We start from the raw sequence: 55,228 nt of genomic DNA on the forward strand, positions 1-55,228 counted from the left end.
GTACGGTTCCCGACCTCGCTGCCGACCAGTGCGGCACGACGAACTACGTGCAGCCGTCGCCCGGCGGCGCGCTCGCGGCGTACAAGTACGTCAAGGGCGAGATCGACGGCGACCTGGTCGATGGCCAGGTGAACCTCAACAACCCCGATGCGGCGTGCCCGCTCGATCCAGACGGGTACACCCGCACTCCCTGCGCCGCCTATACCGCGGTGGGGGCGACGGACGACTGGCGACTCTCGGTGGTGAACAGCGGCACAGTCGGCTTCGAGACCGTGTCGCTCGTCGACCCCCTCCCGCGGATCGGCGACCGACTCCTCGCGACGGGGGCCGCCCGCAACAGCACCTATGGACCGGTTCTCCTGCCGGACTCTCTCTCCGCCAACGTGCTGCCCAGCGGTGCGACGCTCACGCTCGACGTCACGACATCCGCTTCCCCCTGCGTGGGGACAGGACCCACTTCCGCCTGGTTCGACGACCTGCTCTGCGACACCACGGCGACCTGGACTCCGGTCCTCTCTTACAGCGGAGCCTGGGAAGACGTCACCGGGATCCGCGTCACGATCGACTTCACCGGGACCGCCGCCGGCTCGTTCGCACCCGGTGAGGTCTTGTCTCTGCACTACGAGACGCAGAACGTGCCCGAGTCGGCCACGTATCCGGACCTCGCCCCGATCGCTGTTCCCGATGCGGGCGGGATCGCCTGGAACCAGATGGGTGCCGTGGGGACCGACGCCGGAGGACGGGAATACTCCGTGGCCCCCGTGCAGGCCGGCGTCATGTTGCTCGACGGCGACCTCGCGGTGCAGAAGATCGTGGTCGGGGACACCGGACGCGCGCCCGACGCGTTCGACTTCCAGCTCGACTGCACGGTCGCGGGCGTCCCATTGACGCTGCCGGCAGGCGGGGTGCTCAGTGTCTCGAACCAGAGCCAGCTGAGAGGACGCCTCGACGGTCTGCCGCTGGGGTCGACCTGCGCGGTCGCCGAGACCGGCGCGCTCGGAGCGCACGGGGAAACCTCTCGGCTCGGAGACGGTCAGATCGTCGCGATCACGACGCCTTCGACTGCGGGCTCCGAGCCGCCGACGACCCAGACCGCGTCGATCACGAACGTGTATCCGGTGCTGCCCCCGGTCCCGACGCCAGACGGCGGTGGGGGACTGCCGACGACAGGCGTCGACGGTTCTTCCGTGTCGCTGCTCGCCGGGATCGGGGCACTCATGCTCCTGGCCGGCGGGTTGCTCATTCGCCGTCGACGACTTACCCCTCTGGATCGAGGATGGTGCGGAGGCTGACCCTGCGCCGGCCCTCTCCCGTGTCGGTCGCGTAGGGCTCGAGCAGCGCCGCCAGGCTCTGCTGAATCGTCTCGAGGTCGTCGAGTGATCGCGCCCGCCGCAGCGGCTCAGCTGAAGAGCACCACCACGTAGACGGCGAACGTCACCAGGTGCGCGGCACCGTGCATCGCGGTCACACGCTTCGCGGCGAATGTCGTCACGGAGAGCAGCAGCGTGACGCCGAGCATCAGCAGGTTCGCCGGCGACTCCGCGAGCACGACCGTCTGGCCGGTGAACATGCCGATGATCAGGACAGCAGGAATGGTCAGGCCGACGGTGGACACCAGAGCTCCGAGCCCGAGGTTGTTCACGCGCTGGGCTTCGCCGCCGAGAGCAGCACGCACCGCGGTGATCGACTCCGGCAGGAACACGATGCCCGCGATGACCACACCGGCGAGGGCGACCGGAGCGCCGAGGCGGCCCAGTCCGTCGTCGAGCAGCGCCGCCATGTCGTGTGACAGGAGGACGATGGGGATCACGGTGACCACCAGGAGCGCGAGACGGACGAGGATCTCGGTGCGGTGCTCGGCCAGCACCTGGCGGATCCCCCCGGTATCCGCCGACTTCTCCTGACGCTGAGCGGTCTGCAGCAGGCGCGGGTCGACCTCGGTGAAGTCGCTCGCCTGGGCGCCCATCTGCCGGTAGAGGAAGAACGCGTAGAGAACGAGGGTGAGCACGATGATCGGGATCTCCTGCGCCGTCGTGTACGAGCCATCGGTGCCGATCAGGGCGGGGAGGCCGAACGCGAGCGCGATGAGCACGACCAGCATCGACAGGTACGCCGAGGTGCCGGTGCGGTTGTGCGCCATGCCGCGATGGCGGAGTCCGCCGAGGAGGAGTGCGAGGCCGATGACGAGGTTCAGGATGATCATCGAGACGGCCATGACCGAGTCGCGGGCGATGGTCGCGTGCTCACCCGGGCCGAGCATGACCGCGGAGATCAGGATCACTTCGATCAGCACGATCGACAGCGTCAGGACGAGCGAGCCGTACGGGTCGCCGAGGCGGTGCGCGAGGGCCTCGGCCTGTTTCACGACGCCGAAGGCGCACACGAGGATCACCGCGATGATCGCCCCGAGCGCGATGACGAGGACGGGCCCGGGCACAGGGGGCGCCAGTACCGGGTGGAGGACGAGGAGGGCCGCGAAGGCGCCCCATCCCAGGACGACGCGGACGATATCCGTGACGCCGATCAACTGCCTAAGCTCCGTGCGTGACATCGCCGGACTCCTTCGAGGTGGGGCCGTCCCCGAATGATAACCACGACCGGGTCGTCCCGGCCGCAGCGCTGAGTCAGCGCACTGCATCTGATGGTACGCGGTCGGTCGTGGCGGATGGCCTGCGATCGACGGCGGTGGGGTCACTCCGGAGCGGAGGCCTGGGAGAGTGCGTCGATGTAGCGCTCCACATCGCGGCGGAACGCCGATTCACGATGTCGACGGCGCTCGACGCAGGCCCACTGCGCGGTCGCCCAGACGAGGAACCCCGTCGAGAGGATGAGCTCGAGCCAGATTCCCCTCACGCCGACGGAGAGCGCGGCGGCGCTGACCATCGAGAACGAGGCGATGCACAGGACGAGGGTGGCGCGGGCGGCCCGGGGTTCGCGGGACACGATCCAGACCGGCCAGGCGGAAGGGTGATTCACGGGAGACTCCTGTCGGGGTCGTCCCCGGTCTGTCTCACCGTCGGAGGTCGTCCTCCGTCGTTGTTTCCTCCCCCAGGGTAGCAAACCGCGTCGGCGTCGCGCCCCTTCGCGGGCCGAGCACGTTCTCTGATAGCTTGGCGGCAGGTTCGATCCTGAACCAGCGGACGAGGGCGCAGTACCCGCACAGCGACAAGACTGACCAGAAGGTCATTTCGTGTTGCCCTGTGCGTGTGGAACCGCCTCGCATCCTCCCCGTCGTCCCTCCTGGACGTCTCCTCCCCGCGCGTCGCAGCAGCCCTCTCGTGCTGTCGTCCGGCCGCGGGCGGTCCTGCATGCGCAGCCTCAGAGCTCCCTGGCCAGCAACGACCGAAGAGGATCGCACCATGTCACGTGAGTCCCCGACTCTGGATCAGACGGCGCAGAAGAAGGCACCGCCCCTCGGCGGACGCTTCGTCGGCGCCGCCTCGAACTACATCGACGAGCGCACCAGCGTCTCCGGACTCCTCAAGGAGTTGAGCCGCAAGGTCTTCCCCGACCATTGGTCGTTCATGCTCGGCGAGATCGCCCTGTGGGCGTTCGTGGTGGTGTTCATCTCGGGCACCTTCCTGACGTTCTTCTTCCAGGCCTCGATGGTGCCGACCCACTACACCGGTGCCTACGCGCCGATGCGCGGGATGGAGATGACGGCCGCCTTCGACTCGGCCCTTCGCATCTCGTTCGACATCCGTGGGGGGCTCCTGGTGCGGCAGATCCACCACTGGGCCGCGCTCGTCTTCGTGGCGGGCATCGGACTCCACATGCTCCGGGTGTTCTTCACGGGTGCGTTCCGCAAGCCGCGTGAGCTCAACTGGGTGATCGGCTTCGTGCTGTTCATCCTTGCGATGGCTGAAGGCTTCACCGGCTACTCGCTTCCGGATGACCTGCTCTCGGGCAACGGTCTGCGCATCATCGACGGCATGATCAAGGGTCTCCCCCTGATCGGCACCTGGACGTCGTTCATGCTGTTCGGCGGAGAGTTCCCGGGGACCGACATCATCGGCCGGCTCTACACCCTGCACATCCTCATCCTGCCGATGCTGGTGATCGCGCTGATCGTGGTGCACCTGATGCTCATGATCATCAACAAGCACACCCAGTTCGCCGGCCCCGGCCGCACGAACGACAACGTGGTCGGCTACCCGATGATGCCGGTGTACGCGGCGAAGATGGGCGGCTTCTTCTTCATCGTCTTCGGGGTGATCGTGGTGCTCGGCACGTTCTTCCAGATCCTGCCGTTCTGGATCTACGGACCGTACGACCCCTCGCCGATCTCCGCCGGCACGCAGCCGGACTGGTACATCGGCTTCGCCGACGGGGCGCTCAGACTCGCGCCGCCGAACTGGGACGTCGTGATGTTCGATCGCACCTGGTCGTTCGGCATCATCGTGCCGGTCGCCGTCATGGGGCTGTTCATCGTCACGGTCGCGATCTACCCCTTCCTGGAGGCGTGGGTCACGGGCGACAAGCGCGAGCACCACATCGCCGAGCGTCCGCGCAATGCCGCGACGCGCACGGCGATCGGTGTGGCCGGCATGATCTTCTACGCCGTCCTGTGGGCTGCCGCGTCGTCCGACCTCATCGCGACGCACTTCATGCTCACGATGGAAGGTGTCATCCACACGCTGCAGGCGCTGCTGCTGCTCGGTCCCATCGGCGGGTACTTCATCACCAAGCGCATCTGCATCGCGCTGCAGAAGAAGGACCGCGAGATCGTGCTGCACGGCTTCGAGTCGGGCCGCATCGTGCGTCTGCCGGGCGGCGAGTTCGTGGAGGTGCACCAGCCCGTCGACGAGTACGACCGGTGGAAGCTCATCGATATCGAGGGGTATGCGCCGCTCGTGGTGCGGCCGAACGCGAAGGGCCGCATTCCGTGGACGGAGAACGTGCGCTCGGCGGTGTCGCGCTGGTTCTTCGAGGACCGCCTGGTGCCGCTCACACAGGCCGACCTCGACGCGGTCGACGCCCATGGTGCGCACGCGGCGGATGAGGTCGAGACCGGGACGATGGCCGATGCGGTGGACAGCGGGAATGCCGACCGCCGAGAGGACTGACCGCTGGCGTCCGAGTGCGACGTTCGGGCTGTGCGTGTCCGGCGTCGCGCTCGGGTTCTTCTTCGGCGGATTCCAGGGTGCGTTCGGGGCCTTCATCGTGGCCGTCGGAGTCGTGGCCGTTCGTCGAGCACGCAGGAAGCAGGCTTCCATTCCGAAAGCGGCATGTAGCTTTCTGGTACTGAATCGGGTCGGGGTTCCGCTCGCGACGATGCTCTTCCGGTTGCCCGACGGAAGTGCGGAGGGGGTGGCGGTTCACCTGCGTGAGAGCGGCTGGAGCATTCTCGAGCCGCCCCTCGATGGGCCGCTCACCCCTGTCGGCCGAGTCGGCGTCGCATTCCAGGGGGATCGGATCCTGACGGTGCACGACCTCGGCGGCAGCGGCGCGCGACCGCTCCTCATCGCCGATCGGGTGACCGATCTCCCCCCGGACTGGGGCCGGGCGGCGCAGCAGTCGGGGTACGTGCTCCTCCTCATCGAGGACGGTGCGGACGCCCCTGGCGCGGCGCCGGCGCTGGGGGCGTACGCGCTTTTGCAGGGCGTGGACCACGCCCGGCGTCGCTGATTATTTTTCCCGGTCAGAAGGAAATTTGACTTCCCCTGGTTCCGGGCTATGGTCAGAGGTTACGCCAGCCACCGAAGGGGAAGCGAGTAACCATGTCCGGAAAGTCCATCCAGGGTCGCGACAGCAAGAAGGCACCGCAGCTCTCGCTCAAGGAGAAGCGAGCGGCGAAGCGGGAGAAGAACGCGCCGGCCGAGTTCATCAAGCCCCGCAAGGGCGCGAAGGGCTGAGCGGGCTCGGCCGCGGGCGGGCGCATCCGCGCTGTGCGATGCGCCCGCCCGCGGACCTCACCGGAAGGCGCGGGTGACGCTGCTCGCGATCTGCGTGAGCTGGATGTAGACGAGGAACCGCAGGAGCGGTCGGAACAGCGGACGGAGCACCCGACGACTGCGGCGGCGAAGAGTGAACTCCCACGTGAGTGTCGCTCGGAGCTGCATTCCGCCTGCGGCATGTTCGAGGTCGAACGTGATCTGTCGAGCGTTCGACCTCGCGGCATCAGGGTAGGAGAAGCGCCACCGGACGTGTGTCGGTCGTTCGCTCTCCATCAGCTCGACGCGCATTCGGCGGAAGCCGTCCTTCACGGTGATCAGTCGGCCATCGGGGGCGGATGTGGTCGCCTCGGCCTCCCAGGGTCCGGTCGCCGCGGTCGCATCGATGGTGCCCATGGCCGGATCCCACTCGGGGATGCGACCTGCCGACGACAGCAGTGCCCACACCTCGTCGATCGGTGCCGGGACGAAGATCGAGCGCGTGCCGGACAGTTCGTTCCGACCGGTCGTCGACTCGCGTGCGAGGGCGAGCCGCTGCATCTCGTCCACACGGATGATCAGGGCTTCCCGATCGACGTCGAGTCGCGTCAGGATCTCGGCGATGAGACCGCTCGGCTCGTCGAGGAGCGCACGCAGCACGGCCGCGGAGTCGCCGCGGCGACCTCCGCTCGATGCCGCGTCCCACACTGCGAGCGCCCGAGCGGTCCATTCGTACCCCGAGGTCTCGTGGAAGACGATGCGGCCGGGGCTGGTGTCCGCATCTGCGGCGATCCCCACCAGCCCGAGCTGAGCAGAGTGCTGGGCGGCGACCGCGGCTCGTGCCGCGTCGAGGCTGACGCCCATGCCGCGCAGGATCTGGCCGCCGGTGTCCGGGTCGAAGGTCAAGGCGAGCAGAAGGTGATCGATGTCGGTGTCGCGCACCCCGAACCGCGAGGCCTCCTCCATCGACGCCAGCGACAGGGTGTGCATGGTGGAGGCGGCCTGGATGAACCGGCTCATGCGTTCCTCCGGGGGACGACGATGGTCGGGTCGATCCGCCTCGCGTGCTTCTTGTGCACGGCCTGACGTGACACACCCAGGGCATCGGCGATGGCCTGCCAGCTCATGCCCGATCGCAGCCCGGCTTCCACCTGGCGCAGTTCGAGGGTGTCGGCGAGCGTGCGCAGTGATGCCACCGCGCGCAGTCCGGCGCGTGGGTCGGTCGTGTCCGCGGCGACCTGCGCCACATCGAGGGATTCCATGTCCGTCAACCTACGTTGCTCAAGACCCGGTGTCAACCTGGGTTGCTATCGTGCCGCGGTCGACCGACCTCCATGCTCACACCGTCGACGGGTGCAGCACCACCTTGATGCAGCCGTCCTCCTTCTGCTGGAACGTGCGGTACAGGTCGGGCGCATCATCGAGAGGTGCGTGATGCGTGGTCAGGTCCATCACGCCGAGCGGGTCGGACGGGTCTTCCACGAGGGGCACCAGGTCATCGACCCAGTTCTTCACGTTGCACTGACCCATGCGCAGGCTGATCTGCTTGTCGAACAGGGTCTTCATCGGCATGATGTCGGCGTCTCCCGCATACACGCCGCTCAACGACACGGTCCCTCCGCGGCGGACGACATCGATCGACGCGTAGACGGCAGTGAGCCGGTCGATGCCCGCCTTGTCGAGAAGCCGACGTGCCGCAGCGTCCGGCAGCAGACCCACGGCCTTCTGCACGAACTCCACGCCCGCGTTGCCGTGCGCTTCCAGACCGACGGCGTCCACCACCCCGTCCGCTCCACGGCCGTCTGTCAGATCCCGCAGCTCGTCGACGACCGTGTCGTTCAGGTCGAACGTCTCGATGCCGTGGCGCTCCGCCATCGCCCGCCGCTCGGGCACGGGGTCGACCGCGAGAACCCGGTATCCGCGGTGCCGTCCCACCCGCGTCACGAACTGCCCCACGGGTCCGAGGCCCATCACGGCCAGCGTGCCGCCTTCCGGCACCTGCGCATACTCGACGCCCTGCCATGCCGTGGGAAGGATGTCGCTGAGGAAGAGGTAGCGCTCATCGGGGAGGTCGGGGCCGACGGGGATGTGGTTGTAGTCGGCGAGCGGCACGCGGAGGTACTCGGCCTGTCCGCCCGGAACCTGGCCGTAGAGCTTCGTGTAGCCGAAGAGCGCCGCGCCGCTGCCGTACTCTCGCACCTGCGTCGTCTCGCACTGGGACTGCAGACCCCGTCGGCAGAGGAAGCACTCGCCGCACGAGATGTTGAACGGGATCACCACACGGTCGCCGACCGCGAGGGTCGTCACCGCGGAACCGACCTCGACGACGACGCCCATCGGCTCATGCCCGAGGATGTCTCCGCGGTCGAGGAACGGCCCGAGCAGCTCGTACAGATGAAGGTCGGACCCGCAGATCGCCGACGACGTCACACGGATGATCGCGTCCTCCGGCTGCTGGATGACCGGGTCGGGGACCTCCTCGACCGTCACGCTGCGCGTGCCCTGCCAGGTCAGTGCCTTCATGTCGTCTCCGCTCATCGTGGGTGATCGGTCCACGCTCGTCGCTCGCGGGCGTCTCGACCAGCCGGTTGACAGCGGCTTGTCAAGCACCTCGCTCGCACGGGTGGCGCCATGCAGGATCGTCACGAACGGAGGCATCATGGCGACCAACACCCGAGATCTGACCTGCACCACCGAAGACGTGTTCCGTGTGCTCGCGAACGGCTGGCTGTATCCCGCATGGGTGGTCGGCGCCTCCCGGATGCGAGACGTCGAGGCCTCCTGGCCCGAGGTCGGGGCGCAGCTGCATCATTCCTTCGGCGTCTGGCCGGCTCTGCTCGACGACACCACCGAGGTGCTCGCGTGGGATCCGCCTCGTCGCGTCGTGCTCCGAGCACGTGGTTGGCCGATGGGAGAGGCCGAGGTCACCCTGCGGGCCCGGACGACCCCGTCTGGGTGCCAGGTGCGCATCGACGAGGAGCCGGTGAAAGGCCCCGCCGTGCTGATCCCCCGCCTGATCACGACCCCGATGCTTCGGTGGCGCAACGCCGAGACGCTTCACCGACTGGCCTATCTCGCGGAGGGGCGGGCGCGCTGACGCGCACGGGAGCGGATCACTCCCCGGAATTCTCCGTGAACTGCCGCTCCCAGTCGCGCAGCTCGGATCGCCCGATGAGCGAGTCCAGCGACACCTGGAACAGCAGACCCTTGCGGGCGTTGACCTGCTTGATGTTGTCGACGATCTGGGTGGTGACGGCCGCCAGAGCCTCGCGGACCTCGGCGACCCGTTGGTCCGGTGCATCCCACAGATCGGGGCGGGTGAGCAGGTCGAGCAGGTAGTCGGGCTCCAACGCCGCGACGAGTCGGGCGAGCTTGTCGGAGTACTCCGCCTCGGCGAGCACGACCTGATCCTCCCCCGCCTTGGCGTCGAGGCGCACGAACAGCTGCTCGACGTGCGAGGCGAGCGCATCGATGCCCGCAGCCGTCTCCGCGGCCTCGGGGTTGTTCGGGACATTCGCGTAGGCGACCCGCAGCTCCCGCAGGCGGTCGACCCGCAGGCGGATGCCGGCAGGCACGGGATCGCTCGATGTCACGGCCTTCGGTGCGCGGCGCCGGCGGGCGAGCAGACCGATCGCCGTGCCGCCCGCCGCGAGCAGCACGGCACCGCCGATGATCACGGGCAGCAGCCAGTCCGCTCCCCCACCGCTGTCGCTCCCGCCCGGGGAGGAGGGCGTCTCCTCGACGATCTGCTGCACGGTCTCGACGAGAGCGGTCTGAGTGTCGCCGCCTGCGGCGGCCTCGTTCGTGTTCGCGATGAAGAGGGCGTCGTCGCTGTCGATGGCGGTGGAAGCGGCTTGGAGGTCGTCGCCGACGGCGAGCACCACGGTCTCCTGCGGCACCTTCTGGGTGATCCGGTTGAGCAGTTCGAGGTCGAACGCCGAACCCAGGTCGGCATCCGCCGGCAGGACCACCACCGCGATCGAACCGTCCGTGGGGATGACGTCGGTCAGCGCGGCGGTCAGAGCCTCTCCGCCCTTCACGCCGGGGGCGATGTAGATGTTCGCCGACTGCAGAGCGCCGGCGACCGCGTCGGTGACCCCGCTCAGGTCGGATGCCGCGACGATGATCATGCCCACCTCAGAAGTTGTTGATCACGGAGGCGAACACGAGGTCGATGCGCTCGGCGTCGGAGGCGTCGAACATCTGACCCCCGGTGGCGTCCGCGATGCGCTGCAGGGCCGAGGTGTCGGCACCCGAGCCGTACGCGATCGGGAAGATCCGCACCGGAGCGTCGGTGCCGCCCTCCTTCGTGCTCTTGCCGATCTTCGCGATCAGCGAGTCGAGCGACGTGGTGGAGTCGGTGTCCTCCCCGTCGGAGAGCACGACGATCGCGTTGATGCGTCCGGGTTCCGCGCGCGCGCTCATGGCCTCGTAGGCCGTGAGGATCGCGTCGTACAGGGGTGTGCCGTTGCGCTGCGCGTAACGCAGGTCATCGAGGGAGGAATCGAGCTTCTCACCGTCGGCGCCCAGCGCCGTGACATCGCGCAGCACCTGGATGCCCTCGCCCTCGTCGGACGAGACGCCGGTCGTGAACGCCCAGACGCCGATCTCGTCGGTCGAGCGGAAGTGATCGAGGGTGGTCTGCGCTCCCTTGATGGCGCCGTCGAGCCGCGAGCGACCGTCGCCGATCGGGTCATCCATCGAGCCGGAGATGTCGATGAGCTCGAGCACCGACGAGGGCTTGCGCACCTGCGTCCACTGGTCGATCGCGGTGGAGATCACGTCGACCTCTGGCTTGGGGAGCGTCACCGTGGGCTGCGCGGGATCGACGCCGAAGTTCGCGGTGAACAGGTCGCCGAGGGGGACGGACTCGTCGAGCGGACGGAATCCGTATTCGGGGAGGATCTCCTGGGCGGGCGTAGTCTGCAGGAAGTTCGCGAAGGCCTCACCCGCCGTTCGCTGTTCCGGCGTGACCCAGTCCGCGCCGAGAACGGTGACGGGGTTGTCGGACCACATCGAGCCGCCCGCCGGGTACACCGCGACGAGCTTGGTCTTCGGCGGGGTCAGGGTCTCTCCCGGCTGCACCGTGTGCGAGTCGGGGTTGCCCTTGTTGTAGTTGAGCAGAGAGGTCTCCTCGAGCGCGACGGCCGACACGTACGCCGAGCCGTTCGCCCCGTTCTGCGTCTCGTCATACAGGGTCGACAGCACGTTGCCGGTGGTGTCGCCGTAGTGGATCACGCACTCCTCGAACACGCGCGAGAAGTCGGCGGCGGCGTCCACGTCGGCCGAGGTGAGTCCTTCGGCCTTGCCGGATGCCTCGTACGACTGCATCAGGATGGTCGAGAGCCCGGTGGTCGAGGTGTTCGGGTTGGTCTTCGAGATCTTGAACGCGCCCCAGATGTCTTTGCCGACGCTCCCCCAGCCGTCGGGGTTCTGGCACAGGCCCTCGAGCGCGGTGATGCTGATGGGCTCGTCGGGCCAGCCGAGTGCCTTCGCCATCGGCTCCGGCATGCCGAACACGACGGGCGTGCGGGTGAACGAGGCGGGCGTGCCGACCAGGTTCGGCGAGGCGGCTGCGGCGACGCGGTCGGTCCAGACGGTCGAGGCCGGCGACCACAGCGTCGGCCACAGGGCGCGGTCGTCGCTCGGCCAGTCCTCGCCCGAGGTGAGGTAGCGCGCGGCGTTCCCCGATGACACGTTCGTGGGGCGCACGGTGACGCACGTGTCGAGGGCGTCGTGCTCCGGAGACTCCTTGAACGCGGTCGCCAGCTCGTCGAGCATGTTGACCTTCTCCGATGAGGTCGCGATCGTGATGTGCGTGCACCCGTCGTCCGGGAAGCTCTCGCTGCCGTCGGGCGCGGGCTCTTCTCCCCCGCCCGTGCAGGCTGCGAGCACCAGCGCGGCGATCACTGCCGTCGCCAGGGCGGCAGGTGTTCGTCGGAAGATGGTCCGTCGTGCGGTGCGAGGCGCGCTCATGCGCCTAGGCTACTCAGGTATCGGGCTCCCGATCACGCGTTTCCGGTGCGCATGAACTCCTCGGCCTCGTGCACCTGCTCCGCAGTCGGCCGGATGCCGGTGTACAGCACGAACTGCTCCAGCGCCTGCAGCGTCGCGACCTCGGCTCCTGTGATCACGGTCGTGCCCGCGGCTCGCGCTGCCGCGATCAGCGGTGTCTCTGCGGGAAGAGCCACGACGTCGAACACCACGGATGCCGCGGCGATCGCCTCGTCCGAGAACGCGAGCGCGTGCTCCTCCGCGCCCCCGGCCATGCCGATCGGCGTGACGTTGACCAGGATGTCCGCCGTGGAGTCGCCGACCTCTGCCGCCCAGGCGAAGTCGTACAGGTCGGCCAGGGCGCGTCCGTTCTCCTCGTTCCTGGCGACGATCGTCACCCGTGCGAACCCCGCGTCTCGGAACGCGGCGGCGGTCGCCTTCGCCATGCCGCCCGACCCGCGCAGCAGCACCGATGCCGCCGGATCCAGCGCATTGCTCTCGATGAGCTGCGCGATGGCGGAGTAGTCGGTGTTGTGGGCGGTGAGCACCCCGTCATCGTTGACGATCGTGTTCACGGAGTCGATCGCGCTCGCCGAGGGATCCATCCGGTCGACGAGGGCGATGACCTCCTCCTTGTAGGGCATGGAGACGGCGCAGCCGCGGATGCCGAGTCCGCGGACGCCCGCGATCGCCTGAGCGAGGTCCGTGGGCGCGAACGCCTTGTAGATCCAGTTCAGCCCGAGCGCTTCGTAGAGGTGGTTGTGGAAGCGCGTGCCGTTGTTGCTCGGCCGTGCCGAGAGCGAGATGCACAGCGTCATGTCCTTGTTGAGCAGAGTCACCGGATCAGGCTACTCGCGGGCCTCGAAGGAAGAGGGACGGAGGACGAAAGTCCGTGGCGGGAACTCGCGTCCTCCCCTATCGTGAAAGTGCGTGCACACGGGGATTGATCGTCTACGTCTCTCCCCACGAGATGGCGGCCCACCCCAGGGGCAGACGATCCGTGCACGCGATTGGGCCCTCTCGAGTAGTTCAGTCCCCAATGGGCTACTCGAGGGGGCCGCTATCGTGCGGTCCCGCGACGAAGTTGAAATTTGTCCCCCAAAAGGGGGACAAGAGGGTCAAAAAGGAGCTAGGCTGTTCCTGACGCACCCTCCGGTCGTCTTCGGCCCTCATCGCTCCCCCCGCGGTGAGGGCCACACCATTTTCTGGGCGCCTCGTGCGCCAGGCGCCTCGCCACGCGCGGGATGACGGTCGGATTCCGCTCGTGCAACATTTGGATTACCTTCTCGCAACGGCTATTCCGCTCGGGGCCTCCTCCACTAGCGTTAGCGATGTCGGGGCATCCCTGCGTCGGCTTCTTCATCAGCAGAACAGGCAGTACATGAGCACCCAGGGCACGGTTAAGTGGTTCAACTCGGAGAAGGGCTTCGGCTTCATCTCCCCCGACGACGGAGGCGCTGACGTCTTCGCGCACTACTCCGCCATCCAGTCATCCGGCTACCGGTCTCTCGAAGAGAACCAGCGAGTCGAGTTCGATGTGGCGCAGGGTCCGAAGGGCCTGCAGGCAGAGAACATTCGCCCCGTCTGAGACGGGCGAGACACAGAACTCCCCACCGGATCACGCTCCCGATGCGTCATCCGGCGGGGAGTTCTGTGCTTCAGGGCGTCAGCCGAGCAGGAGCCCGCGCAGTTCTTCGACCGAGGCCGCGCGGAATGCGGCGTCGTCGCCCTCGTGCGAGTCGCTGAAACCCCACTCGACGAAGATCACCGGAACGCCGTTGGCGTTGCCGCCCTCGACGTCATGGTGCCGGTCTCCGACCAGGATGGGACGAGAGGTGTCGGCGCCGAGCTCCCGAAGTCGACGAAGGGCCTCGGCGACGATGTCGGTCTTCGAGGCGAGAGTCGACTCGTCGGGCGTCGCGCCGACCGTCGTCAGGAACGCGGGACGGAGACCGAAGTGGTCGACCAGTGCATCGACCTGGTTCTCGGGCTTCGAGCTGGCCGTAGCCTGCGGCACGCCCGCCGCGTGCAACTCGTTGATGAGATCGACGACGCCCGGGTACGTCGCGACGTCGGTCGTGTAGCCATCGGCCTTGCCGAGGGTGCGGTAGAAGGCGACCGCCTCGGCGGACTGCTCCGGCGTCATGCCCGCCTGGTCCTGGAACGACTGGAACATGGGGGGACCGATCCAGTGCACCAGCTCTTCGCGCGTCGGCGCCGGGTGACCGAAGTGAGTCAGCGCGACGTTGAGCCGGCGGAGGATGCCGATGGACGCGTCGACGATGGTGCCGTCGACGTCCCACAGCACGCAGGAGTAGGGGGAGTGAGGCATGCCTCCAGCCTATGGGCGCGCGATGGGGCGACCGCCCTCCCTGCACAGGTGTGCAACAGAAAAGGTTCTGCACACCTCATGTGAGCGCCTGGTGTCTACATATAAGGTCGTGACAACGGCGGATTCACGGGCGAGAATGGGGGCATGTACGTGTCGGTGGAAGTCATCACGATGCTGGCGACAGCAGCGACGCTGCTGGTGGCGATCATCAGCGGATTCGGCTGGATGGTCAACCGGATGGACACGCGATTCGCGGCGATGGACGCGAAGTTCGATGCGCGGGTTGATGCGCAGGATGCGAAGTTCGATGCGCGGTTTGATGCGCAGGATGCGAAGTTCGATGCGCGGTTTGATGCGCAGGATGCGAAGTTCGATGCGCGGTTCAACCGTTTCGAGCAGGAGATCTTCGAGGTGAAGATCGCGATCGCGCGCCTGGAGGGGCCGACGCCTCGGCTCATCGCCGCGCGCTGAACGGCGACGCCTCAGAACAGACGGGGGATGCCCGACTCGATGCCCTTCATGTCGTCGTAGTCGAGCACCAGGCAGCGGATGCCGCGGTCTTCGGCGAGCACACGCGCCTGGGGCTTGATCTCCTGCGCGGCGAAGACACCCTGCACGGGGGAGAGGTGCGGGTCACGGCCGAGCAGTTCGAGGTAGCGGGTGAGCTGTTCCACGCCGTCGATGTCGCCGCGGCGCTTGATCTCGACTGCGATGGCGGCACCTTCGGCGTCTCGCACCAGCAGGTCGACCGGGCCGATGGCTGTCGGGTACTCGCGGCGCACGAGAGTCGCACCCTCGGAGATGCGGTCCACCTGTTCGGCGAGCAGTCGCTGCAGGTCGGCCTCGACGCCGTCTTTCTGCAGCCCGGGGTCGATGCCCAGCTCGTGGGAGGTGTCGTGGATGATCTCGTAGATCTGCACCCGCAACGCATCGCCGGTCTTCTTGTGCGTGACGCGCCAGACCTCGACGACGCCTGCGCTCGCCTCTTCCTCGCCCGGGTCTTCGCTCGACAGCGAACACGGCGGGCTCATCCAGTTCAACGGCTTGTAGCTGCCGCCGTCGGAGTGCACGAGCAGACTCCCGTCCCCCTTGTGCACGAGCAGACGCGTGGCAAGCGGGAGATGGGCATTGAGCCGACCGGTGTAGTCGACCGAGCAGCGGGCGATGACGAGACGCACCCGTCGAGCCTACTTCGTCGGGGGTGCTGCGCGGTCGCACTCGACGGGCGCGGCGATCATCGGTCGATGAAGGAGCCGATCGCCTGGAAGAGGCCGAGCTCGGTGGCCGCCGAGCGGGCGATGAGGAACCCGATGATGCCGATGATCCAGGCGGTGTTCTCGGCGCCCGTGCGCTCCATCCACGCCGCGAAGCGTTCGAGCGGGCGCTGCACCAGGGGAGCGGCGACCAGGCGGAGGATGAGCAGCACGACCGCGGGCAGGATCATCAGCGCGCAGTACCCGACGAGCGACAGCACACGCAGCGGAGTGTCGGTCCGGGCATCGGCGAGCATGGTCATCGCGACGATGTACGGGAGCATGGTGGCGATCTCGACCAGCCCGGCGGCGATCGCCACGGCCATCACCGCAGTCCCGCGGGTGCGCGGATCGAGCAGCCTCTCCCGCCATCGGGTGATGCGACCAGGACGAGGAGCGGGATCCGCCACCGCCGCTGGCACCGGATCAGGCGGTGTCATCATCGAGGAACTCCGCGCATCGTGTACCGTCGGCTCCCCCGCCCACGACGAGACCGAAGGGATGGAGGAGGGGTGCGATGCGGGTGCGTTCTGCGGGGCCTTGTCGCCGGTGGGCATGACGAATGCCGTGATGAGGAGCGCTCCTCCCACGAGGAGGCGGATGACCAGCCCCGCGGGCGACGCGAGGAAGTCGGATGCCACGTCGACGAGGTTCACCAACCCCCAGAGGAACAGGAGCCCGACGAGCAGATAGAACGCGGCGATCGTCACCAGGTACACCAGGATGCGCCCGGCACGTACCCGCCCAGGATGCAGGAGCAGGAAGACGGGTATGAGGAGTGTGCCGACGCTCAACCCGTCGATCAGCGCCAGGAGCGCGAGGGAGAGGGGGAGCGGAAGTCCGCCGAAGAGTTCCATGTCTCCACGCTCACGGAACGGCGCCGGCCGCGGATCGGGCGAAAGTACCGTCTCCGCCGAGCTCCTCATCCCTTCGTCGGATGCGCGGCAGCGCGCGCCGTGATTGCATGAGGGCATGCACGAGCTGGCGGATGGCGGATTCGGCGCCTGGTACCGTCGGCACCGCTGGTGGGCGGACCCGCTGGGGATGGCGCTGCTCGCTGTCGTGATGGCCGCGCTCGGATTCCGCGGCATCTGGGGTCCATTCTCGATACTCGAGCACCCCGTGTCGCCGTGGTGGGGGCTGGCCCTCGCACTGCCCGCCTGTGTGCTCGCGCTCGCCAAGCGGCGCATCCCTGTGACGGTCCTCGTGCTGGTCACGATCCTGTTCGCGGTCGACCTGCTCACCGTCGGCGGTATCGGTACGCTCGTCGTGCTGCTCGATGTGCTGTGGACGGCGGCGTTCCTTGCGGGTGAGCGCGGGCGACGGGTGCTCCTCGTCGTGTTGGGAGCGGCGACGATCGTCCTGTTCCTCGCCGCCTGGCTCTTCACCGACGTCTCCTTCGCCGTGGCGTTCCTCATCGGAGTGCAGTTCGGCGCGATCTTCGGCACCGACTACTGGTGGGCCGTGGCCGTCTCCCAGGCGCATGAGCTCGCGGAGCTGCACCGCCAGCGTGCGGAGGATGCCGCTGCCGTCGCCGAGCGTGACCGTGCCGAGGCGGTGCAGCGCGAGCGCGAGACGATGGCGAGAGAGCTGCACGATGTGGTCGCCGGCCACGTGATGGCGATGGCGATCCGCGCGGAGGCGGCACTGTCGACCCCGCCCGATCGCTCGAAGGACCGAGAAGCCCTGCAGGCGGTGCGCGATGCGGGCCTCGACGCCCACGGCGCGCTGAGAACGATGATCTCGGTGCTCCGGCGCGGTGACGGGAACCTGGCGCCCACACCGCGCTGGGCGGATCTCGGCGGCATCGTGCAGGAGGCGGAACGCGCGGGGCTCGTCGTGCATCTCGTTGCGGATCACGTCGATGATCTCGGTGCGGCACGCGAGCAGGCCGTCATCCGCATCGTGCGGGAGTCCCTGAACAACTGCATCCGGCATGCGAGCGGCGCCGAGGTCGATGTCGTGATCCGCGAGAGCGATACCGAGATCGGAGTGGAGGTTCGCTCGCGCGGCGGCATGGCCGGCCCCGCGGCCGCGCACGGCGACGAGGGTTGGGGGCTGCAGATGCTGCGGGAGCGCGTCGGCGCATTGGGCGGCGTCTTCACCGCGGGTCCTGTCGCCGGCGGATGGTCGGTCGAAGGCCGGATCCCGAGGGAGGGGCGGGCATGACGGCTCCGACGGTGCTGCTGGCCGACGATCATGGCGCGATCAGGGCGGGTCTGCGCCTCATGCTCGAGGCGCAGGACATCACGGTGGTCGGCGAGGCCGCAGACGGTGATGTCGCGGTGCGCAATGCCGCAGCGTTGCGCCCCGACGTCGTGCTCATGGACCTGCGCATGCCGGGGCGCGACGGGATCTCCGCGACCAGGGAGATCGTCGAGCGCGGTCTCGGCGACGTCCTGGTCCTGACGAGCTTCGACGAGGACGACCTCGTCTTCGGCGCGATCCACGCGGGCGCTGTCGGCTTCCTCCTCAAGACGGTCGACGCGCCCACCCTCGGGCAGGCCGTGCGTGCGGTCGCCGCGGGTGAAGGTGCGCTGGATCCGCGGGTGACCCGACGTGCGCTCGCCGCCGTCGCCGAGGGTGCGATGGCGTCGGTGCCCGTGTCACGTCACGAGGGGCTCCCGGAGCTGACGGCTCGGGAGCAGGAAGTGCTCGACGGGATCCTGCAGGGCTGGTCGAACGCACAGCTCGCCGCGCGACTGCGCATCTCGGTTCCCACGGTCAAGACGCATGTCTCGAACGTGCTCACCAAGCTCGGCGCACGCAGCCGCTCGCATGCGGCCGCCCTCGTGCGCGGTCGCGAGGGCTGAACTCAGTCCTGCGCCGCCGTCGCGACCGGGGTCTTCTCGTCGTCGCGCAGCGGGCGCGCGGCCCCGGAGAACAGTCCCGACATCACGACCAGTGCCACCAGGATGAACAGCGTGTTCAGCAGGCCGATGTGCTCACTGATGATTCCGAGCACGGGCGGGCCGCCGAGGAACGCGATGTAGCCGATCGTGGCCGCAGCGCTCACCCGCGCTGCGGCCTTGGCGGGATCGTCTGCCGCGGCCGACATCCCGAGCGGGAAGCCGAGCGACGCGCCGATGCCCCAGAGCGCCGCTCCGACGAGCACGAGCGGGAACGTGGGGGCGAGGATGAACAGCAGGATGCCCGACGCCGCCGTCACCGCGAGGATGCGCAGCACCAGGACGCGACCGAAGCGGTCGACGAGCGGTCCGCCGAACAGACGCACGACGGTCATGCCGACCGAGAACACGGCGAGTGACACGGCCCCGGTGCCCTCGGCGAAACCGTGACCCTGCTCCGTGCCCAGGGCGATCCAGTCGTTCGCGCCGCCCTCGGCGAACGACATCCCGAGCATGACGACGCCGATCAGGTAGGTGCGCGGCTCGCGCCAGGCCTCGAGCGCGGTGTGCATGCGCGCGCGGAAGGCCGGCGTCTCGTGCGCTGCCGGATCGAGGGCGGCCTCGCGCACGGGCACCTGGAAGAAGCAGACGATGGCGATCAGGGCGATCAGCGCGCCCATGATCGCAGCGTGGGTGGCGACGTTGATCGAGAGCTGCGCCGCGAGGGCGCCGATTCCCGCGCCGATGACCGTGCCGAAGCTGAAGAAGGCGTGGAAGACGGGCAGGATCGTGCGGCCCATCTGCTGTTCGATCGCCGTCGCCTCGACGTTCATCATCACGTCGACCGATCCGTTGCCGAAGCCGAACAGCACCATGCCGACGATCACCACGGGGACGGAGCCGAACACGTTGGCTCCCAGGCCCACGAGCACGATGCCGGATGCGAACGTCAGCATCGTGAGGAGCATCCCGCGTCGGGCGCCGAGGCGCGCCATCACCGCGGGGCCCGTCGAGATGCCGATGATCGAGGAGACGCCCATGCCGAGCAGGATGAGACCGACCTGCGCGTTGTCGAGACCCAGCGCCTCTTTGATCCCCGGCACGCGCGATGCCCAGGTCGCGATCGAGAGGCCGCTCGCGAGGAAGATGGCGAAGATCGCCGCGCGCCAGCGCACGAACTGCGAACGGGAGAGGGCTGTTTCCATGCCGGACAGCCTATCGAATCGATTCGACCCAGGGGAAGCGAAGGGAGCTATCCTCGAAGTATGAGTAGCCAGGAGACGCCGCGTCGGCCCACGATCGCCGACGTCGCACGTGAGGCGGGCGTGGCGACCTCCACCGCCTCGGTCGTGTTCAGCGGCAAGGCGAACGTGGCGGCCACCACGCGGGAGCGCGTGCTCGCCGCCGCAGCCGAGCTCGGCTATGCCGGTCCTGATCCCCGCGCGGCCTCCCTGCGGCGCGGGCGCAGCGGAATCGTCGCCGTCGTTCTTGAGGGGCATCTGCGCGCGGCATTCCTCGATCCGGTGACGACCGCCATGATGGACGGCCTCACCGATGGGCTCGCCGACCTCAGTGCGGGCATCCTCCTCATGCGCGACGAGCCGGGCGAGGAGGGCGCGGCGATCACGCATGCCCCCGTCGACGCCTTCGTTCTGATCGGGTGCTCCGGGCGCACCAAGGCCTCGCTCGAAGTGGTCGTCGGCCGCGGCCTGCCGGTGGTCGTGATCGAAGGCGATGCCGGCGAGGAGATTCCCCGCATCACCCTCGACAACGTCGCGGCGTCCGCCGACGTCGCCCAGCATGTCCACGATCTCGGCCACCGCGACGTGGCACTGGTCACCCTCTCGCTCGACAGCGAGCGCGAACGGGCTCTGGTGACGCCCGAGCGCGTCGCGAACGCGACCGTCGACGTCTCGGTGCATCGACTCGAGGGGATGCGCCAGGTGTTCCCCGACGCTCCGGCGATCTCGGCGTCCGGCAGTCTCATCGACGAGGGGGTGCTGGTCGGACGGATGCTCCTGACCGACCCGGCCACCCGACCGACGGCGGTGCTCGCGCAGAGCGACCTGCTCGCGGTGGGAGTGATCCGCGCGGCGGAGGAGCTGGGACTCCGCGTGCCCGAAGACCTCTCCGTGGCCGGCTTCGACGGCATCGAGGTCGACGGTCTCGGCGACCTCACCCTCACCACCAGCGTGCAGCCCGCGGTCGAGAAGGGCCGCGCGGCGGGGGAGCAGGTCGCCCGCATGCTCCGCGGCGAGCCCGGGGCCACGCAGCACCTCACCTGCGTCTTCCGTGCCGGCACGACGACCGGACCCGTCCCGCGCTGAGCGCAGTCCCGCCGGCCGCCTCAGCTGTGCGGTGGGCCGAGCGGCAGAACGGTGTCGCCGAAGTCGAGGATGCGATATCGCCCGCACTCGATCACCTCGTCGGGGATCGCCGGTGTCGGCAGTTGCCACGCGACGGTCTGCGCATCCTCCACGAGGAACGACACCCCGTCGACGTCGAAGTCCCCTCGGTCCACGAGCCACGCGTAGCCGTTGAGCTCATGATCGACCTGCACGAGACGGGCGGGGTCCTCCACGTGCAGCTTCGGCAGTCGAACGGTCCAGAACTGCCCGCCACCGATCCGTGCCGAGGAATCGACCCAGTCGGTCACACAGGTGAGGTCTGGATCGGGCGCCGCGCTCAGATCGACGATTCGGGGAACGCTGAGCGCGCCGCCGACCGCGAGCAGCACAGCGGCAGCGCCGGCGAGGAGAGACGGCACCCCGACGGGCATCCGCCAGGAACGCGGAGCGGCCACCAGCGCGAGCACCGGTGCGAAGGCGAGGGGCTGCAGGTATCGGGCGGCGTGCGTGCCCAGGCCGATCGCTCCGATCACGACGAGAACGGGCATGACCCACGCGGCCGTGGCGACGAACCGCGAGCCGGGGTCTTCCCCTCGCACCGTGCGTAGGATCGCCAGCACGACGAGAGCGATCACGATCAGGGTGCCGATGGCTCCGGTGGGCGTCGCCAGGCGATCGGCGAGGAGACCGCCGTAGTAGCCCAGGGACTCCACCCACCGCTCGGGCTGGATGTAGCCGGCACCGGTGTTGGCGATCCATGCCCGAAGGGGAATGCGACCGAGGAAACCCAGTGCGGTACCGATGACCAGCACGACGATGAGCATCGCCACGCGGATCCGCCGGGGCGAGCGGATGATCATCGCGGCCAGGAGAACGGTGATCGGAATGGTCGCCCAGACGGCGAACAGCGGATTCGAGAGCGTGGACACCGCCGCGGTCACGCCGAGCGCGATCAGGAGTGCGGCCCCGCCCTCGTCGCGGTCGATCACCCGCCGCACGAAACCGACGCACAGGACGGCGGCTACCACGGTCGCGGAGTAGTAGGTGGTCGTGATCAGCAGAGACGCGAGCTCGAGCGCGTCCCGTGATCCCGACACGTCGGTCATGGCCAGGACGCCGAACACCGCGAGCCCGAGCAGTGCCCACGTGACCGGTGCCGTGTCATCCCGCCGACGCCCCACCACGAGCCGGAGTGCACCGTAGAGGGCGAGCATGTTGATCACGGCATTGACGATGAGCACACCGTTCACGTCGAGCGGGAGCACCGCGTCGAGGCCGGCGAACACCGCGGCCTCGGGCACGAACAGCACACTCGACATCGCCCAATCGAGCGGGGCCCCGGAGAGGACGGACCGTGCGAACATGCCCACGATCAGGGAATCTCCGTCACGGAACAGCAGCTCGGAGCGGGCGGATGAAGCGACCTGCGCCACCGTGACCATCGCCACGGCCAGTGCCCCCGACCAGCCCGCGAGCTCTCGAACCCAGACCCGCCGCATGGGCCTACTCTCGCACGATCGTGCAAACGTGGACCTCAGGAACCTCTCGCGCCGGTAAACTGGTCGGACACCCGCCCGCCTGTGCCGAAAATGGCCGACGAGCCCTGAGGGAGCCGCGTATATGCTGATGCTCCTCGCTGTGTTCCTCCTCGGGTCGCTGCTGATGCCCGTTCTGGTGCGCTGGCTCGGAGCTCAGGCTTTCGCCATCGCCGCTCTCGTCCCGGCTGCGGCCTTCGTGCACGCGCTCGTCATGACGCCGCAGGTGCTCGACGGACCGGTGCCGTTCGAATCGATCGAGTGGATCCCTCAGCTGGGTCTGAACCTCTCCATGAACATGGACGTGCTCGGCTGGGTGCTCACCCTGATCGTCACGGGCGTCGGGGCCCTGGTTCTCCTCTACTGCCGCTGGTACTTCTACGAGGACTCGGCGGGAGTCGGCCAGTTCGCCGGTGTCCTGCTGGGCTTCGCCGGCGCCATGTACGGCCTGGTCCTGACCGACGACCTCGTCATCCTCGTCATGTTCTGGGAAGTCACGAGCATCCTCTCGTACCTCCTCATCGGCCACTACCGCCGTCGCGCGGCCAGCCGACGTGCGGCGCTGCAGGCCCTGCTCGTGACGACGCTCGGCGGCCTCGTGATGTTCGTCGGCGTCGTGCTGCTCGTCGTCGACACCGGCACCTCGAGCATCCGCGAGATCCTCGTGATCGCCCCCAGCGGGCCTCTGATCGACGCCGCGATCGTGATGCTCCTGGTCGGAGCCATCAGCAAGTCGGCGCTGTTCCCGTTCCACTTCTGGCTGCCCGGTGCGATGGCCGCGCCCACGCCGGTGAGTGCGTATCTGCACGCGGCCGCGATGGTGAAGGCCGGCATCTATCTGATCGCCCGCTTCGCACCGATCTTCGCGTTCAGCACGACGTGGCGGCCGATCGTCGTCACCCTCGGCATCATCACGATGCTGCTCGGCGGCATCCAGGCCCTGCGCGAGACCGACCTCAAGCGCATCCTCGCCTTCGGCACGGTGAGCCAGCTCGGCTTCTTCGCCATCGTCGTCGGTTACGGCACGCAGGCGACCGCGCTCGCGGGCCTCGCCCTGGTCATCGGGCACGCGCTGTTCAAGTCGGCGCTGTTCCTGATCGTCGGGGTCATCGACCGCCAGCTGTCGACCCGTGACATCAACGAACTCTCGGGCGTCGGTCGACAGGCGCCGGTCATGGCGACCGCGGCATTCATCTCGGTCGCCTCGATGGCCGGTATCGCGCCGACCATCGGTTTCGTCGCCAAGGAGTCCACGCTCACGGCCCTCCTCGACGATGCGCAGGGTGGTTCCCCCTGGGGTCTCGTCGCGCTGATCGGGATCGTGCTCGGGTCCATGCTCACTGCGGCATATGGTGTGCGCTTCCTCTGGGGCGCGTTCTGGAAGAAGCGCGACGAACAGGGTCAGCAGCTGCCAGACACGGCATGGCCCGACCCTCCGGTCGGCTTCCTGTCGGCGCCGATCATCCTCGCCGGTGTCACACTCGCCGCGGGCATCGGCTCCCCTGCCCTCGACACGGCGCTTCAGGGATACGCACTCACCGCGACTCCGGGTCTCGACCACGCGGGTGAAGCCGTCGAAGGTCCGGGCCACCTCGCGCTCTGGCACGGCTTCGAGCCCGCGCTGGGCATCTCGATCCTCTCGATCCTGCTCGGCATCGGACTCTTCCTCCTCACCCGGCGCACCGGGTGGGACCGCAAGGCGCGGATGCTGCGCTTCACGGCGGCAGACGTCTACTACCTCGTCATGCGGGGCGTCGACCGGCTCTCGGTGCTCAGCACCACGCTCACGCAGCGAGGCTCGCTGCCGGTCTACGTCGGCACCATCTTCGTGGTGTTCGTCGCCGCCGAGGTCACGGCGCTGATCGCGAGCGACATCGATCGGTACAACCTGTCCCTGTGGCACACCCCCGCGCAGATCGTCATCGCGCCGATCATGGCGATCGCCGGCATCTTCGCCGTCCGGGCACAGAAGCGCTACACCGGTGTGGTGCTGGTCTCGGTCACCGGCCTCGGCATGGTCGTGCTGTTCGCGACGAGCGGCGCCCCCGACCTCGCGCTGACGCAGATCCTCGTCGAGACGGTCACGATGGTCACGTTCGCGCTCGTGCTCCGTCGCCTCCCCGCGCGCATGGGCGAGCACAACGCCTCGGTCGGGCGGATCCCCCGCGCACTGCTGGCGATCGGTGTGGGCGTCACGATGGCGTTCGTCGCCGTCGTCGCCACCCAGTCGCGAGTCGCCGACCCGATCTCCGAGGCGTTCCCGAAGCTCGCGTATGAGATCGGCCACGGGAAGAACGTCGTCAACGTGGCGCTGGTCGACCTGCGCGGCTGGGACACGATGGGCGAGCTCTCGGTGCTCGTGCTCGCCGCGACCGGCGTGGCCTCCCTCGTGTTCGTCACGCACCGCGCCGACCTGCTCGCCGCCACCAAGAACCTCCCGCGTGCGACGCGCAAGGCCGCCCGCAGCCGACCGCTCGTCGAGACCACCGAAGGCATCCGCTTCCAGAACTCCGAGAACGAGAGCAGCCCGCGGGCGTGGCTCGTCGGCGGTCAGAAGATGAAGCCCGAGAACAGGTCGATCCTTCTCGAGGTGATCGTCCGCATCCTGTTCCACACGATCATCGTGGTGTCGATCTTCCTGCTGTTCTCCGGCCACAACCTGCCGGGCGGTGGCTTCGCCGGCGGTCTCGTCGCGGGCATGGCTCTGGTGATGCGCTACATCGCCGGCGGTCGCTGGGAGCTGGGAGCCGCGGCCCCCACCGACGCCGGACGACTGCTCGGCACCGGCCTCATCCTGGCCGTCGGCACCGCCGTCGTCCCCCTGTTCTTCGGCCTCGCACCCCTGACCAGCACCTTCTGGGAATGGGAGATCCCGGGAATCGGACACATGGAGTTCGTGACCTCGACCATCTTCGACGTGGGCGTGTACCTCGTCGTGATCGGTCTCGTCCTCGACGTGCTGCGCAGCCTGGGCGCCGAGGTCGACCGTCAGGCGGCCCTGCGCACGACGCCGGGTCCTGAAGGCTTCCTCTCCCGGGTCGGGAGGAGCAGCTGATGGACGTCTCCCTCACCCTGATCGTCATCATGGCCATCCTTTTCGCGTGCGGCGTGTACGCGATGCTGGAGCGCAGCCTGACCCGCGTGCTGATCGGCTTCCTGCTTCTCGGCAATGCCACGAACCTGCTGCTGCTGATCGTGATGGGCGTTCCGGGAAATGCTCCGTTCTTCGGCACGGAAGGGCAGATGAGCGACCCGCTTCCGCAGGCGCTCACCCTCACCGCCATCGTGATCACGTTCGCGGTCTCGGCCTTCCTCCTGGCGTTGATCTACCGCTCCTGGCAGCTGGGCCAGGCCGACACGGTCGAGGACGACGAGGCCGACATCGCGCTCCGCGAGCGCACCGACGCCGACGAAGACCTCATGGACGACGAGTCCGAGACCGACGACGACGAGGCGACCACCGACTTCGTCGGCGTGCAGACCGCACCGATCACGGTGCTGCACATGCGCGATCACCCCTCGATCCACGACGATGCGCCGTTCGACGCTCCGACCGGATGGGGGAGCGAACCCTCCGAACCCTCCGAGCCCTCCGGAACCTCCGAACCCTCGGACGAGGGCCGTGAATCGAGCCCGGACGAACCCCATGACCACGACGAGAACGAGGAGGGCAGGCCATGACCGCCCTCGTCCCGCTCCTCGTCGCACTGCCTCTGCTCGGCGCCGCCGTCACTCTCGTGTTCGGGCGGAACGCGCGCCTCCAGGTCGTCGTCACGGTGGCCACCCTCGCCGCGGTCTCGGTGATCGCCGCCGTCCTCCTGGTCGTGGTCGATTCCGGTGCTCCGCTCGCGGTGTCCGTCGGCGGCTGGCCCGTGCCCTTCGGCATCGTGCTCTACGTCGACAGGCTCGCCGCACTCCTGGTGCTCATCTCCAGCATCGTTCTCCTCGCGGTCCTGCTCTTCTCCATCGGTCAGGGCGCCGCGGACGGCACCGACGAGACGCCGATCTCGATCTTCAACCCCTCGTACCTGATCCTCGCGGCCGGCATCTTCAACGCCTTCATCGCGGGCGACCTCTTCAACCTCTACGTCGGCTTCGAGATCCTGCTCGTCGCCTCGTACGTGCTGATCACCCTCGGCAGCACCGAGTCCCGCATCCGCACCGGCGCGGTCTACATCGTCGTCTCGCTGGTCTCGTCGATCCTGTTCCTTGCGTCGATCGCGATGATCTACGGCGCGCTCGGCACGGTCAACATGGCGCAGATCGCCGAGCGGATGTCCGAGCTCCCGCAGGAGACGCAGCTGGTGCTGCACCTGATGCTCGTGGTGGCGTTCGGCATCAAGGCCGCCATCTTCCCGGTGTCGTTCTGGCTTCCCGACTCGTACCCGACCGCCCCGGCCCCGGTCACCGCGGTGTTCGCCGGCCTGCTGACGAAGGTCGGCGTGTACGCGCTGATCCGCACCGAGACGCAGCTCTTCGCCTCGAACAGCATCGACACCCTGCTGCTGATCATCGCGCTCGCGACCATGATCGTCGGAGTGCTCGGCGCCGTGGCGCAGGCCGAGCTCAAACGAATCCTGTCGTTCACGCTGGTCAGCCACGTCGGCTACATGATCTTCGGCCTCGCGATAGCGACGCCCGCGGCGATCGGCGCCACGGTGTACTACATCGTGCACCACATCGTCGTGCAGACCACCCTGTTCCTGGCCGTCGGCCTCGTGGAACGTCGAGCGGGAAGCACCTCGATCCTGCGCGTCAAGGGACTGCTGAAGGTCGCACCCCTGATCGCCATCCTCTACTTCGTGCCCGCGATCAACCTCGGTGGACTGCCACCCTTCTCGGGTTTCATCGGCAAGTTCGCGCTGTTCGAAGCGGCGGCATCGGTCGGCACTCCGATCATGATCGTGCTGATCTTCGGCGGCATCATCACCTCGCTGCTGACCCTGTACGCCCTGATGCGCGCCTGGAACCTCGCCTTCTGGCGCGAGGAGGAGGACTCCACCGAGACCGAGGGACGCATCTCGTACCTCGGCAATGCGCCGGCTGCCGACGAGCAGCAGGAGCGTCGTCGCATCCCGAAGATCATGACCGTCGCCACCGGCGGAATGGTCGCGGTCACCCTGGCCCTGACGATCTTCGCCGGCCCCCTCTACGCGCTCTGCGACCGCATCGGCGCCGCGCTGCTGCAGCCGGTGAGCCTCGTGCAGCTGGAAGAGGAGGTGGGCTGATGGCGCGTGACACCCGGCGTCACCTCTGGCGCGACATCCGCGTGCAACTGCCCTTCCTCGCGTGGCTCGTGGTGCTCTGGATGCTGCTGTGGGCGCAGTTCACCGTGCTGTCTTTCCTCACCGGACTCGTCGTGGCGATCTTCGTCACCCGCGTCTTCCGCCTGCCGACCGTCGCGCTCTCGGGCCGGATCAACCTCTGGTACGCCGCCCTCTTCGTGGTGCAGTTCCTGTTCGCGGTGCTGAGGGGTGCCCTCTCGGTCACCGTGCAGGTGTTCGACTTCCGCCGCCAGCCGGGCACGGCCATCATCGCGGTGCCGTTGCGCTACGCCGACGACCTCGTGATGACGCACGTCGCCGTCGTGTCATCGCTGGTTCCCGGATCGCTGATCGTGGAGACCGACCGCGACCGGCGGATCCTGTACCTGCACGTGATCGGTGTGCGGACCCTCGACGACGTGGAGAAGCAGCGCGCCGGAGTGCTCCGCTGGGAGCGACGCGTGGTGCGTGCCCTCGGCGACCCCGCTCAGTATCGCGCCCTCAAGGCCGACGAGCGTGCCGGTGTCGATTCGATGAAGGGCGGTGCCCGATGAACATCCTGCTGCTGCTGATCATGGTGGTGTTCGGCATCGCCGCCGTCCTCGCTTTGATCCGCATCGTGCGCGGTCCATCCATCCTCGACCGTGCGGTCGCCTCCGACGTGCTGCTCACCGAGGTGATGTGCGTGATCGGCGCCGAGATGGCGATCAACGGTCATACCCGGAGCATCCCGGTGCTCCTGATCATCGCGGCCATCGGAGTGTTCGGGTCGATCGCCGTCGCCCGGTTCGTCGCGAGAAGGGACAACACGACACCATGAACGTGTTCGGTCTCATGATCCCGGATGCCGTCATCGACGTGGCGGTCCTGGTGCTCATCCTGCTCGGCGCCGTGCTGTGTCTGTCGGCGGCGGTCGGACTGCTGCATTTCCGCGACGTGCCGTCCCGCCTGCATGCGGCGACCAAGCCCCAGGTGCTCGGACTGCTGCTCATCTGCATCGCGATCGCGCTGTCGCAGCGCTCGATCGGCGGCATCCTGCTCGGATTCGTGCTGGTCGCGCCCATCGTGCTGATGCAGTTCGCGACCGCTCCGCTCTCGGCGCACATGGTCGGGCGGCAGGCCTACCGCAACGGCACCATCGAGCAGCGCGGTCTCGTCGTGGACGAGCTCGCCGAGTCGAAGCAGACCCCGCCCGCCGCAGGCTGACCCGGACCGCAGGTCCTTCTTGCCGTGCTGAATCTTTGCGGTTCATAACTCAGGACGTTCTGCCGTAGCGCACCAGAATTGACGCGTTCCGGCGAGAAGCGCTCATCTTTTCCTGAGATGTGTACGCGCGGAGCCGCGAACTCTCTGCCGGAGCGAGATCGATTCGAGTCCCCTCCACAGCAGGGGCATTCGCGAAAGTGATCCACATTGCGTTTGAGTGTGCCCAGGCGGGACCACGTTTCGGCACGCTCTCGTTGTGCCCAAACCGACACCGCTGCAACTCTCACTCGCCTTGTTCACTCCGATGCTCCACACACGCGACGACCTGCTCAGCCTGGGAATGACGACGCGACAGATCACCTCCGCAGTGCGTGGCGGGCGACTCGTCCGGCTAAGACGGGACAGGTACGCGCGTCCCGGCGTCGATGCCAAGGTCGCGGATGCGGTCCGCATCGGAGGTCGCATCACATGTCTCTCGCTGTTGCAGATGGTCGGAGTCTTCGTGCTGAAGGTCTCCACGGTGCACGTGCAGGTCACGCCCCATAGCTCTCGATTGGGCATCGTGAAGTCGGGTGATCCGCACCTTCACTGGACGAAGGATCCGGACTGCCTTCAGCTGCATACCACCTCTCTTCGCACGGCGATCAAGCATTCGGTGCGCTGCCAGCCCCCGCGGGCCGCGGTGGCGACTCTCGACAGCCTGGTGTATCACGGGCTCATCACTCGGGTGCAGTTGGAAGAGCTGTTCCGCGAATTGCCCCCTCGGTTCGGGACCCTGGTCCGGCTCGTTGACGCTTCGGCGGAGTCCGGCCCGGAGACGCTCGTCCGCCTGATGCTCCGCTCCATCGGTGTGTCCTTCGAGACCCAGGTATTCATCGAGGGGGTGGGTCGCGTGGATTTCGTCGTGGAGGGCTGGCTTGTCATCGAGTGCGACAGCAAGGAATTTCATGAAGGGTGGAAAAAGCAGAAGCAGGATCGAGGTCGCGATCTGGCCGCGGCACGCCTCGGCTACGTGACGGTCCGTCCGTTGGCTGCGGACATTGTGCACCGACCCGATGTAACTCAGCAGACGCTGCGCGAGATCATCGACATGATGGGCCCGAATCTCGCGCCCGAATCTCGTTCACATTCCAGGAGAAACAAGGCCAAACGTGTCAGAGATGCCCGGAACGGGGCCGAATCGACCTACCGTCCTGAAAACTGAACAGGCGGAGCCCGGCGACCCCGGCTGCCGGATCAGAGGCGGGCGGCGAACTCGTGGATCAGGCGTGCCGCGGGCTCCGAGTCGCTGATCAGCGTGCCGTGACCGTGGTCGGGGATGACTTCGAGGTCGGCGCCCGGGATGGCGTCGAGGATCTCGCGGCACCAGCTCATCGGCGCGAGGGGATCGTCTTCGCCGCGAAGCACCAGCACCGGGCACTCGATGCGGACGAACGCGTCTTCCGGCTCGTGCACGATGGTCGCGCGCATCTTGCGGAAGAGGTGAGGGCCGCCGCGGAGGTACTCTCGGGCCCCACGCCAGATGACCAGGGGTCGTTCGCCGACGAGGTCGGTCAGCAGGTACCGGGCCTGGGCGCCGATGTTGCGGGCCGCCTTGTTCACCGTGGGGCCGGCGAGCACGACTCCCTCGACGAGAGACGGATGCCGCGCGGCGAGCTCGGCCGCGATCTGACTGCCCATCGAGTGTCCGATCACCACGACGGGCCCCGAGCCGACGTGCTGGAGGTAGGCCGCGACCAGGTCGGCGTGCCGTTCCATGGTCAGGGTGCGTGTGGGTTCGGGCGCTTCACCGAAGCCCGGCAGGTCGAGCGCGATGACGCGTCCCTCGAGGCGCTGCACGATGTCGAGGTAGACGCTGCGGCCCATGCCGATGCCGTGCAGGAGAAGGTACGTGTGCGGTCCGTCGCCGAAGGTCTCGGCGATGAGGGTCGCACCTCCGTGCTCGAACTCCAGGAGCGTGACGGAGGTGCCCTTGGGGGCGAGATAGCTGGATGGCACCCACCAACGGTAGCCGAGCATCCTGAGGCGCCGCTCGGGACGCCGTCGCGCGCCCTTCGCTCAGCCGGCCGGAGTCAGCGCCAGAGTGTCGACGGCAGCCGCCTTCACCGCCTTCGCGGAGTAGGCCCACGGCTTCTGGATGCCTGCTGCCCAGTCCGCCGTCTGATCCGTGTAGTGCTCGTTGTACGCATGGCCGGAGGCGCCGGTGAGGTGGTTCCACGTCGACGCGTCGAGATCCGACAGGTCGATCACCATGCGCATCGACGGCACGGTGGTGGTCGCATACGAGACGCCGAGCTCCCACCCGGTCGCATTCACCACGGACGCACCTCCGCCCACCGGGAACGGCCCTCGGTTGAAGAGCGCTTCGATCGGCGCGATGCCCGAGGAGCCGAGTGTCTCGCTGGTGAGGGTGATCGCGTGCAGGTCGCCCCAGTTCCAGCGCGAGACGGCGGTGCCCTGCAGGGCCGCGAGCTCGTCGTAGGCCTCTTCCGCCGACAGTGCCAGCATCTGCTCCATGCCGTCGACGTCGATCTGCTCGTCGACCCAGAGCGGGTCGGAAGGATCGGCCAGCATGTCGGAGACGACGGTGAAGAGCCGGCCTTGACCGTCGATGGGGAGGGGCTGCTCGCGCTCGGCGAAGATGTTCTGCACCAGGTTCGACCACAGCACGTTCGCATAGGCGGCGGCCGCGGACGATGCCGAGTTCTGGCCATCCCATCCCTGCAGCAGCTCCACGGCCTCGGTCGGGCCGGCGCCGGATACGTCGATGTCGGCCATGGCGGTCGCCAGTTGAGTGCCGATCCACATCTCGTCGTCCATCTGGATCTCGCGCATGTCGTCGGCGGTCAGGGGTGCGACGGCCGCGCGCCGCTCGATGAGGTGGGCGATCCGCGCCGCGCGATACCCGTAGTCCCAGTCGCGGGAGAGGAAGTAGGCGTAGTCGTCCGTCACGATCGCGTTGTTCGCGGTCACGATGTAGCCGGAGTTCGGGTTGTACGACACCGGCAGCTCCTCGAACGGGATGAAGCCCGTCCAGTCGTAGCTGCTGTCCCACCCGGGTTGGGGCATCCATCCGTCGCCGGCACCGCGGATCGGGAGGCGGCCGGGAGTCTGGTAGCCGATGTTGCCTTCGGTGTCGGCGTAGATGAGGTTCTGCGCCGGCACGTCGAAGAGCGAGGCTGCGTAGCGGAAGTCCTCGAAGTCCTGCGCGGTGGAGAGCGCGAAGATCGCGGTCGCCGCGGTGCCGGGGTCGAGGGCCGTCCACCGCAGGCTCACGGCGTATTCGGCATCGTCGTCGGAACCGGGGGCCGGGGTGGTCGGGGCGACCCCCTCGGCGTCGAGGGCGGGTTCGGGGTCGTCGGCGATCGCCGTGAAGTCGTCGGTGAGGCCGGAGATGAGCGGACCGTGCACGGTCGAGCGGATGGTCAGCTCGATGTCGTCGCCGCCCGCGACCTTGATCGTCTCGGTGCTCTCCTCGAGGGGCACCAGCGCACCGTCGCGCCAGTACTGGTCACCCTCCACCCGCTCGATGTAGAGGTCGGTGACGTCGGTGGTGAGGTTCGTGAATCCCCAGGCCACCTTCTGATTGTGGCCGATCACGACGCCGGGGAGCCCGGAGAACGAGAAGCCTCCGACGTCGAACGGGCACGCCTCGTTCACGGTCGAGCACTTCAACTGCACCTGGTACCAGACCGACGGGAGGGATGCTCCGAGGTGCGGATCGTTCGCGAGCAGGGGCATCCCGGTCTCGGTGAGGTCTCCGGAGACGACCCAGGAGTTCGATCCGATGCCCTCGCCGACATCGCCGACCAGCACGCTCGCCGCCTCGATGACGTTCGAGGTCTCCTGCCATTCGATGGTCGTGGATGCCTGCTGGACCTCGCCCTCCGTCTCGGCGGAGGTGAAGGCCGCGGGCTCCGCGTCGGTGCCGAGGGCGGGAACGGTCGAGATCTTCGGGACGATCACGGGGTTCTCGTCGAACGGGTAGTCGGGGTAGAGCTTCGCGAGCGTGTCGCCGACGGCTGCGCTCTCTGTGCCGTCGCCACCCGTGCCGTCGCCACCCGTGCCGTCGCCACCCGTGCCACCGTTGTCCGTGCCACCGCTCAGCTCAGCGGCGAGCAGTGACCGTTCGGTCTCGTCCTCGATGTTGCCGCGGAGGTCCCAGGCCATGGCCTTGAGCCAGGCGACGGAGTCCGCGGGTTCCCACGGTTCGGGCGCATACTCGGGGTTCTGCAGCCCGATCACGGCGTACTCGAGCGACAGCTCGGCGCCCGACCGGGAGGCCAGGTACGCGTTCACGCCATCCGCATAGGCCTCGTAGTAGCCGCGCGTGGTCTCGTCCATCGCCTCGACCTCGGCCTCGGCGACCTTGCGCCAGCCGAGCGTGCGCAGGAACGCGTCGGTCCCCGCCTGCGACTCCCCGAACATCTCGGCGACACGGCCGGCGGTCACGTGCCGACGGAAGTCCATCTCGAAGAACCGGTCTTGGGCATGCACGAATCCCTCGGCATAGAACAGGTCGTCAGTCGAGTCGGCGGTGATCGTCGGGGTGCCGCGGTCATCGCGCTGCACGGTGACCTCGGCCGCGAGCCCGTCGAGCTCGATGGATCCCTCGGTCTGCGGGAAGGAGCGCTGGATCGTCCAGGTCACGAAGAACGCCGCAGCCACGGCGACCACGACGATCGCGGCCACCACGAGGAATGCGATGCGTCCGATGCGAACACCCAACGAGGGGCGTGAAGGTGCGGCGGACTCCTGCGAATCGGTCATCATCGTCGAGAACTCTTTCGGGTAGACAGGTGGAACTCAGTCCCACCGAGCCCCAGTGCGCGTTTCAGGGTCGCGCCTTCGCATCATATCCGCCCCGGCGCTCGCCGCGAGTTGTTCCGTGACGAGCGTCCGACCGATCACCCGATCAGGCTCGGCTGCAGATCACGCAACGTGCGCCGGTGCGTCATCCGGGTCACCCCGATCGTCGCGAACAGGAGCGCACCCGCGAGTCCGCGTGCACAGCTTCTTTCAGAACCAGCTGTGTTATGTTACGCGTTGCGCGCTGGCGCGTATATGGGGTGGCGCCGGTTCCGGATGTGAGAAAGTCCGGTTCGCGTGTGTCGACCGTTCGAGTGGTGGGGGAACCGCTGTGGTCGAGGGAGGGTGTGATTTGGCAGGCATCGATGTCGCGCGGGAACGACGAACGATGAGTGATGACGTCTATCGCAGGCTGCGAGATGCGATCGTCGATGGTGAGCTGAGGCCGGGGGAGCGCCTGCGCGACTCGGAGCTCGCGGAGGACTTGGGGACCTCCAAGACGCCCGTCAGACATGCTCTGGCGCGTCTGGCCGAACAGGGGCTCGTCGAGATGCAGCGAAATCGCTCCACGCGGGTTGCCCCGCTCGACCTCGACCGGATCCGGGATGCGATGGCGGTCTTCGGCGACAGCTGGATCGGCTCGGTTCGGCACGCGATGCCGCAGATCCAGGAGGATGACGTCACCTACCTCGTGGACTTGACCGAGAACATGTTCACCGCGGGGCGGCAGCGAGATGTGCTGGCCTATGGCGTCGCCCTGCGAGCCATCGCGATCGGCTTCGCGCGTCTCGAGGGCAATGCCGTGCGGGAGTCCGTGATCGAGCTGCTCGGACCGCAGATCCGACGCTTCACGCAGCACGCGGGCGGCTCGTTCGATTGGGTGGCGAGCGAGAAGTCCACGCTCGAGATCCGCGAGGCCATCGTGCGTCGCGACGCGACTCAGGTGCGCGCGGCCCTCGTGATCCTCTTCGACGATGTGCTTCCGAGCATCATCGACCGCACTGCGGCGGACGATCGCTGAGCGAACCGGGGCCTGAACGCACGATGCGCCGACACCCGGAGGGCGTCGGCGCATCAGTGCGTGCGTCGGTGGGTCAGTCGGTGCCCGAGTCGAAGGCCGCGCCCTCGGACGCCGAGTCGACCGCCTCGGCGAGGGTTTCATCGGCCTCGGAGATCGAACCGTGGACCGACTCGGTGATCTCGCTCGACTCGCCGGCGGTCACACGGCCGACGAGCTCGCCGGTCGCACCTCCGACGAGGCCGAGTCCGGCGTACTGCTCGAGGCGGGCACGCGAGTCGGCGATGTCGAGGTTGCGCATGGTGAGCTGGCCGATGCGGTCGACCGGGCCGAAGGCGGCGTCGCCGACGCGCTCCATCGACAGCTTCTCGGGGCCGTACGAGAGGTTCGGTGAGACGGTGTCGAGGATGGTCCAGTCATCGCCGCGGCGCAGACGGATCGTGACGGTTCCCGAGATCGTGAGGCCGACCCAGCGCTGGATCGACTCGCGCAGCATGAGCGACTGCGGCTCGAGCCAGCGGCCCTCGTACATGAGGCGGCCGAGGCGGCGACCCTGCTCGTGGTAGGTCGCGAGGGTGTCTTCGTTCAGGATGCCGTTGACCAGGCGCTCGTAGGCGATGAACAGCAGCGACATGGCCGGGGCCTCGTAGATGCCGCGGGACTTCGCCTCGATGATGCGGTTCTCGATCTGGTCGCTCATGCCGAGGCCGTGGCGTCCGCCGATCGTGTTCGCCTCCATGACGAGAGCCACCGGGTCGGAGTACTCGACGCCGTTGATGGCGACGGGGCGGCCGGCCTCGAACGTGACGGTGACGTCTTCGGTCTCGATCGCCACGGACGGGTCCCAGAACTTCACGCCCATGATCGGGTCGACGGTCTCGAGCGAGACGTCCAGGTGCTCGAGCGTCTTGGCCTCGTGTGTCGCGCCCCAGATGTTCGCGTCGGTCGAGTAGGCCTTCTCGGCGGAGTCGCGGTACGGGAAGTCGCGGGCGACGAGCCAGTCGCTCATCTCCTTGCGGCCGCCGAGCTCGGTGACGAAGTCGGCGTCGAGCCACGGCTTGTAGATGCGCAGACGCGGGTTGGCGAGCAGGCCGTATCGGTAGAACCGCTCGATGTCGTTGCCCTTGTAGGTGGAGCCGTCGCCCCAGATGTCGACGCCGTCCTCCTTCATGGCGCGCACCAGCATGGTGCCGGTGACCGCGCGGCCGAGGGGCGTCGTGTTGAAGTAGGTCTTGCCGCCGGAGCGGATGTGGAACGCACCGCAGGAGAGGGCGACGAAGCCCTCTTCGACCAGGGCGGTCTTGCAGTCGATCAGACGCGAGGCCTCGGCGCCGTACTCCAGCGCGCGGCCGGGGATCGATGCGATGTCATCCTCGTCGTACTGACCGAGGTCGCCGGTGTACGTGAAGGGAACGGCGCCCTTCTCGCGCATCCACGCGACGGCGACGGAGGTGTCGAGTCCTCCGGAGAAGGCGATGCCGACGCGCTCGCCGACGGGCAGGGACTGGAGGACCTTGGACATGACTCCCAGTCTATCCGCGGGCGGCGTGTCGCCCTGTCTCGCCTCATTGCGTGCGAGGGGGGCCTCAGGCGAGGAGGACTTCGACCTGCAGTGCGGCATAGGTGCCCATGGCCCGGCGATCGCACGTGAGGAGCGGGACGGCTGCATCGCGTGCGGCCAGACCGACGAGTCCGTCGTAGACCGACCCTCCGGCGATGCCGGCGTTGGCGAAAGTCGTGATCGCGGTCTTGGCCGAGGCGGCGGAGAGCGGTGCGAAAGCAGGGAAGGATCGCTCGATGATCTCTCGTGCGCGATCGGGACTGACGCGTGCTGCACCGGGCATGCGCGTCAGCACTGAATAGGCCTCGATGGCCGCGTGCCCGGCGAGGCCGAGCACGCGATCCTGCGTGAGTTCGAGCACACGTTCGTGCGCGGGATTCCTGTCATGAACCAGCGCGATCGCGGCGCTCGTATCGAGGAGGAGATCAGCGCTGATCGGCAAGTCGCAGCTCCCGGATGTCATCCACGGTGAGTGTCGGTCCGCCCGTGATGACGAGACGCCCGCCCTTCTCGATGAGGTTGTCGGGGGCCTCGATCTCGATGCGGATGCCGTTGCCGTCGAGGATGAGATCGACAGGACCAGGGATCAATCCGACGCGCTCGCGGAGCGCAGCGGGGATGACGATCCGCCCTGCCTTGTCCATGGTTGCCTTCATGCCATGAGAATACCATTCGAATGGTGCAGCGCGGGGGTGAGGCCGGTGCTTCATATCGGTGGTTCCCGTCCAGGATCCGCCGCTACATTGTGGCCATGCAGAGAGCAGGGTCGCGCAGGTGGTGGTTCATCGCGGGAGGTGCGATTCTCGCCGCGATTCTGGTCGTGCTTGTCGTCCTGGCGGTCCACGCCTTCCGTGGGTCGACGCTCGCGCGGCAGGACATGGCGGCGCACCTGTCGTTCCCCGCGACGTATCACGGCTTCGAAGAGGCCTCGGAACTCACCGGTTTCACGCTCAGGGAAGACGGATCAGCCGAGGTCTCGGCGCTGATGCTCGGCACCGAGGAACGGGAGCTCGACGACGGGCGGGTGTGCCTCAACGGCGACGTGACCCCGTTCGTCGGGAAGGCCAGCTGGCGGACGGACGATGCGGGGTGGGTCGTCATCGAGGCGGGTGACCGGCAGACGCGCCTGAGCCAGGACGATCCGATGCTCATGGGCTGGGGTTGGGGCAAGGTCTATGTCCTGACGCCCTGCACCGAGGAGTACACGGCGACGTTCGTCACCCCGAACGCCGACTACTCCGACTGAACGACATCCTCGTGACGTGATGGGTCGACGCACGCACGACACGTCTCCGTCTTCGCCGATGTCGAGCCGGCAGAGCGCCGCGGAGGTGGGAGAGTAGGGCGCACGGAGGTCGGACATGGGTGGAGCAATCCTGTGGGGTGTGGTCGCGGCCGCGCCGCTGTTCATCGGTGCGGTGCTCGCGCTGCTGCGCACCTGGCCACCGCGCTGGCTCGGCATCGTGCTCGGATTCGGCGCGGGCGCGCTGATGGCTTCGATCGCATTCGAGCTCTGGGAGGAGGGGCTCGACCTCGCCGGACCCGTTCCCCTCGTTGTCGGCGTCGCGGCGGGAGCGATCAGCTACTACATCGCCGACCGCATCCTCGATGCCCGGGCCGCGAAGAGCAAGGAGCAGGCGGGTGGAGGTCAGCTCGCCGTGGGCGCTCTGCTCGACGGCATTCCCGAGCAGCTGGTGCTCGGTATCGGCCTCGCCTCCGGTGAGCCGGTCAGCATCGCGCTCGTGGTCGCGATCCTGGTCTCGAACCTTCCGGAGTCGATCGGCTCGGCAGCCGACCTGCTCGAAGGTGGCATGGCGAAATCACGTGTGCTGCTGCTCTGGGCGGGCGTGGCCGTGATCTGCGCGGTCGCCACCGTCGCCGGCTTCGGCCTCGCGAGCATCACCGGCGACGACTTCCGTTCGGCGGCGAGCGGCTTCGCGGCCGGAGCGCTGCTCGTCATGCTGGTCGACTCGATGATCCCCGAGGCGCAGTCCAAAGCCAAGGAGTCGACGGGACTGGCGACCGTGCTGGGCTTCGCGCTCGCCGCGGGTCTGGCCCTCGCATCCTGAGCGCAGAGGAGCGACAGGCTGTGGTCCGCCTGCGCGTCAGTCCTTACCGCGGAACTGATCCCGGCGGACGCTTCGGCCCGTGATGCTCTCGATGCGGAACGACAGCGGAAGGTTCCGATCCTCGCCCGCCCATGGGTGCACGCGAGCAGCCTCGCCCGCCGCTTCGTCATCGGGGACCCGCGAGAGGCTGCCGTGCATCAGCACGCTCCATGCCGTGTTGCCGAGCGGGTCGTGATAATCCACCTCGAACGCGACCTCCAGCGGCTCGCGGGTCAGAATTCCCAGCACGCCGTCGGGGGCGGTGCGAAGGAGCAGGTCGTGACCGGAGACCGCGAAGTTCACGGGAAGGATCTGCACCCGACCCTCGTGAACGAAGCCGACCCGGCCGATCGTGGTGGTGGTCAGCAACTCGTAGGACTGCTGCTCGTCGAGCACTCGAATCATGCGCGCATCCTTCCCTCTGGCGCCAGGCTATCCAGCGCGGTACGCGCCTTCAAGGGAGTCCGCCGGATGCCGAAGCGGTATACCCCGCCATCCGGCGGACTCGAACCGTCGGATCGGCCTCGGCTGGCGGGTTACTCTCGTTTGCGGCGTGCGGGAGGCTGACGGAACGCCGCTGCGATGGCGGCCGAGGACAAAGGAGTTCTGATGACTGACACGACCCTGGCGCGACCGCGCTGAACGCCGGTCACTCGAAACCGGGGTAGTCCTGCAGCCTGGTCTCGAACTCCTCGCGATCGGCTTCGCTGAGCACCCCGCTCGCGATCACGGTCAGCTGCAGGCCCTCGAGGGGCTCGCCGGTGCGGGCGTTCTGCGCCTCGCGCGAGGCCAGGAATCCGCCGTCCCGATCGTTCGACAGGTCGTTGATGGTGGCGTAGAAGCGCAGGGGATCGGGGAAGTTCTCGGTGTAGTACTCCCACGTCGTCTGCGTGCGCGGATCGTCGCTGCCGTACAGCTTCGCGATCATCCCGGTGTCGATGCCCGACATCGTCGGATCGTTGAAGGAGTACAGGTCCCACAGGCCGTGGTCGACGACGACCTCGCTGATCACGGCCATCACCTCGAGCTTGCGGTCGTAGTCCTGGATGGGTTCGTTGGTCGCCCAGGAGGCGGAGGTGTACTCCACCAGCATCGACTCGCCGCCGTAGCCGTTGCGCTCCGGTCGCAGGTCTTCGTCGCCCACCGGCGTCCAGGAGTAGCCGAACTCCTCGGTGAGCCGCGCGCGGACGTCGGCGAACATCGCATCGGCCTGTGCGCGCACCTCTTCGAGCGACTGCTGTGAGAGAGTCTGCTGCGGATCGGTGCCCTTGATCGCGGGATAGGCCTCTGCGTGCTTCTGCGCGGCTGTCTTCGTGCCCTCGTAGTTGCCGGAGGCCGAGGTCTGCAGGGCGCTCATGCCGCCGACGGTGGCGACGTTGAACAGCATCGTCACGACCAGGGCGATCGCCCCGAGCATCCGCCCGCGTGCCGAGAACAGGGCGGCGACGATGACGGCGACCACCACGAGCTGCAGGGCGAGCATCGTGATGCCGTAGAGCAGGTCGGTGGCGGCCGCGATCAGGGTGCCGAGCAGGATCACGGCGAAGAGGATCGATGTGGCCAGCGCGATCCAGCCGAGGGCGTTCGCCGGCTTCTTCGGTTCGACCGCCGGTGCAGGCGCCACGACGGTCGGGCTGGGTGTCGGTCCGAACGCCTCACGCCGCGCCCCGCGATAGCCGCCGGGTGGGGGAACGGGTGGAGCGCCTTCGGTCCCCGCGATGTAGCGCGCGCGCTGCTTCTCGTGATCGCTCACCACGGCTTCTCCGTTCCCGAACCGCCGGGGTCGTCGCCCTGCTGCTGATCGCGTTCCTGTGTGCCCTGCTCCAGCTTGTCCTGAAGGCCCTTCAGCTTGTCGTCGGTGGGCTGCTCCTTCTCGCCGGGCTGCGGTTGGGGCTGCTGCTCCTGCTCCTCCTGCTGCTTCTGCTTCAACCGGTCGGCCGTGCCGTCGAGGGAGTCCACCATGTCGCGTTGAGGGTCGGGCGACTGCTGCTGGGCCTCGTCGCTGCGGCATTCCTCGGGGGTCTCGACCGTGATCGTGAGCGCCTCGCCGTAGAGTGCGGCGGCACCCGCGCCATCACCATCCGCGCGGGCGGCATCGCCCATGCGTTCGACGACCAGCGCGAGGTTGATCCGCACCGCGCACACCTCCAGCCCGGTCGAGAGGTCGAGTGCCTCCTCGAGCTGGGTCCGTGCTTCCGGCAGCTGCTCCGCCCCGCCGAGCGCCGTGCCGACGTTGAACGGCGCCTTGTACGGCTCGAACCAGTTCAGGAACTCCTGTCCGCGCGCCGAGGCCTCCGACCCGGCGAAGTCGTCCACCACATAGGCGGTGATGGACTGGTGCGCGAACGCGTACATGCTCAGCAGCTTGCCCACGAAGAGCAGCGCCGCGAGGGTGAGGGGAATCGTTCCGATCGCGACCCAGCGACGGATGCGGCGACGACGCCGATTCGACCGGAGAAGGGCGGCGGCTTCATTCGGCATCGTCATGAGGTTCCTCCCCGCCCTGGGCGCTGCCGCGGCGCGCGCAGTTGCCGGAGCCGTGCGATCAGCGTGGTGGCGCGCGTGAGCTCCACGCCCAGGATGGCGAGGATGAGAAGTGCCGCGATCCAGTACAGCTCGGTGACGTTGCCGACCTCGCCCGAATCGGCGTAGTCGGTGGTGGTCGAGGGGGCCTCGGGGAGGGCGGGTGCGGCATCCGCCGTCCGGTGCGCGTACTCGACGCCGAGCTCGTCGGCGATGGCCTCGAGGTTCGACTCGTCGATCACCGAGAGCGCGTCCGCACCCTGGTACTGGATGTAGTCGTCGCCCTGATCGGAGACTCCGCCCGTGGTGATGCGCATGGGTCCGCCCTCGGCGGTGCCGTATCCGAACACCGCGCCCGAATCGGTGTACTTCTCGCTCGAGCTGAACGACTCCGGCGGTGTGTCGACGGTCTGCTCTCCGTCACCGAAGTAGAACACCATGCGCGAGCGGTCGGGAGACGACTCGGCTGCCGACGCGAGCGTCTCCGACAGCAGCGGGGCGGCGATGCCGATGGAGCTTCCGTGGGACTGGCTGGTCACCTCGGGGCGCAGCACCTCGAGAGAGCCCATGAGCGCGGTGGTGTCGGTGGTCAACGGCATCCGCAGCTCGGCCGCCGAATCCGAGGTGATGAGGGCGAAGCGCGCACCCGGATACTCCTCGACGAGCGCCTGCACGTCGTCGCGGATGCCGTCGAGCCGCGGTTCGCCGTCGCCCCAGTCCTCCGCCACGATGCTCGCGGTGGTGTCGACGACGAGCACGATGTCGGTGTCCGTCGCGAGGGTCTGGGTGGCACCGCCGGGGATGCCCGGACGCAGCATCATCGCGAAGCAGGCGAGCACCAGCAGCAGTCGCATGACCCACAGAGCACGATGCCCGGCGAGCGCTCGACGATCGGTGATCGATACTCCGGCGGATGTCGGCGGGCGCACCAGCACCCAGACGGCGAGGACGGCGACGGGCGCGCACAGCAGGGCGATCAGCAGCGGGTCGAGCACGGGTTGGAAGATCACAGTCGCACCCTCCACAGCACCACGACGAACCCGAGCAGGCAGATCGAGAGCACCACGATCCACAGGTTCGGAGTGTCGGTCCAGAGCACCTGCGCCTTCCCGCGCAGCTCGGTCGCCTCCTGCTCCTGCACCTGGGTCACGATGTCGGAGACGGTCGTCGTGTCGCGCAGGCCGAACGCGGCGCCGCCGGTCGCCTCGGCCGCAGCGCTCAACTCCGCGCTGACGTCGGCATCCTTGCCCTGAACCGGGTTCAGCGCGAAGACCCGCACGTCCTTCGAGGCGGCGTAGGCGGCCGCCTCTTCGAGTGTCACGATCGAGGCGCCGTTGACCTCGTTGTCGGTGGCGAAGATCACCGAGCGCGAGCGGTCGTCGTCCGGGTTGTCGAAGCCCATCGTGCAGGCGGCCAGACCGTCTCCGATCAGCGAGGCTCCGTCGCCGTTGAGCGTGCCGATCCAGTGCTCCGGAACACCGGTTCCGCGATCGAAGCTCTGGATCATGCTCTCGACGTGCTCGCGGACGAAGTCGTAGTCGTCGGTCAGGGGGAAGATCTGCACGGGCGAGCTGTTGAAGATCGTCAGCCCGATCCGCTCGCCCTCGAAGTCGTCCAGCAGTTCGTCGAACACCGTCAGCACCTCGACATCGACCTCGGTCATGGAGCCGGAGACGTCGAGGCACAGCATGATGTCGCGGCTCGTGTCGATGGGTTGCACGGTCTGCACCGACATCGGTCGCGCCGCCACCACACCCGCCACGATCGCGGCCGTCGCGCCGAGGGCGAGGATGCCTGAGAGGGCGAGCGCCCGTCGCGTCAATGCACGGCGGAACGAGGGCAGCGTGCGTAGGCGCTCGGCGCGGGCGATGCGGGCGGCGTCGCCACCCCGGGCGCGCCCGTTCCGCCGGAGTCCGACCACGAGGCCGATCGTGAGCGCGATCAGCACGACGGCGACCGCGGCCCACAGCATCCAGACGTTGGCTAGTGCCACGTGCGCACCACCGTCCTGGCCGCCTCGGCGCCGGCCACCGGATCGATCACCGGTCCCGGACGGAAGATGCTCGGGTAGTAGTGCCTGCCCAGCGCATCGATGAGCGCGGGGTGCACGCCGCGTGCGACGAGGTCGTCGAGGGCGAGGACCGGAGCCTCCAGGCCGCTGTACTCGTTCACGAAGGCGCGGACGACCCGGCTCAACTCGAGGTTCGCCTGCCGGGCGGAGAGGCGGCGTTCGAGGTACTCGGACTCGATCTGCTGGATGCGCGTCTGATACTCGGTGCGCAGCTGCGAGAGCACGTCGATGACCAGCGGAGCCTGCCCCGCGTTCGCGTCGGCGACCGCCAGGGTGCGACGCGGCCGGGTGAGCGCGATCAGCAGCCACGCTCCCAGGGCCAGCAGCGCGAGGATGCCGATCGCGAGCAGCATCCAGCCCCAGCCGTACTGCGCCGGCGGATAGAGCTCGTCAGACCCGGGCATTCGACCTCCGATTCAGCAGCGTCAGCAGCTGCGCGACGGCGTCGTCCTGCCCGTTCAGCGTGGAGTGGCTGATCTCCATGCGGGTGAGGAGTTCGGCGAGGTGTGCGGCATCGGCCTCGCGCTGTGCGGTCAGCTCCTGCACGATCTCACGGTCGCCCTGCACGAAGCCCGGTACCTGCCAGCGGCTGTCGACGTCGGTGCGGACGCGCCCGGTGGCGTGGTCCAGCACGGGTTCGGCGTCGCGCAGCGTGAGCCACAGCACGTCGTGCTGCACGCGCAGTCGGCGCAGCATCCGCTCCGTCTCGCTCGTGACGGGGGCCTCGTCGGTGATCACCACCACGATCATGCGTCGGGCGATCGTGCGGGTGACGAACGACAGGAGGGCATCGCGGTCGCTCGGTGCGCTGCTCTCGTCGATGGCACGGTCGATCGTGCGCAGCGCGTGTTCGAGCGCCCCCTCGCTGCGACCCGGCGCGAGCCGGCGCACCTTCGCGGAGTCGCCGTAGACCGTGGTGAAGTCGTCGCCGTGGCGCAGGGTCAGCACGCCGAGCACTCCGGTCGCCAGGATCGCCAGCTGCTTCTTCGACTGCTCGTCGGCGGCGAGAGCCGACATCGACCGCCCGGTGTCGACCACGAACAGCACGGTGTGCATGCGCGTCGCACGCGACCGCTTCACCAGAGGCGTTCCCAGCCGGGCGGTCGCCCGCCAGTCGATGTCGCGCACCTGATCGCCGTACTCGTACTTGCGCAGGTCTTCGAAGTCGAGGCTCCGCCCGCGCAGCAGCGACGCGTAGGCGCCGTCGAGCGCGTGCAGCGACTTGCGCGTCGAGTGGATGAAGAGCTTGCTCTTCACCTGCGTGATCAGGCTGGTCATGGACGGGTCAGGGCGTGGGAACCGACGCGAAGATCTGGTCGATGATCTCCTCGCTGCGGATGCCCTCGGCGTCGGCCTCGAACGTCAGCAGCACGCGGTGGCGGAGGACCAGGTGCCGCAGCTCCCGGATGTCTTCGGGCAGCACGTGCGAGCGGCCCTTGAGCAGTGCCAGCGCTCGCGAAGCCTGCAGGAACGCGATGCTCGCACGCGGACTCGCGCCGTACTTGATGAAGCGCGCACGCTCCTCGCCGATGTACGGCGCAGGGTTCCGGGTGACGTAGGCGATCGACACGATGTAGTTGCGGATCGCGGGGTCGACGTAGATGCGGCTCGCCACATCCTGCAGCAGGTGCACATCGTCGAGGCTGACGGCGCTGGCCACGTGCCGGTCGGGGTCGAGCACCCCGGAGTCGATGCGGCTAAGCACCTCGAGCTCTTCGGCGGGGCTCGGGTACTCGACGATCTCCTTGAGCAGGAAGCGGTCCATCTGCGCCTCGGGCAGCTCGTACGTGCCCTCCTGCTCGATCGGGTTCTGCGTCGCGATCACGAGGAACGGCTTCGGCAGGTGGTGGATCTCTCCGCCGATCGTGGTCTGGTGCTCCTGCATCGCCTCGAGCATGGCGCTCTGCGTCTTGGCGCTGGAGCGGTTGATCTCGTCGAGAAGCACGAAGTTCGCGTGCACGGGGCCGAGCACGGTGCGAAACGAGCCCGTCGCCGCGTCGTAGATCTGGTTGCCCGTGATGTCGCTCGGCAGCAGGTCGGGCGTGCACTGGATGCGCTTGAACTGCGCCTTCACCGTGTCGGCGAGGGTGCTGGCCGCGGTGGTCTTCGCCAGCCCCGGCACGCTCTCGAGCAGGATGTGCCCGCCAGCGATGAGGGACACCAGCAGGCTCGTGCGCAGCCGGTCCTGGCCGACCATCTTCGCGGAGTATGAGGCGGAGATGATCCGCAGCACCTCGGAGGCCCTGGCCATCTCGGCGTCGGTCGGTGCGCTGCTCGTCGTGGAGGGTGAGGCTGCGGGGGCGGGGGCCTGCGCGGGAGCGGGCGGAGGCGGTGGCACTGACGGACCGCGTGTCGGTGCCGGTGCAGGGTAGGGCTGACTCATGGGTGTCTCCTCGCTCGCGCGGGGGAAGCATGTCACGCCAATCCCCGTGAACAGCGTAACTGCATGAGGTCGCGGGCCCATCGGGACGAACTCGCCGTCATCAGGTGTCAGTTTGATCGCGAGGGCGGAGTCGTCGAGAGGGCTCAACGTTGTGATCTCTGCCACGCGCCGACAATTTGGGCCAACAGCGATGAACGCGTGGTTAGCTGAGACCTCGAGTGACGGCATTTACGAGGGCGCTGGCAACGTCTTCGAAGCCGGATGGAATGAACTTGTGGACACGGGTGAAGCGCTCGGAGATGCGGCAGGGGCAGTGGGCGACGCCGTCGGCGGCGCATGGAACTCGATCTTCGGATGATGCGAGAACGATGAAGAAACCTGGAACGATGCCACGCAGTCTTCTCGAGCGCAACCTTGGTCGCCCGCTGTGGGTGGGCGTCGTCGTGCTGAACGTGATCCTCGCGGCTACTGCGACCGTGCTGTGCGCATGGGTGTACCTCGACGACACCGGATCCCGGGGATCGATGGGCGGTGTGCTGATCGCCGTCCCTGCGCTGTGGTGGGTGTTCGCCCTCACCCTGTGGCTCACCACGCTCTCTCGTCGTCGCGTCACCGCAGAAGAGATTCGTCGGGCGAGCGCGACGGTCCCCGGAGGGGTTCTCGTTCCTGGATCGAAGCGGGTGCCGGTGATGACGGCGGTCGCCGCGATCGCAGCGGCATCGACGCTCGCCGTCTTCGCCGTGACTGCGGGCGGAGGGTGGGGCATCATGTGGGCGCTGCTCGCCGTCCTGCTGCTCGGCCCGATCGTGAGTCACCTCATCTCCCTCAGACAACCGAGGCGCCTTTTCCTGCATCCTCGGGGGCTCGGGTCGGCGACGTTCCATCTCGATGCCGAGGTGAACTGGGACGACATCGAGAGCATCGATTACGGCGTCGGCATGAACAACGTGATGGTCTTGAAGGTGGGCGTGCGCCCCGATGCCCGGAGTTACCGAGAGCGGTGGCGTCATCCGTTCTCGCGCAAGCGCGGCGTGATCGACGTCGACCCTTCAGCGCTGGGACTCGACGGGACGCTGCTGTGGCTCGCCCTTCGTCTCTACCGACTCGAACCCTCGACGAGGCATGAGCTTCGCGGCGATCGTGTTCCGAACAGGCTTCTCGATGCGCGCGAGGCCAGGGCTACGACACCTCAGCATGTGAGTGAACCTGTGCTCGCGACCTTCACGCCTGAAGGCGGAGGCTGGTAGGCGCAGCGCGAGTCGGACTGACAGGAGACTGCGGCGGTTAGAGGTCGTTACTGGCCGAACACTGTCGATGTGGCCGCGATCCATCCGAAGGCCAGGGCGAGGATCGTCAGGATGACCCAGATGCTCATGGCGATCGCGTTGAGTGCGATCCCCCATGTCGCCTGAGTCCGTGCACGTGGCTCTCCTCGCAGCGACACGATCCCGAGGATCAGTCCGATCGCGGGCGCGAAGAACGTCCAGCCGGCAAACAGGGAGCAGATCCCCAGAACGAGGCTGGCGGTGCCTTTCGCGGTCGATGTCGCGGAGACGGACGGCGTGGCAGTGACGGGGGCAGGGGCAGTGGTTGACATGACATCCACGCTATGACGGGGGCCCGTTGGCGGACATCGGACTGGAGTACCCACGTCGTACATCCAGCGGATGATCGTCGCCATCGCCTACGGACCGACCCTGCTAACGTCGAAGAGCAGCCGCTTTCCGGGCAGGTCGAGCATTCCGCTCCCACCGGGACAGAACTGTTCCTCGCTCGGATGCGGCCGTGCCGATACATGACTGAAGAGTATGAGGACAATACGTGACGAGTAGAGAACGAGTAGCGATCATCGGCGCCGGCCCCTCGGGCATGGCGCAGCTGCGGGCCTTCGAGTCCGCGGCCCGCGCGGGGGCGGAGATCCCCGACCTGGTCTGCTTCGAGAAGCAGGCCGACTGGGGCGGACAGTGGAACTTCACCTGGCGCACGGGCCTCGACGAGTACGGCGAACCGGTGCACTCGAGCATGTACCGCAACCTGTGGTCGAACGGCCCGAAGGAAGCGCTGGAGTTCGCCGACTACAGCTTCGACGAGCACTTCGGCCGCCCCATCTCCTCCTACCCGCCGCGCCCGGTGCTCTGGGACTACATCGCCGGCCGCCTGGAGAAGAGCGACGTGCGCGGGCTGATCCGCTTCCAGACCGTGGTGCGCTGGATCGAATTCGACAGCGAGCGCGAGGTCTTCACGCTCACCAGCGAAGACCTGCCCACCGGCCGGTCGACCGTGGAGGAGTTCGACCGCGTCATCATCGCTAGCGGGCACTTCTCCTTCCCCAACGTGCCGGACTTCCCGGGCATCGAGACGTTCCCTGGTTACATCAGCCACGCTCACGACTTCCGCGGCGCCGAGGCGTTCGCAGACAAGGACGTGCTCGTGATCGGTGCGAGCTACTCCGCGGAAGACATCGGCAGCCAGGCGTTCAAGATGGGCGCCCGCTCGGTGACCGCGAGCTTCCGGTCGGCGCCGATGGGATACGACTGGCCCGAGAGCATCGAGGAGCGGCCCGTCGTCGAGCGTTTCGAGGGCAGCACCGCGTTCTTCGCCGACGGCACCTCGAAGCACATCGACGCGGTCATCCTGTGCACCGGGTACCTGCACAAGTACCCGTTCCTCCCCGATGACCTCGCGCTGTCCTCGCCGAACAACGTCTACCCCGACGGTCTCTACCGCGGCGTGGTGTGGCAGGGAAACCCGCGCCTGACGTATCTCGGCGCTCAGGACCAGTGGTTCACCTTCAACATGTTCGACGCGCAGGCCTGGTACGTGCGCGATCTGATCCTCGGCCGCCTCGCGCTGCCCGACGAGCAGGAGCGCGCGGCATCCATCGCCGAGTGGCGCACGCGGTTCGGGCAGATCGACTCGGCCGCGGCGGAGATCCGCTTCCAGGCCGACTACATCCGTGACCTGCTCGAACTCACCGACTACCCGGAGTTCGACATCGACCGCGTGGTCGAGATCTTCCTCGCGTGGAAGCACGACAAGAAGGACGACATCATGGGCTACCGTGACCGCACCTACGAGTCGGTCATGACCGGGACCATCGCCGTCGTGCACCACACGCCCTGGCTTGAAGAACTCGACGATTCGCTCGAGCGCTACCTCGACGTCGATCCGGATGCCACCGAGACGGCGCGGATCATCGCGGGTCAGCCGCGGGATGACGACCGGGAGGCGCTCGCCACCGCCTGATCATCGCGCGAATCGACCACGCCCCTCCACCCGTTCCCCGGGTGCGAGGGGCGTCGTCGTCCGAGACCGGTCAGGAGACGGTCGGGGGCGTGGTGCCGCGGCGCCGGCCGACCCAGACGACGCCAGCCGCCACGGCGATGATCGCGATCGCGATGCCGACGATGTACCCCGAGACGCCGAGGTAGCCGCCCGGTACGGTGTTGGGGTTCAGGAACGGATACGGATACCAGTAGGGCTGACCTGTCGCCGGCGCGATGATGAGGTTCGCGCGGATCAGGGTGTAGACGGCCCAGACCAGCGGAAAGATCGCGGCGATGGCGATCGTGCTCCAACCCAAGGCGCGGCGGCGCGGGGCGAGCAGCACGTCGAGGAGCAGGAACAGCGGGATGATGACGTGCAGCACCTCGTTCGACCAGGGAACGGTGACGCCTTGGGGGAGCTCGACGCTCCGCAGCAGCGTGTTGTACACGATGCCCGTGACGATCATGTAGGTGCTGACGCAGACCAGCAGCACGGCGAGCCACTGCGGCTCCGCATCGGTGGTCGCGTGGTGGCGGAGGGCCCAGATGGCGGCGATGAGCAGCACGATCGCGGCGAGGATGTTCGACTCGATCGTGAAGAAGCTGAGGAAGTTCGCCGCGACCGTCGGCAGGTGGCTGCCCCACTCGGTCGTCGCATCGAGGGCGTTCTGCACCGAGCGGGTCAGCTGCGCGACGACCGCCGCGAGCGCGAGTACGGCTGCGGCGATGCGCAGATAGGGCCACCAGATCGTCATTTCGCCTCCGGTCGCAACTGTAGTGGCAGGTTTCCATAGACCGCGGGACCGATATATCGATATCGTCGGACCGTTCACGCAGCACGCGCATGGCGGAGGGGCAGATGAGCGACAGCGGAAACAGCAGCGGCACGGTCGACGCGAGCGGGACGAAGAAGCGTCGGTTCCGTCGGGCCGGGCTCAGCATCCAGTCCAAGCTGCTCATCATGCTGCTGGGCGTGAGTCTCGTCTCGTCGGTGATCGTCGGAGCGATCGGCTTCGTGAACGGGCGGCAGTCCTTGCACGACTCCGCCGTCGACCAGCTGATCACCATCCGGTCGATGCGCGCGGCTGAGATCACGACGGCGATCGAGAGCGTGCGGCGGGATGCCTCGCTCAACAGCCGCAACCTCAGCGCACAGTCGATGTCGACGGCCGTCAACGCGGGCTTCGCCGACCTCGCCGGTGTCGAGCTGGACGAGAATCAGCGCGCCGAGCTCGAGGGCTACTACCAAGACGTCTTCATCCCCGAGCTCGAGGCGCGGTCGGGGGAGGAGTACGGCGACACCGCCTTCATCCCGGAGTCCGCCGCCGGGCAATACGTGCAGCTGCAGTACGCGCTCGGCAACAAGGACTTCGACGCCGACTACGACGTGCAGCTGGAGCTCAACGACAGCGGCGACGGCACCAGCTACTCGGCCGCGACCGAGCGCTACGGCGACTACTTCACGCGCCTGGTCAAAGAGGCGGGTTATGAAGACGCCCTGCTGCTCAACACCGACGGCGACGTCACCTACTCCGCCTACAAGGGTGTGGAACTCGGGACGAACATCCTCACCGGGCCCTATCGCGATTCGGCTCTCTCGAAGGCCTACGCCGAGGCGATCGCCACGAACTCCGTCAACACCGTCGTCCTCACCGACTTCGACCGCTGGATCCCCTCCCTCAACGTGCCGGGAATGTGGGTCGTCTCGCCGGTCGGGAACGACAGCGGCATCACCGGGGCGATGGCCTTCCAGATCTCGATCGACACGATCAACGACGTGATGACCGGGAGCGAGGGGTGGAAGGAACAGGGGCTCGGCGACACCGGAGAGGTCTACCTGGTCGGTCGGGACGACCTCATGCGCAGCACCGCGCGCCGGCTCGTGGAAGATCCGGACGACTACGTGAAGCGCCTCATCAGCGGAGGCATGGCCCCGACGATCGTCGACCGCATCGCCGCGATCAAGGGCACCGTGCTCCTGCAGCCGGTCGACACCAAGGCCGTGCAGGAGGCGCAGGCCGGCAGAAGTGGCACGGTCGTCGGACGCGACTTCATCGGCGGCGAGAGCGTCACCGCCTATGCGCCGTTGGAGATCGAAGGCCTCGACTGGGTCGTGATCGCGCGCATCGACACGGCCGAGGCCTTCGAACCGGTCAACGTCTTCACCCGCAACGTGCTGCTGTCGCTGCTCGGCATCCTGCTCGGAGTCTCGTTGCTGTCGCTCCTGCTCGCGCAGGTGTTCACCCGCCCGATCCACCGTCTCGTCGGCGCCGTGCATCGGGTGGCGGAGGGCGACCTCGACGTGCAGGTGCCGCAAGGCTCGCGCGACGAGTTCGGCGACCTGGGGAGCGCCTTCAACGACATGGCGTCGAGTCTGCGGATCAAGCAGGATCTGATCGAAGAGCAGCAGAAGGAGAACGAGAAGCTGCTGCACACCCTCATGCCCGAGAGCGTGGCGACGAAGTACAAGCAGGGCGACGAGGCGATCACCGAGGCCCACGAGAACGTCTCGGTCGTGTTCGCGGAACTCGTCGGATTCGACGACCTCGCCCGTGGCATGAGCGCCGAAGAGGAGATCGGACTCCTGAACACGCTGATGCGCGGATTCGACGAAGCCGCAGAGAAGGCCGGTGTCGAGAAGGTGCGCACGCTGCGCGGAGGCTACCTGGCATCGTCGGGTCTGATCGTGCCGCGGGTCGACAACATCCGGAGGGCGGTGGAGTTCGCGCGGAGCCTGCTGGGCGTGATCGAGCGCTTCAACGCGCAGAACGGCACGCAGATCTCGCTGCGCGCGGGCGTCGACACCGGCACGGTCACGAGCGGCCTCGTGGCGCGGACGAGCCTGGCCTACGACCTCTGGGGCGACGCGGTGAGCCTCGCCTACCGGGTGCGTTCGGTCACCGGCGAGCCGGGCATCTACGTGAGCCAGACCGTGCGCGATCGCACGCAGGAGATCGTCAGTTACGTCGAGGCGGGGACGGTGGAGACCCAGGGTAGGACCGAGACCGTGTGGAAGGTGGTCTGATCATGGGCGACGTGTTCACGGGCGGCTGGGGTTGGTGGATCATCGGCCTCGCGGTCGGCGTGCCCGTCGTCCTCGTCGTGCTCACCGAGCTCATCGGCACGCTGACGCGGCGGAACAACCCCGTCGCGAAGCCGTTGCGGATGCTACGCAACTGGGTCATCCCGGTCGGGGCGTTGTTCGCACTGCTGGTGTTCGCGATCCAGTCGCCCGCCGATCAGGTGTGGACCCGTGTGGTGGCGACCGTGTTCGGCTTCCTCATCATCCTGCTCGTGCTGTCGGCGTTCAACGTAGCGCTGTTCGCCAACGCGAAGCCGGGGTCGTGGCGGGAGCGTATCCCGTCGATCTTCGTGGAGATCGGACGGCTGGTCCTGGTGGGCGTCGGCCTCGCGCTGCTGTTCTCGTGGGTGTGGGATGCCGACGTCGGCGGACTGTTCACGGCGCTCGGTGTCGGATCGATCGTGATCGGCCTCGCCCTGCAGAACGCGGTGGGCGGGGTGATCTCGGGTCTGCTGCTGCTGTTCGAGCAGCCGTTCAAGATCGGCGACTGGCTGGATGCCGCGGGGGTCAAGGGCCGGGTCGTCGAGGTGAACTGGCGGGCCGTGCACATCGACACGGGTTCCGGCATCCAGATCGTGCCGAACTCGTCGCTCTCGGGAGCCTCCTTCACGAACATGAGCGAGCCCGAGGGGCCGTACTATGCCGAGACGGGCGTGAAGTTCTCGACCGACGATCCTCCGCACGAGGTGATCGCGCTCCTCGTCGAGGTGGCCGACTCGCTTCCGATGCGACTGCAGCGCGAGCGGGCGACCGTCGACTACTCGGGTGCCGGGGCGTACTCCGTATCGATCCCGGTGGCGGGTCCGGCCGATGCGTCCCGGGCCCTCTCGATGTACCTCTCCTGGCTCTGGTACGCGGCCCGGCGTCGCGGATTCGCGCTCGACGGCGACTCCACCGATCCGCTCGCCGAACCGCAGCGTCTGGTCGAGGCGATGCACCAGATCGCGCCGACCCTGCATCTGCGCGACGACGACATCGAGGCTGTGCTCACTCAGGCCAGGTTGGAGCGCTACGGCGTCGGCGAGATCGTGATGCCCAGCGGCGTCGTCCCCGACGAGGTGCGCGTGGTGCTGTCGGGCCGGGCGGCGCTCGCCCTCGAGGTGGAAGGCGGACGCGTCGAGTTCGCCGCCGCCGAGAAGGGCGACCTCATCGGGCAGACCGCTCTCACCCGCGAGCGCACGCAGGCCGTTACCGTCGCCGGGGAGATCCTCACCGTGGTGGTGCTGCCTCTCGACACGATCGACGCCCTGATCCGCACACGACCCCGACTGGCCGCTGAGATCGGGGAGTCGCTCGAGCTCAAGCGCACCCTCGCCGCTACGCGGCTCGCGGAGTTGGGGATCGCCCGCGGGGTGATCACCGGGCGCTGACGAGCGTCACAGCGCAGGCCCCTTTTTCACGTTGCCTGCCGAACGGGATGACCCGCCTCAGGTTCACTCTTGCCACAGTTCGAGGACGCCCCAGTCGCCGGGTGCACCGAGTGACTCGATCGTGAGCGACTCGGAGTCCGGGAAGTCGCGAAACAGCGCCGCGACTCGCGCCGTCCAGCCGGTGTCCGGGTCTATCGCCGGCAGGAGATACGCGATCACTGCCAGCGCGTTGTACGTGCCATAGACCTGCTTGGGGTGCTCGGAATTGCGAAGATGGTCGAGCACAGGGATTTGGCCAGTCTTGGGCCTCGACGGCGCGTTCTGGAGTTTTCGGTTGAACAGCCGCGCGTGGTGAGCCGCAACATTCCGCATGTAGTTGAGGCTGGCTAGCCAACTCACCATCAGCTTCTTGGTTGGGACGCCATGAGCGAGAGCGATCTCTTCGGCGTCCACCTGATTCATCCCCCGGTAGAGAACAGAGAGGTGACCTAGCTCGAGAATCTCAGTGAGTGCCCAGACGGGCATTCTGTCGTCGTATTTCTCTCGGAAGTGTTCGACGAACTTCTCGTCGGAGCTGGCTTGGCGAGAACTGACCCGTTGCAGCCACTGCACATGCCTACTCGACTTCGGGTCGCGGATGTCAGTGCCGTTCGAGGTGAAAGCCGCAGTGAACAGGGTCGGATCTTCGTAGGCGAAGGCTGAGGTTCTTCCCAACACGTAACCGAGGCGCATCCGGATGGCTACCTCGATGCGCTCGATTCCGTCTAGAACGAGGAGCCGGAGCTGTCGGTCGAAGTCGATGAGCTCCTCGGCGTGGGAAAGTCGCGTGCCCGGACGGTAGCGGCTCAGGACGCGTACACGTGTGCGATCCTCGTCATCGACGTACTCCTCCGACATCCGGAACGGATAGAGGTAGCCGGTGAGCCGGTAATAGCCGATCGCTGCCAAGATCTTCGCAGCGCGATTCTCATCCGGTATCTGGAGGCCATGCTCGATGAGACGCTCGACCTGCTGTTCCACGGACAACCAGTTCTTGACGTACTCGACCATGAGCCTCCCCCCCCAGAAAGAAAATCAGCCCGCGCCTTTCGGCAACGGGCTGATCATGATGTCTTTATCGTAGCGCAACGAGGCCCAGTGGGCTAGTAGTAGCAATGCTTACGTCTCGGGCGTTCAGCGCGGGCCACCGAGACCTTCCCATTCCTCTGTTCGCGAGCGTCAGCTCCGTTGCCGCCACCGCAGACGGGTGATCAGCACGCCCAGCAGACACAGCGCCCCGCCGAGGAACATCAGTGGCGTCGGCACCTCGCCGAGGATCGCCCACGACATCAGGATCGCGATCGCCGGCACGACGTAGGTGGTCGCCGACGTCTGTCCCGCGGTGCTGCGCTGCAGCACGTAGGCCCAGGTCGTGAAGGCGATCGCCGTGGGGAAGATGCCGAGGTAGACGACCCACAGCGTCGCATCCAGCGGTGCCGTCTGGAGTGAGCCGATGAGGGTGCCGATCCAGGGGAGGAGCGCGATGGTGCCGACGCCCGCTCCGAGCCAGGTCAGGGTGGTCGGGTCGACGCCCGAGGTGAGCAGTCGCTTCTGCACGAGCGTGCACCCGGCGTACATGACCGCGGCGAGGAGGGCGAGGAGCAGACCCGTGATGTCGGGGCCGGCGCTGGTGGAGGAGTTCATGCCGATCAGCACAACGCCGAGGAACGCGATGGGCGCCCCGATGACGAGCGGCTTGGGGAATCCCTCGCGAAGGAACAGTCCGCTGAAGACCACGACCATGAGGGGCGCGAGGTTCACGACCATCGCGGCGGTCCCGGCGTCGAGCGTGAGCTCTGCACTGTTGAGGGCGAGGTTGTAGACGCAGAACCAGCCGACGCCCCACACCGCGATCAGCAGCCAGTGGCGGCGTTCCGGGATGCGGATGCCGTGGCGCACGGCGATGATCGTCAGCACGACGGTGCCGACGGCCATCCGCAGCAGTGCCAGTGCACCCGGGTCGTAGTGCGGGCCTGCGCCGCGGATGCCGATGAAGGCGGACGCCCACAGCACCACGGTGACCAGCGCTGCGACGAGGACGAGCGCGCCCTGGTTCTTCGGCGCGTCAGCGCTCTTCGGTGCGTCTGTGCTGGTGGATGTGTCTGTGCTGGTGGATGCGTCGGTGCTGGTGCGGATTCCGGGGTCACCGGATGCGGCTTCTGCCATCCTTCGATCCTGGCAGGGGCTTCCGACATCGGGCGAGCCGGGGAAGCGACATGGTCCGCACGTTTTCGGCCACCGCGCCGGTCGGTGGCCGCTCGAGCTCTACGGTTGGAAGAGCAAGCTCTGCCCGAAGGAGAGGTGATGTCCGGTGTCGTACGACCTTGATGTCTTCGGCACACTG

At 67.7% G+C, this 55,228-nt stretch carries 54 protein-coding genes, 1 pseudogene and 1 riboswitch (2 of these 56 running past the window's edge); of the genes and pseudogenes, 25 read left to right on the plus strand and 30 right to left on the minus strand.

What is annotated here, in order from left to right; genetic code table 11:
* Nucleotides 1–1,292, plus strand: partial view of an LPXTG cell wall anchor domain-containing protein gene (locus ACFVWL_RS07160; protein WP_387180332.1) — the 3' portion only. The gene continues 4,690 nt to the left of window position 1, outside the view; only the last 1,292 of its 5,982 coding nucleotides appear in the window; its start codon lies beyond the left edge, outside the window; the stop codon is at nt 1,290–1,292.
* Nucleotides 1,293–1,399: 107 nt separating this feature from the next.
* On the opposite strand, the gene ACFVWL_RS07165 is transcribed toward ACFVWL_RS07160, so the two are convergent.
* Together ACFVWL_RS07165 and ACFVWL_RS07170 are read right to left on the minus strand one after the other, a co-directional pair.
* A complete protein-coding gene (locus ACFVWL_RS07165; protein ID WP_387180335.1) occupies nt 1,400–2,551 on the minus strand; it encodes a calcium:proton antiporter in 1,152 nt (383 codons plus the stop codon).
* Nucleotides 2,552–2,691: 140 nt separating this feature from the next.
* Nucleotides 2,692–2,976, minus strand: coding sequence for a hypothetical protein (locus ACFVWL_RS07170; protein ID WP_387180338.1), 285 nt, complete (start codon nt 2,974–2,976; stop codon nt 2,692–2,694).
* 139 nt (nt 2,977–3,115) lie between these two features.
* A riboswitch (guanidine-III (ykkC-III) riboswitch) is annotated at nt 3,116–3,180 on the plus strand.
* A gap of 179 nt (nt 3,181–3,359) precedes the next feature.
* Here ACFVWL_RS07170 and ACFVWL_RS07175 point away from each other — a divergent pair.
* From ACFVWL_RS07175 to ACFVWL_RS07185, 3 genes are all read left to right on the plus strand, one after another.
* Nucleotides 3,360–5,066, plus strand: a complete 1,707-nt coding sequence (locus ACFVWL_RS07175; RefSeq protein ID WP_387180339.1) for a cytochrome bc complex cytochrome b subunit — start codon at nt 3,360–3,362, stop codon at nt 5,064–5,066.
* Nucleotides 5,044–5,628 carry a hypothetical protein gene (locus tag ACFVWL_RS07180; protein ID WP_387180341.1) on the plus strand — a complete coding sequence of 195 codons (585 nt, stop codon included), beginning with the start codon at nt 5,044–5,046 and terminating at the stop codon, nt 5,626–5,628. The genes ACFVWL_RS07175 and ACFVWL_RS07180 overlap by 23 nt, the downstream gene beginning before the upstream one ends.
* 92 nt (nt 5,629–5,720) lie before the next feature.
* Nucleotides 5,721–5,855, plus strand: a complete 135-nt coding sequence (locus tag ACFVWL_RS07185; RefSeq protein ID WP_017829963.1) for a hypothetical protein — start codon at nt 5,721–5,723, stop codon at nt 5,853–5,855.
* Nucleotides 5,856–5,912: 57 nt separating this feature from the next.
* On the opposite strand, the gene ACFVWL_RS07190 is transcribed toward ACFVWL_RS07185, so the two are convergent.
* From ACFVWL_RS07190 to ACFVWL_RS07200, 3 genes are all read right to left on the minus strand, one after another.
* Nucleotides 5,913–6,893, minus strand: a complete 981-nt coding sequence (locus tag ACFVWL_RS07190) for an SRPBCC family protein (RefSeq protein WP_387180343.1) — start codon at nt 6,891–6,893, stop codon at nt 5,913–5,915.
* Nucleotides 6,890–7,135 carry a hypothetical protein gene (locus ACFVWL_RS07195; protein ID WP_387180346.1) on the minus strand — a complete coding sequence of 82 codons (246 nt, stop codon included), beginning with the start codon at nt 7,133–7,135 and terminating at the stop codon, nt 6,890–6,892. The genes ACFVWL_RS07190 and ACFVWL_RS07195 overlap by 4 nt, the downstream gene beginning before the upstream one ends.
* Before the next feature lie 76 nt (nt 7,136–7,211).
* Complete coding sequence (locus tag ACFVWL_RS07200; protein ID WP_387180349.1) at nt 7,212–8,396, minus strand: zinc-dependent alcohol dehydrogenase; 1,185 nt, start codon at nt 8,394–8,396, stop codon at nt 7,212–7,214.
* Between the two features lie 136 nt (nt 8,397–8,532).
* Here ACFVWL_RS07200 and ACFVWL_RS07205 point away from each other — a divergent pair, with 136 nt between their 5' ends.
* Nucleotides 8,533–8,970 carry an SRPBCC family protein gene (locus ACFVWL_RS07205; protein WP_387180351.1) on the plus strand — a complete coding sequence of 146 codons (438 nt, stop codon included), beginning with the start codon at nt 8,533–8,535 and terminating at the stop codon, nt 8,968–8,970.
* Nucleotides 8,971–8,986: 16 nt separating this feature from the next.
* Here the strand turns inward: ACFVWL_RS07205 and ACFVWL_RS07210 are convergent, their stop codons facing one another.
* The 3 genes and pseudogenes from ACFVWL_RS07210 to ACFVWL_RS07220 form a co-directional block, all read right to left on the minus strand.
* Nucleotides 8,987–10,003: a hypothetical protein gene (locus tag ACFVWL_RS07210; protein WP_387180354.1), complete on the minus strand. Its 1,017-nt coding sequence runs from the start codon at nt 10,001–10,003 to the stop codon at nt 8,987–8,989.
* Between the two features lie 7 nt (nt 10,004–10,010).
* On the minus strand, nt 10,011–11,849 hold the full coding sequence (locus ACFVWL_RS07215; protein WP_387180357.1) for a substrate-binding domain-containing protein: 1,839 nt from the start codon (nt 11,847–11,849) through the stop codon (nt 10,011–10,013).
* Nucleotides 11,850–11,908: 59 nt separating this feature from the next.
* A pseudogene (locus tag ACFVWL_RS07220) lies at nt 11,909–12,706 on the minus strand (shikimate 5-dehydrogenase); the annotation flags it as partial.
* A 542-nt stretch (nt 12,707–13,248) separates the two neighbouring features.
* Here ACFVWL_RS07220 and ACFVWL_RS07225 point away from each other — a divergent pair.
* Nucleotides 13,249–13,455, plus strand: coding sequence for a cold-shock protein (locus ACFVWL_RS07225; RefSeq protein WP_017203899.1), 207 nt, complete (start codon nt 13,249–13,251; stop codon nt 13,453–13,455).
* A 78-nt stretch (nt 13,456–13,533) separates the two neighbouring features.
* On the opposite strand, the gene ACFVWL_RS07230 is transcribed toward ACFVWL_RS07225, so the two are convergent.
* Entirely contained in the window at nt 13,534–14,199 is a 666-nt protein-coding gene (locus tag ACFVWL_RS07230) for an HAD hydrolase-like protein (RefSeq protein WP_387180361.1), read from the minus strand.
* Between the two features lie 144 nt (nt 14,200–14,343).
* Here ACFVWL_RS07230 and ACFVWL_RS07235 point away from each other — a divergent pair, with 144 nt between their 5' ends.
* Nucleotides 14,344–14,670 carry a response regulator gene (locus ACFVWL_RS07235; RefSeq protein ID WP_387180363.1) on the plus strand — a complete coding sequence of 109 codons (327 nt, stop codon included), beginning with the start codon at nt 14,344–14,346 and terminating at the stop codon, nt 14,668–14,670.
* An 11-nt stretch (nt 14,671–14,681) separates the two neighbouring features.
* Here the strand turns inward: ACFVWL_RS07235 and nucS are convergent, their stop codons facing one another.
* Nucleotides 14,682–15,377, minus strand: a complete 696-nt coding sequence (nucS, locus tag ACFVWL_RS07240) for an endonuclease NucS (protein ID WP_105527152.1) — start codon at nt 15,375–15,377, stop codon at nt 14,682–14,684.
* A gap of 56 nt (nt 15,378–15,433) precedes the next feature.
* Entirely contained in the window at nt 15,434–16,309 is an 876-nt protein-coding gene (locus ACFVWL_RS07245) for a GAP family protein (protein ID WP_387180366.1), read from the minus strand.
* Between the two features lie 115 nt (nt 16,310–16,424).
* On the opposite strand from ACFVWL_RS07245, the gene ACFVWL_RS07250 reads away from it, so the two are divergent.
* Nucleotides 16,425–17,621, plus strand: coding sequence for a histidine kinase (locus ACFVWL_RS07250; protein ID WP_387180369.1), 1,197 nt, complete (start codon nt 16,425–16,427; stop codon nt 17,619–17,621).
* Nucleotides 17,618–18,265, plus strand: coding sequence for a response regulator (locus ACFVWL_RS07255; RefSeq protein ID WP_387180372.1), 648 nt, complete (start codon nt 17,618–17,620; stop codon nt 18,263–18,265). Before ACFVWL_RS07250 ends, ACFVWL_RS07255 begins: the two co-directional genes overlap by 4 nt.
* A 2-nt stretch (nt 18,266–18,267) precedes the next feature.
* Here the strand turns inward: ACFVWL_RS07255 and ACFVWL_RS07260 are convergent, their stop codons facing one another.
* Nucleotides 18,268–19,506, minus strand: a complete 1,239-nt coding sequence (locus tag ACFVWL_RS07260; protein ID WP_387180374.1) for an MFS transporter — start codon at nt 19,504–19,506, stop codon at nt 18,268–18,270.
* Nucleotides 19,507–19,566: 60 nt separating this feature from the next.
* Here ACFVWL_RS07260 and ACFVWL_RS07265 point away from each other — a divergent pair, with 60 nt between their 5' ends.
* Nucleotides 19,567–20,628, plus strand: coding sequence for a LacI family DNA-binding transcriptional regulator (locus tag ACFVWL_RS07265; protein WP_387180376.1), 1,062 nt, complete (start codon nt 19,567–19,569; stop codon nt 20,626–20,628).
* A 20-nt stretch (nt 20,629–20,648) separates the two neighbouring features.
* Here ACFVWL_RS07265 and ACFVWL_RS07270 read toward each other — a convergent pair whose 3' ends face one another.
* Nucleotides 20,649–22,148: a hypothetical protein gene (locus ACFVWL_RS07270; protein ID WP_387180379.1), complete on the minus strand. Its 1,500-nt coding sequence runs from the start codon at nt 22,146–22,148 to the stop codon at nt 20,649–20,651.
* A gap of 121 nt (nt 22,149–22,269) precedes the next feature.
* On the opposite strand from ACFVWL_RS07270, the gene ACFVWL_RS07275 reads away from it, so the two are divergent.
* The 7 genes from ACFVWL_RS07275 (at nt 22,270) to ACFVWL_RS07305 (ending at nt 29,858) form a co-directional block, all read left to right on the plus strand.
* Nucleotides 22,270–25,239, plus strand: a complete 2,970-nt coding sequence (locus ACFVWL_RS07275) for a Na+/H+ antiporter subunit A (protein WP_387180381.1) — start codon at nt 22,270–22,272, stop codon at nt 25,237–25,239.
* Nucleotides 25,239–25,865: a Na(+)/H(+) antiporter subunit C gene (locus ACFVWL_RS07280; RefSeq protein WP_387180383.1), complete on the plus strand. Its 627-nt coding sequence runs from the start codon at nt 25,239–25,241 to the stop codon at nt 25,863–25,865. Before ACFVWL_RS07275 ends, ACFVWL_RS07280 begins: the two co-directional genes overlap by 1 nt.
* Nucleotides 25,862–27,412, plus strand: coding sequence for a Na+/H+ antiporter subunit D (locus ACFVWL_RS07285; protein ID WP_387180386.1), 1,551 nt, complete (start codon nt 25,862–25,864; stop codon nt 27,410–27,412). The genes ACFVWL_RS07280 and ACFVWL_RS07285 overlap by 4 nt, the downstream gene beginning before the upstream one ends.
* Nucleotides 27,412–28,002, plus strand: a complete 591-nt coding sequence (locus ACFVWL_RS07290) for a Na+/H+ antiporter subunit E (RefSeq protein ID WP_387180388.1) — start codon at nt 27,412–27,414, stop codon at nt 28,000–28,002. The genes ACFVWL_RS07285 and ACFVWL_RS07290 overlap by 1 nt, the downstream gene beginning before the upstream one ends.
* Nucleotides 27,999–28,268: a monovalent cation/H+ antiporter complex subunit F gene (locus tag ACFVWL_RS07295; RefSeq protein WP_387180391.1), complete on the plus strand. Its 270-nt coding sequence runs from the start codon at nt 27,999–28,001 to the stop codon at nt 28,266–28,268. Before ACFVWL_RS07290 ends, ACFVWL_RS07295 begins: the two co-directional genes overlap by 4 nt.
* The gene (mnhG, locus tag ACFVWL_RS07300; protein ID WP_387180394.1) at nt 28,265–28,654 is read left to right on the plus strand and encodes a monovalent cation/H(+) antiporter subunit G; all 390 of its coding nucleotides are present in this window, start codon (nt 28,265–28,267) and stop codon (nt 28,652–28,654) included. Before ACFVWL_RS07295 ends, mnhG begins: the two co-directional genes overlap by 4 nt.
* 256 nt (nt 28,655–28,910) lie before the next feature.
* Nucleotides 28,911–29,858 (plus strand): endonuclease domain-containing protein, encoded by a 948-nt coding sequence (locus ACFVWL_RS07305; RefSeq protein ID WP_387180397.1) that lies wholly within the window; start codon nt 28,911–28,913, stop codon nt 29,856–29,858.
* Between the two features lie 32 nt (nt 29,859–29,890).
* Here the strand turns inward: ACFVWL_RS07305 and ACFVWL_RS07310 are convergent, their stop codons facing one another.
* The gene (locus tag ACFVWL_RS07310; RefSeq protein ID WP_387180400.1) at nt 29,891–30,652 is read right to left on the minus strand and encodes an alpha/beta fold hydrolase; all 762 of its coding nucleotides are present in this window, start codon (nt 30,650–30,652) and stop codon (nt 29,891–29,893) included.
* Between the two features lie 60 nt (nt 30,653–30,712).
* Complete coding sequence (locus ACFVWL_RS07315) at nt 30,713–33,424, minus strand: penicillin acylase family protein (RefSeq protein ID WP_387180946.1); 2,712 nt, start codon at nt 33,422–33,424, stop codon at nt 30,713–30,715.
* A gap of 427 nt (nt 33,425–33,851) precedes the next feature.
* Between ACFVWL_RS07315 and ACFVWL_RS07320 the strand changes: the two genes are divergently transcribed.
* Complete coding sequence (locus tag ACFVWL_RS07320) at nt 33,852–34,484, plus strand: GntR family transcriptional regulator (RefSeq protein WP_387180402.1); 633 nt, start codon at nt 33,852–33,854, stop codon at nt 34,482–34,484.
* A 73-nt stretch (nt 34,485–34,557) separates the two neighbouring features.
* Here the strand turns inward: ACFVWL_RS07320 and argG are convergent, their stop codons facing one another.
* The 3 genes from argG to ACFVWL_RS07335 all read right to left on the minus strand — a co-directional run bounded on the left by argG (nt 34,558) and on the right by ACFVWL_RS07335 (nt 36,698).
* Nucleotides 34,558–36,003 carry an argininosuccinate synthase gene (argG, locus tag ACFVWL_RS07325; protein ID WP_387180405.1) on the minus strand — a complete coding sequence of 482 codons (1,446 nt, stop codon included), beginning with the start codon at nt 36,001–36,003 and terminating at the stop codon, nt 34,558–34,560.
* Nucleotides 36,004–36,067: 64 nt separating this feature from the next.
* Complete coding sequence (locus ACFVWL_RS07330) at nt 36,068–36,484, minus strand: PIN domain-containing protein (RefSeq protein ID WP_387180408.1); 417 nt, start codon at nt 36,482–36,484, stop codon at nt 36,068–36,070.
* A complete protein-coding gene (locus ACFVWL_RS07335) occupies nt 36,468–36,698 on the minus strand; it encodes an AbrB/MazE/SpoVT family DNA-binding domain-containing protein (protein WP_387180411.1) in 231 nt (76 codons plus the stop codon). Before ACFVWL_RS07335 ends, ACFVWL_RS07330 begins: the two co-directional genes overlap by 17 nt.
* A 95-nt stretch (nt 36,699–36,793) precedes the next feature.
* Between ACFVWL_RS07335 and ACFVWL_RS07340 the strand changes: the two genes are divergently transcribed.
* Nucleotides 36,794–37,288, plus strand: a complete 495-nt coding sequence (locus tag ACFVWL_RS07340; RefSeq protein ID WP_387180414.1) for a hypothetical protein — start codon at nt 36,794–36,796, stop codon at nt 37,286–37,288.
* Between the two features lie 115 nt (nt 37,289–37,403).
* Complete coding sequence (locus tag ACFVWL_RS07345; RefSeq protein ID WP_387180417.1) at nt 37,404–38,111, plus strand: ZIP family metal transporter; 708 nt, start codon at nt 37,404–37,406, stop codon at nt 38,109–38,111.
* A 36-nt stretch (nt 38,112–38,147) separates the two neighbouring features.
* Here the strand turns inward: ACFVWL_RS07345 and ACFVWL_RS07350 are convergent, their stop codons facing one another.
* From ACFVWL_RS07350 to ACFVWL_RS07385, 8 genes are all read right to left on the minus strand, one after another.
* Nucleotides 38,148–38,555: a pyridoxamine 5'-phosphate oxidase family protein gene (locus ACFVWL_RS07350; RefSeq protein ID WP_387180420.1), complete on the minus strand. Its 408-nt coding sequence runs from the start codon at nt 38,553–38,555 to the stop codon at nt 38,148–38,150.
* Nucleotides 38,556–38,799: 244 nt separating this feature from the next.
* Nucleotides 38,800–39,903 (minus strand): hypothetical protein, encoded by a 1,104-nt coding sequence (locus ACFVWL_RS07355; protein WP_387180423.1) that lies wholly within the window; start codon nt 39,901–39,903, stop codon nt 38,800–38,802.
* Nucleotides 39,900–40,637, minus strand: a complete 738-nt coding sequence (locus ACFVWL_RS07360; RefSeq protein WP_387180424.1) for a hypothetical protein — start codon at nt 40,635–40,637, stop codon at nt 39,900–39,902. The genes ACFVWL_RS07355 and ACFVWL_RS07360 overlap by 4 nt, the downstream gene beginning before the upstream one ends.
* On the minus strand, nt 40,634–41,683 hold the full coding sequence (locus ACFVWL_RS07365) for a VWA domain-containing protein (RefSeq protein WP_387180427.1): 1,050 nt from the start codon (nt 41,681–41,683) through the stop codon (nt 40,634–40,636). Before ACFVWL_RS07365 ends, ACFVWL_RS07360 begins: the two co-directional genes overlap by 4 nt.
* Nucleotides 41,680–42,666, minus strand: coding sequence for a VWA domain-containing protein (locus ACFVWL_RS07370; protein WP_387180430.1), 987 nt, complete (start codon nt 42,664–42,666; stop codon nt 41,680–41,682). Before ACFVWL_RS07370 ends, ACFVWL_RS07365 begins: the two co-directional genes overlap by 4 nt.
* Nucleotides 42,657–43,148, minus strand: a complete 492-nt coding sequence (locus tag ACFVWL_RS07375) for a hypothetical protein (RefSeq protein WP_387180433.1) — start codon at nt 43,146–43,148, stop codon at nt 42,657–42,659. The genes ACFVWL_RS07370 and ACFVWL_RS07375 overlap by 10 nt, the downstream gene beginning before the upstream one ends.
* Complete coding sequence (locus tag ACFVWL_RS07380; protein WP_387180436.1) at nt 43,135–44,022, minus strand: DUF58 domain-containing protein; 888 nt, start codon at nt 44,020–44,022, stop codon at nt 43,135–43,137. Before ACFVWL_RS07380 ends, ACFVWL_RS07375 begins: the two co-directional genes overlap by 14 nt.
* A 7-nt stretch (nt 44,023–44,029) precedes the next feature.
* A complete protein-coding gene (locus tag ACFVWL_RS07385; RefSeq protein WP_387180949.1) occupies nt 44,030–44,995 on the minus strand; it encodes an AAA family ATPase in 966 nt (321 codons plus the stop codon).
* Nucleotides 44,996–45,513: 518 nt separating this feature from the next.
* Here ACFVWL_RS07385 and ACFVWL_RS07390 point away from each other — a divergent pair.
* Nucleotides 45,514–46,374 (plus strand): hypothetical protein, encoded by an 861-nt coding sequence (locus ACFVWL_RS07390; RefSeq protein ID WP_387180439.1) that lies wholly within the window; start codon nt 45,514–45,516, stop codon nt 46,372–46,374.
* Between the two features lie 47 nt (nt 46,375–46,421).
* On the opposite strand, the gene ACFVWL_RS07395 is transcribed toward ACFVWL_RS07390, so the two are convergent.
* On the minus strand, nt 46,422–46,724 hold the full coding sequence (locus ACFVWL_RS07395) for a hypothetical protein (RefSeq protein ID WP_387180442.1): 303 nt from the start codon (nt 46,722–46,724) through the stop codon (nt 46,422–46,424).
* A 224-nt stretch (nt 46,725–46,948) separates the two neighbouring features.
* Between ACFVWL_RS07395 and ACFVWL_RS07400 the strand changes: the two genes are divergently transcribed.
* Nucleotides 46,949–48,373 carry an NAD(P)-binding domain-containing protein gene (locus ACFVWL_RS07400; protein WP_387180444.1) on the plus strand — a complete coding sequence of 475 codons (1,425 nt, stop codon included), beginning with the start codon at nt 46,949–46,951 and terminating at the stop codon, nt 48,371–48,373.
* Between the two features lie 70 nt (nt 48,374–48,443).
* Here ACFVWL_RS07400 and ACFVWL_RS07405 read toward each other — a convergent pair whose 3' ends face one another.
* Nucleotides 48,444–49,148 carry a Pr6Pr family membrane protein gene (locus tag ACFVWL_RS07405; RefSeq protein ID WP_387180447.1) on the minus strand — a complete coding sequence of 235 codons (705 nt, stop codon included), beginning with the start codon at nt 49,146–49,148 and terminating at the stop codon, nt 48,444–48,446.
* 104 nt (nt 49,149–49,252) lie between these two features.
* On the opposite strand from ACFVWL_RS07405, the gene ACFVWL_RS07410 reads away from it, so the two are divergent.
* Both ACFVWL_RS07410 and ACFVWL_RS07415 read left to right on the plus strand, forming a co-directional pair.
* On the plus strand, nt 49,253–51,418 hold the full coding sequence (locus tag ACFVWL_RS07410; protein ID WP_387180449.1) for an adenylate/guanylate cyclase domain-containing protein: 2,166 nt from the start codon (nt 49,253–49,255) through the stop codon (nt 51,416–51,418).
* A gap of 2 nt (nt 51,419–51,420) precedes the next feature.
* Nucleotides 51,421–52,845 (plus strand): mechanosensitive ion channel domain-containing protein, encoded by a 1,425-nt coding sequence (locus ACFVWL_RS07415; RefSeq protein WP_387180451.1) that lies wholly within the window; start codon nt 51,421–51,423, stop codon nt 52,843–52,845.
* A 63-nt stretch (nt 52,846–52,908) separates the two neighbouring features.
* On the opposite strand, the gene ACFVWL_RS07420 is transcribed toward ACFVWL_RS07415, so the two are convergent.
* Both ACFVWL_RS07420 and ACFVWL_RS07425 read right to left on the minus strand, forming a co-directional pair.
* Nucleotides 52,909–53,895: an Abi family protein gene (locus tag ACFVWL_RS07420; RefSeq protein WP_387180455.1), complete on the minus strand. Its 987-nt coding sequence runs from the start codon at nt 53,893–53,895 to the stop codon at nt 52,909–52,911.
* Nucleotides 53,896–54,063: 168 nt separating this feature from the next.
* Nucleotides 54,064–55,050: a DMT family transporter gene (locus ACFVWL_RS07425; protein ID WP_387180456.1), complete on the minus strand. Its 987-nt coding sequence runs from the start codon at nt 55,048–55,050 to the stop codon at nt 54,064–54,066.
* A gap of 145 nt (nt 55,051–55,195) precedes the next feature.
* Between ACFVWL_RS07425 and ACFVWL_RS07430 the strand changes: the two genes are divergently transcribed.
* A protein-coding gene (locus tag ACFVWL_RS07430; RefSeq protein ID WP_387180459.1) for a hypothetical protein crosses the window boundary here: on the plus strand, nt 55,196–55,228 show its 5' portion. Its footprint extends 1,104 nt past the window's final position; only the first 33 of its 1,137 coding nucleotides appear in the window; it begins with the start codon at nt 55,196–55,198; the stop codon falls past the right edge of the window.

Source organism: Microbacterium sp. NPDC058269 (assembly GCF_042881445.1).
Taxonomy (GTDB): Bacteria; Actinomycetota; Actinomycetes; order Actinomycetales; family Microbacteriaceae; genus Microbacterium.

Bases quoted from the DNA above. Each gene is read 5' to 3' on its own strand.
- ACFVWL_RS07165 (WP_387180335.1), bottom strand. From the start codon at position 2,551: ATGTCACGCACGGAGCTTAGGCAGTTGATCGGCGTCACGGATATCGTC.
- ACFVWL_RS07175 (WP_387180339.1), top strand. From the start codon at position 3,360: ATGTCACGTGAGTCCCCGACTCTGGATCAGACGGCGCAGAAGAAGGCA.
- ACFVWL_RS07180 (WP_387180341.1), top strand. From the start codon at position 5,044: ATGCCGACCGCCGAGAGGACTGACCGCTGGCGTCCGAGTGCGACGTTC.
- ACFVWL_RS07185 (WP_017829963.1), top strand. From the start codon at position 5,721: ATGTCCGGAAAGTCCATCCAGGGTCGCGACAGCAAGAAGGCACCGCAG.
- ACFVWL_RS07190 (WP_387180343.1), bottom strand. From the start codon at position 6,893: ATGAGCCGGTTCATCCAGGCCGCCTCCACCATGCACACCCTGTCGCTG.
- ACFVWL_RS07195 (WP_387180346.1), bottom strand. From the start codon at position 7,135: ATGGAATCCCTCGATGTGGCGCAGGTCGCCGCGGACACGACCGACCCA.
- ACFVWL_RS07200 (WP_387180349.1), bottom strand. From the start codon at position 8,396: ATGAAGGCACTGACCTGGCAGGGCACGCGCAGCGTGACGGTCGAGGAG.
- ACFVWL_RS07205 (WP_387180351.1), top strand. From the start codon at position 8,533: ATGGCGACCAACACCCGAGATCTGACCTGCACCACCGAAGACGTGTTC.
- ACFVWL_RS07210 (WP_387180354.1), bottom strand. From the start codon at position 10,003: ATGATCATCGTCGCGGCATCCGACCTGAGCGGGGTCACCGACGCGGTC.
- ACFVWL_RS07215 (WP_387180357.1), bottom strand. From the start codon at position 11,849: ATGAGCGCGCCTCGCACCGCACGACGGACCATCTTCCGACGAACACCT.
- ACFVWL_RS07225 (WP_017203899.1), top strand. From the start codon at position 13,249: ATGAGCACCCAGGGCACGGTTAAGTGGTTCAACTCGGAGAAGGGCTTC.
- ACFVWL_RS07230 (WP_387180361.1), bottom strand. From the start codon at position 14,199: ATGCCTCACTCCCCCTACTCCTGCGTGCTGTGGGACGTCGACGGCACC.
- ACFVWL_RS07235 (WP_387180363.1), top strand. From the start codon at position 14,344: ATGTACGTGTCGGTGGAAGTCATCACGATGCTGGCGACAGCAGCGACG.
- ACFVWL_RS07245 (WP_387180366.1), bottom strand. From the start codon at position 16,309: ATGGAACTCTTCGGCGGACTTCCGCTCCCCCTCTCCCTCGCGCTCCTG.
- ACFVWL_RS07250 (WP_387180369.1), top strand. From the start codon at position 16,425: ATGCACGAGCTGGCGGATGGCGGATTCGGCGCCTGGTACCGTCGGCAC.
- ACFVWL_RS07255 (WP_387180372.1), top strand. From the start codon at position 17,618: ATGACGGCTCCGACGGTGCTGCTGGCCGACGATCATGGCGCGATCAGG.
- ACFVWL_RS07260 (WP_387180374.1), bottom strand. From the start codon at position 19,506: ATGGAAACAGCCCTCTCCCGTTCGCAGTTCGTGCGCTGGCGCGCGGCG.
- ACFVWL_RS07265 (WP_387180376.1), top strand. From the start codon at position 19,567: ATGAGTAGCCAGGAGACGCCGCGTCGGCCCACGATCGCCGACGTCGCA.
- ACFVWL_RS07270 (WP_387180379.1), bottom strand. From the start codon at position 22,148: ATGCGGCGGGTCTGGGTTCGAGAGCTCGCGGGCTGGTCGGGGGCACTG.
- ACFVWL_RS07275 (WP_387180381.1), top strand. From the start codon at position 22,270: ATGCTGATGCTCCTCGCTGTGTTCCTCCTCGGGTCGCTGCTGATGCCC.
- ACFVWL_RS07280 (WP_387180383.1), top strand. From the start codon at position 25,239: ATGGACGTCTCCCTCACCCTGATCGTCATCATGGCCATCCTTTTCGCG.
- ACFVWL_RS07285 (WP_387180386.1), top strand. From the start codon at position 25,862: ATGACCGCCCTCGTCCCGCTCCTCGTCGCACTGCCTCTGCTCGGCGCC.
- ACFVWL_RS07290 (WP_387180388.1), top strand. From the start codon at position 27,412: ATGGCGCGTGACACCCGGCGTCACCTCTGGCGCGACATCCGCGTGCAA.
- ACFVWL_RS07295 (WP_387180391.1), top strand. From the start codon at position 27,999: ATGAACATCCTGCTGCTGCTGATCATGGTGGTGTTCGGCATCGCCGCC.
- mnhG (WP_387180394.1), top strand. From the start codon at position 28,265: ATGAACGTGTTCGGTCTCATGATCCCGGATGCCGTCATCGACGTGGCG.
- ACFVWL_RS07315 (WP_387180946.1), bottom strand. From the start codon at position 33,424: ATGACCGATTCGCAGGAGTCCGCCGCACCTTCACGCCCCTCGTTGGGT.
- ACFVWL_RS07320 (WP_387180402.1), top strand. From the start codon at position 33,852: ATGAGTGATGACGTCTATCGCAGGCTGCGAGATGCGATCGTCGATGGT.
- argG (WP_387180405.1), bottom strand. From the start codon at position 36,003: ATGTCCAAGGTCCTCCAGTCCCTGCCCGTCGGCGAGCGCGTCGGCATC.
- ACFVWL_RS07335 (WP_387180411.1), bottom strand. From the start codon at position 36,698: ATGAAGGCAACCATGGACAAGGCAGGGCGGATCGTCATCCCCGCTGCG.
- ACFVWL_RS07340 (WP_387180414.1), top strand. From the start codon at position 36,794: ATGCAGAGAGCAGGGTCGCGCAGGTGGTGGTTCATCGCGGGAGGTGCG.
- ACFVWL_RS07345 (WP_387180417.1), top strand. From the start codon at position 37,404: ATGGGTGGAGCAATCCTGTGGGGTGTGGTCGCGGCCGCGCCGCTGTTC.
- ACFVWL_RS07350 (WP_387180420.1), bottom strand. From the start codon at position 38,555: ATGATTCGAGTGCTCGACGAGCAGCAGTCCTACGAGTTGCTGACCACC.
- ACFVWL_RS07360 (WP_387180424.1), bottom strand. From the start codon at position 40,637: ATGACGATGCCGAATGAAGCCGCCGCCCTTCTCCGGTCGAATCGGCGT.
- ACFVWL_RS07375 (WP_387180433.1), bottom strand. From the start codon at position 43,148: ATGCCCGGGTCTGACGAGCTCTATCCGCCGGCGCAGTACGGCTGGGGC.
- ACFVWL_RS07380 (WP_387180436.1), bottom strand. From the start codon at position 44,022: ATGACCAGCCTGATCACGCAGGTGAAGAGCAAGCTCTTCATCCACTCG.
- ACFVWL_RS07385 (WP_387180949.1), bottom strand. From the start codon at position 44,995: ATGGCCAGGGCCTCCGAGGTGCTGCGGATCATCTCCGCCTCATACTCC.
- ACFVWL_RS07390 (WP_387180439.1), top strand. From the start codon at position 45,514: ATGCCACGCAGTCTTCTCGAGCGCAACCTTGGTCGCCCGCTGTGGGTG.
- ACFVWL_RS07395 (WP_387180442.1), bottom strand. From the start codon at position 46,724: ATGTCAACCACTGCCCCTGCCCCCGTCACTGCCACGCCGTCCGTCTCC.
- ACFVWL_RS07405 (WP_387180447.1), bottom strand. From the start codon at position 49,148: ATGACGATCTGGTGGCCCTATCTGCGCATCGCCGCAGCCGTACTCGCG.
- ACFVWL_RS07410 (WP_387180449.1), top strand. From the start codon at position 49,253: ATGAGCGACAGCGGAAACAGCAGCGGCACGGTCGACGCGAGCGGGACG.
- ACFVWL_RS07415 (WP_387180451.1), top strand. From the start codon at position 51,421: ATGGGCGACGTGTTCACGGGCGGCTGGGGTTGGTGGATCATCGGCCTC.
- ACFVWL_RS07420 (WP_387180455.1), bottom strand. From the start codon at position 53,895: ATGGTCGAGTACGTCAAGAACTGGTTGTCCGTGGAACAGCAGGTCGAG.
- ACFVWL_RS07425 (WP_387180456.1), bottom strand. From the start codon at position 55,050: ATGGCAGAAGCCGCATCCGGTGACCCCGGAATCCGCACCAGCACCGAC.